Source organism: Streptomyces sp. NBC_00554 (assembly GCF_041431135.1).
Taxonomy (GTDB): Bacteria; Actinomycetota; Actinomycetes; order Streptomycetales; family Streptomycetaceae; genus Streptomyces.
In genome coordinates this window covers 6,942,649-6,999,401 of sequence record NZ_CP107799.1, presented here as the reverse complement: position 1 = coordinate 6,999,401, position 56,753 = coordinate 6,942,649, and the positions used below count along the sequence as shown (strand labels likewise).

Genomic DNA, 56,753 nt, shown 5'->3' with positions numbered 1-56,753 from the left:
TGTCCTGCCCGAGGACGCCGACCTGACGGCGGCGGCCCTCCTCGAGCCGGCCGCCTGCATCGCGGCCGCCGCGCTCAAGGCGAACGCCCTTCCCGGCGAGCGGGTCGCGGTCGTGGGCACGGGGACGCTCGGGATGTTCGCCGTGCAGTTCCTCAAGGCGGGCTCGCCGGCCGAGCTGCTGGTCGTCGGCACCCGCCCCGACCGCGCGGAGCTGTCCAGGACGTTCGGCGCCACCGACTTCCGTACCAGGGACCAGGAACTGCCCGACGATTTCGACGTGGTCGTCGAGACCGCCGGGTCCGCGTCCGCCGCGCGCACCGCCGCCTCCCTGCTCAGGCGCGGCGGACGCCTGGTCCTCACGGGTATCCCGGCGCCGGGTGCGGAGGGTCTCGACCCCACCGATCTCGTCGTACGGCAGCTGGAGGTGCACACCGTGTTCGGGGCGCCGCCGGATGCCTGGGCGCACACGGTGCGGGTGTTCGGCGCCGGACTGCTGAACCCGTTGCCGCTGGTCACGCACGAGCTGCCGCTCGCCGAGTTCCCACAGGCCATCGAGCTGGTGGGGTCCGGCGATCCCAAGGTCGGAAAGGTCCTTCTGCGTCCATGAACCAGGTCGTCCTCCGCCCATGAACCGGGTCCTTCGGCGCCCCTAGCAGTACGCCGGTACGGGGTGCCTGACCACTCCGTACCGGCGTACACCCACCGACACGAACCGCGTTCGAGATATCGGACGCACCAGTCATCGAACGCGAAGGACAGCTTGTGACCGACGCCCCGCCAACGGCAGCCCGTCGACCCGGTGAGCAGGCGCTCGCCGCGCTCGGCCTGGGCGCGCCCGCCCTCTCCCCCGCCGACGCCTCGCCGCACGCCTTCCCGGGAGGCGGCCGCTGGCGCACCGAGGTTCCCTCCGTGGAGGGGCCCGAGGCGCTTGCCGTGGTCCTCAAGGAGGCCTCGCGGCTCGATGTGCCGATCCACCGGATCAGTCAGGGCAGCGGCGTCTGGATGCTGACCGACTCCGAGATCACCGAGATGGTCGAGGCGACCGACGAACACGACATCGAGCTCTGCCTGTTCACCGGGCCGCGCGGCACCTGGGACATCGGCGGCTCGGTGCGCACCGACTCGCGCGGCGGCGGGCTGCGTGCCCGCGGTCACGACGCGGTCGCCGGATGTGTCGAAGACGCCGTCCGGGCAACGGAGTTGGGCGTCAAGTGCCTGCTCGTCGCCGACGAGGGCGTGCTCTGGACGCTGCACCGGGCGCGGGTGGCCGGGATCATCCCGGCCGACACAACTCTCAAGCTCTCGGCGCTCGTTGGTCCGGTCAACCCGGCCTCGTACGCCGTGTACGAGCATCTCGGCGCGGACTCCCTCAACGTGCCGAGTGATCTGACGCTCGATCACCTCACCGAGATCCGGCGGGTTTCCGCCGCCCCCATGGACATGTACATCGAGGCCCCCGACGACCTCGGCGGGTACGTGCGGATGTACGAGGTCGCCGAGCTGATCCGGCGCGGCGCACCGATCTATCTGAAGTTCGGCCTGTCCAAGGCGCCCGGGATCTACCCGTACGGGCACCATCTGCGGGACCTGACCCTCCACACGGCCAGGGAAAGAGTGCGGCGCGGCCGGCTCGCCCTGGACCTGCTCGCGCGGCACGGAGCGGACGGCGACATGGCGCCGCTCGGTTCACGGCTGCCGGGCGCGCTGCAGCGGTTCGAAACGCCCTCATAACGTTCCGGGCCAACCGCTTCACAAAAGACGACGCAGCCGCACACAATCCCACACACCTCTCCTCGGTCTTCTCTCGCAACCGCCCTTCGGAGCGTCCCCGCATCGCGAGACCGAGTCTGGTCCCACGACATCAAGGATGATGATCATGCGAAACCGCAGAGCAGCACTCGCCGCCATAGCCGGAGCCGCCTCCCTCGCGCTCACCCTCACCGCCTGCGGTCAGGACAGCGAGGGTGGCAGTGACGCGACCGCGGACAGTGCCAAGGGCGGCACCATCGGCATCGCGATGCCGACCAAGTCCTCCGAGCGCTGGATCGCGGACGGCAACAACGTGGTCAAGGACCTGGAGTCCAAGGGCTACAAGACCCAGTTGGTCTACGGCGAGGACGACCCGGACCAGCAGGTCTCCCAGATCGAGAACCTGATCACGCAGGGCGTGAAGGCCCTGATCATCGCGGCCATCGACAACAAGTCGATGAACAACGTGCTCCAGCAGGCCGCCGACGCGAAGATCCCCGTGATCTCGTACGACCGCCTGATCCTCGGCACGAAGAACGTCGACTACTACGCGTCGTTCGACAACGAGAAGGTCGGCGAGCTCCAGGGCAACTACATCCTGGAGAAGCTGGGCCTCGCGGACGGCAGCAAGAAGGGGCCGTTCAACATCGAGCTGTTCGCGGGCTCGAACGACGACAACAACACGAAGTACTTCTTCCAGGGCGCGATGAACGTCCTGCAGCCGTACATCGACAAGAAGCAGCTCGTCGTCCAGTCGGGCCAGACCAACCTGACGCAGGTCACCACGCTGCGCTGGGACGGCGGCACCGCGCAGAAGCGCATGGACGACATCCTGACCGCGGCCTACAAGACCGAGCGGGTCGACGCGGTGCTCTCGCCGTACGACGGCATCTCCATCGGCATCCTCTCCTCGCTGAAGTCGGACGACTACGGCTCCGCGAGCAAGCCGCTGCCGATCGTCACCGGCCAGGACGCCGAGGTCGCCTCGGTGAAGTCGATCATCGCGGACGAGCAGTCGATGACCGTCTACAAGGACACCCGTGAACTCGCCAAGGTGGCCTCGAACATGGTCGACGCGGCACTCACCGGCAAGACGCCGGAGACCAACGACACCAAGACCTACGACAACGGCTCGAAGGTCGTCCCCGCGTACCTGCTGGTGCCGGTGAGCGTGGACAAGGCGAACTACCAGAAGGTCGTCGTCGACTCGGGCTACATCAAGGAAAGCGACCTCAAGTAACCGCCGCACTCTAGGGATTGGAAGGCACGACCATGGCGGGACCCGTCCTGGAAATGCGCTCGATCGTCAAGACCTTTCCCGGCGTCAAGGCGCTGTCGGACGTCACACTGACCGTCCGTCAGGGCGAGGTCCATGCCATCTGCGGGGAGAACGGCGCCGGCAAGTCGACCTTGATGAAGGTCCTCTCCGGCGTCCACCCGCACGGGAGTTACGAGGGGGACATCCTCTTCGAGGGTGAGGCCTGCGAGTTCAAGGACATCAGGGCCAGTGAGCACCACGGCATCGTGATCATCCACCAGGAACTGGCCCTGGTGCCGTACATGTCCATCGCGGAGAACATCTTCCTCGGCAACGAGCAGGCCAGCGGTGGCGTCATCAGCTGGAACGAGACGCTGAAGCACGCGACCCGGCTGATGCGCCGGGTCGGTCTCGAGGACCACCCGCAGACCCGGGTGGCCGACATCGGCGTCGGCAAGCAGCAACTCGTGGAGATCGCGAAGGCGTTGTCGAAGGAGGTGAAGCTGCTCGTCCTGGACGAGCCGACGGCCGCGCTGAACGACGAGGACAGCGGCAAACTCATCGACCTGATCCTGGAGTTGAAGGAACAGGGCATCACCTCCATCATCATCTCGCACAAGCTCAACGAGATCCGCAAGGTCGCCGACTCGGTGACGATCCTCCGGGACGGCCGGACCATCGAGACCCTCGATGTGAAGGCCGCGGAGACCACCGAGGAGCGGATCATCAACGGGATGATCGGCCGGGACCTCGACCACCGCTTCCCCGAGCGCACCCCGCACGACGCGGTGGCGGGCGCGGCACCGGCCCTGGAGATCCGCAACTGGACCGTCCACCACCCGATCGACCAGCAGCGCAAGGTTGTTGACGATGTGTCGATAAATGTGCGGCGCGGGGAGATCGTCGGTATCGCGGGCCTCATGGGCGCCGGCCGCACCGAACTCGCGATGAGCGTCTTCGGGCGGACGTACGGCCGGTACGCGGGCGGCACGGTCCTCAAGGACGGCGAGGAGATCCGTACGAAGACCGTCTCCCAGGCGGTCAAGCACGGCATCGCGTACGTCACAGAGGACCGCAAGCACTACGGGCTCAACCTCGACGACACCGTCGGCCGCAACATCTCGCTCAGCGCGCTGAACAAGGTGTCCAAGCGGGGCGTCGTCGACGGCCACGAGGAACGCAAGGTCGCCGAGAGCTTCCGCAAGTCCATGAACATCAAGGCGCCCAACGTCTTCGAGCGGGTGGGCAGGCTGTCCGGCGGCAACCAGCAGAAGGTCGTCCTCAGCAAGTGGATCTTCACGGGTCCGGACGTGCTGATCATGGACGAACCGACGCGCGGCATCGACGTGGGCGCCAAGTTCGAGATCTACACGGTCATCGACAAGCTGGCCGCCGAGGGCAAGGCGGTCGTTTTCATCTCCTCCGAGCTGCCGGAACTGCTCGGCATGTGCGACCGCATCTACACCATGGCCGCAGGGCGGCTGACAGGTGAGTTCTCGCGGGCGGAGGCCTCGCAGGAATCCCTGATGCGTCAGATGACGAAGGACAAAGAGGTAACGCGATGAGCACGGATGTGACCGCCAAGACGCCGGCCCCCGCGCCGCCGGGGAAGAGCGGATCGGCCGCCGCCGACGGCCTCTTGCGGCTGCTGCTGGACGGCATGCGCCGCAACATGCGCCAGTACGGCATGCTGATAGCCCTCGGCGTGATCGTGGCCCTGTTCGCGGTGTGGACCGACGGCGACCTCCTGCTGCCGCGCAACGTCTCCAACCTGGTGCTGCAGAACAGCTACATCCTGATCCTGGCGATCGGCATGATGATCGTCATCATCGCGGGCCACATCGACCTGTCGGTCGGCTCGATCACCGCGTTCATCGGCGGTGTGGCAGCGGTACTGATGGTCAGGAACGATGTGCCCTGGCCGCTCGCGGTCCTGCTGTGCCTGGCCATGGGTGCCGCCGCGGGCGCGGCACAAGGGTTCCTGATCGCCTATGCCGGCATGCCGTCGTTCATCGTGACCCTCGCAGGCATGCTGATCTTCCGCGGTCTGACCGAGGTCTTCCTCGAGGGCCAGACACTCGGCCCGTTCCCGGAGGGCCTGCAGAAGACCGCCAACGGCTTCCTGCCCGAGATCGGACCGGACACCAACTACCACAACCTCACACTGCTGCTCGGTTTCGCACTGGTCGGCGTGGTGATCCTCCAGGAGATACGCGACCGCAAGCGGCAGTCGGAGTACTCGCTCGAGGTGCTGCCGGCCAAGCTGTTCGCGGTGAAGCTGGCAGCGCTCACCGCGGCCGTCCTGACCTTCACCATGCTCCTGGCCAGCTACAAGGGCGCCCCCGTCGTACTCCTCATCCTGGGCGTGCTCCTGGTCGGCTTCGGCTATGTCATGCGCAACGGAGTCATCGGCCGCCACGTCTACGCCATCGGCGGCAACCTCCCCGCGGCCAAGCTGTCGGGCGTGAAGGACAAGAAGGTCACCTTCCTGGTCTTCCTGAACATGGGCATGCTCGCGGCCCTGGCGGGTCTGGTCTTCGCAGCCCGCTTCAACGCGGCCTCGCCCAAGGCGGGCCTGAACTTCGAACTCGAAGCGATCGCCGCCTCGTTCATCGGCGGCGCGTCAATGAGCGGCGGCGTGGGCACGGTCCTCGGCGCGATCATCGGTGGTCTCGTCCTGGGCGTGCTGAACAACGGCATGAACCTCGTCGGCATCGGCACCGACTGGCAGCAGGTCATCAAGGGCCTGGTACTGCTGGCGGCGGTCGGCTTCGACGTGTGGAACAAGCGCAAGGTCGGTTCGTAAGTCAGCCGGGCCCCGCCGGAAGGCGGGGCCCCCTCCATCTGCAGGAGCCGCACATGGAACTGAACAGACGTACGGTCATCGCTGGAGCCGCAGCAGCAGGAATGGCCGCCACCGCGCTCGGCGGTACGGCACACGCCACGGGAGGCAAAGCCCCGGTGAAGTCGCTCTTCGGCAAGCTCGCCGACGGCACCAAGATCTACAGCTGGTCACTGGCCAACGGCGGGACGAGGCTCAAGGTCCTCTCGTACGGCGGGATCGTGCAGTCCCTGGAGATCCCCGACCGGCACGGCAAGTACAAGAACGTGTCGCTCGGCTTCGACAACATCGAGGACTACGTCGCCAAGACCCCGTACTTCGGCGCACTGATCGGCCGCTACGGGAACCGCATAGCCAAGGGGCAGTTCAGCCTCGACGGCAAGAGCTACCAGCTCTCCGTCAACGACGGGGCCAACAGCCTGCACGGCGGCATCAAGGGCTTCGACAAGCACGTCTGGGACATCGAGCCCTTCACCAAGGGCTCCGACGTCGGCCTGTACCTGTACTACACGAGCGTCGACGGCGAGATGGGCTACCCCGGCACGCTCAAGACGAAGGTGACGTACACCCTCACCAAGCACGGCGACTGGCGCCTCGACTACGAGGCCACCACCGACAAGGCGACCGTCGTCAACCTCACCAGCCACGTCTACTGGAACCTGGCCGGCGAGGGCAGCGGCTCGATCTACGACCACGAGCTGAAGATCGCCGCCGCCCGCTACACACCCGTCGACTCGGGGCTGATCCCCACCGGCGAGCTGGCGAAGGTCGCGGGCACCCCCTTCGACTTCCGGCGCACGAAGACGGTCGGCGAGGACATCCGGGTCGCCAACCAGCAGCTCCTCTACGGCAAGGGCATCGACCACAACTGGGCCCTGGACAAGGGGATCACGGCGAAGCCCGAGCACGTCGCGACGCTGCGCGACCCCTCCTCCGGCCGTACCCTGAAGATCGCCACCACCGAGCCGGGCCTGCAGTTCTACTCCGGCAACTTCCTGGACGGCACGCTGGTCGGCCCCGGCGGGCACATCTACCGGCAGGGCGACGCGCTGTGCCTGGAGACCCAGCACTTCCCGGACTCCCCCAACCAGGCGTCGTTCCCGTCGACCGTGCTGCGGCCCGGACAGACGTACCGGACGACGACGGTGCACACGTTCGGCAGCTGAGGGCGCAGAGGGGCCTGAGGGGTTTCCGGCCGCTTCGGTTGCCTGAGATCACTAACTCTTACGAAATTCACACGAGTTGAACAGCGCCCCCTCCGTATCCGTATCTAAGGGCGGCCCGCGCTCCCCCGCGCGGGCCACCCAAAGCCGGAGGGCCCGTCCTCCCCAGCGGGCCCGCCCCCTACGGAGGTTCCATGGCCGACAACGTCACCTCGCTGTTCCGCGGCACGGCAGCGCACAGCCCCTCGATGGCAGCGCTCACCCGTGAGAGCGGCGAAGGGGCCGGTCCGGTCGACTTCTGTATCCCGTGCAACCCGTACTTCCCGACGCCCGCCATGTTCGACGACCTGGCGGGCCGGCTCCGCGAGATCATCACGTACTACCCGAGCAGCGCCGACACCATCACGTCCGAGCTCTGCAACCTCCTCCAACTCCCGCCGCAGTGCGTCGCGATGGGCAACGGCTCGACCGAACTCATCACCTGGATCGACCACTTGCTGGTCCGGGAGTCCCTCGCGATACCCGTCCCCACCTTCGGCCGCTGGACCGACCAGCCGATGGAGACCGGCAAGCGGGTCGACATGTTCCCGCTGCAGGAGTCCAGCGGCTTCGCCCTGGACCTCGCCAAGTACGCGGAGTTCATCCGCGCCCGTGGCACCCGGGTCGCCGTCATCTGCAACCCGAACAACCCCGACGGCGGCTTCATACCCCGCCAGTCGCTCGTCCAGTTCATGGACGCGATGGCGGACCTGGACCTGATCGTGATCGACGAGTCGTTCCTGGAGTTCGCCGACGCGGAGCACGAGCCGAGTGTCGTCGAGGACGCCGTGATGCGCCCCAACGTCGTCGTGCTGCGCAGCCTCGGCAAGAACTTCGGTCTGCACGGCATCCGCTTCGGCTACATGGTCGCCAACCCGTCGCTGGCCGGCCGGGTCCGCTCCATGCTGCCCAAGTGGAACCTCAACTCCTTCGCGGAGACCGTGGTGTTCATGCTCAAGAACCACGGCCAGGAGTACATGCAGAGCCTGCACATGGTCCGCCGCGACCGGCTCGACATGGCCCAGCAGCTCGCTCATCTGCCCGGCCTGACGGTCTATCCGTCGCAGGGCAACTTCCTCTTCGTACGCCTTCCCGTGGGCGCCGAAGGCACCGTGGTCCGGGACCGGCTGCTCACCGAGCACCGCATCCTGGTCCGCGAGTGCGGCAACAAGATCGGCTCCTCCAGCCGCTTCCTGAGACTCGTGGTGCGCCCCCAGGTGGACGTGCGTCGCCTGGTGTCCGGCCTGGAACAGGTGCTCTACGGGACCAGGAGGGGAGCCGCCGTACCCGAGATGGGCACAGGGACCAGCTACAGCTCGGGTACGGCGGCGGTGGATCGTCTGATCGGCGCCACGAACGGGGCCGGCATGCCGGGTCTCGCGGCGCAGGCACAGGCGATGCCGAGCATCCAGAACGCACAGACCGGCGCCTGGCCGGGCCCCGCCCCCGCGCAGAACCCCGGGGTCATGCCGGGCCTGGCCCCCGTCGCGGCACCGGCCGCCATGTTGCCGCCCCAGCAGCCCGCCCCGATGCCCGGGTACGCCCCGGTCCCGGCCGCCGGCCTGCCCGCCTACACCCAGACCGGCATGCCCGGCATGGCCGCTGCCGTACAGGCCCCCGCCCCCCAGACGGGTACGCAGGGCGGCGCCCACCCCAGCGGACTCACCGCCGCCCAGGTCCGCGGCCGGACCCAGCCGGAACCGCAGCAGTCCGCGCCGCAGGCCATGGGCTGGCCCGCGGCGGGAGCGATGTACACCCAGGCCGGCTAGCCAGGCAGGGGGAGGGACGCAGCCCCTCCCCCTGCCGCCTGATCCGGGTCGGCGGCTTCAGCCCGGCACCGCAGAATCGAAGCGCTTACGCGTCAACGCCCCGTCGCCCACCCAACTCCCTTCACCCGCCTGTGATTTCAGGCCACATGCGTCACACACCCGGAACCAGAACGCAACCGCCGGGGCCCTGTGCGCCGCCTACTGTCCGGCCTACGATCGACGCGCTTCGTCTACGCGCGTCAACGGCGGCCGAAACAGGGGTGGCGACCATGCACCGCAGAGCCCGGACCATGGTGACGACGGCGGCCGCGCTGGCCCTTCTGGCAGGCGCGGGCGGCTGTGGCGGCAGCGCGGGGACGGAAGCGGGGGCCACCACCCTCACCGTCATCGCGACCAACTACGGCGACAGCGTCCACAAGAACTCGCAGGGCTACTGGGACCGGGTGGCGCTCGACTTCGAGGCCGCCAACCCGGACATCCATGTGGAGGCGAAGGTGTACCCCGCCGACACCGTCGACGCGAAGGTCGCCGAGCTGGTGAAGCAGGGCAGGGCACCGGACGTCGTACAGACCGGCAGCTACGCCGAGTACGCGGCGGAGGGCCTGCTCTACTCGGCCGACGAACTGCTCTCGATCGCGGTCCAGGGCAGTTTCGCGCCGAGCCTCGCCGAGGCGGGCCAGCTGCAACGCACCCAGTACGGCCTGCCGTTCACCGCGAGCACCCGGCTGCTCTACTACAACAAGGACCTGTTCGCCCGGGCGGACCTCGAACCGCCCACCACCTGGGACGAACTCGTCGCCGCAGCAGAGGTGTTGAAGGACTGGGGCGTGAAGTACCCGATCGCGGTGCCCCTCGGCCCCGAGGAGGCGGAGGCGGAGACGCTGACGTGGCTGCTGGCCGGGGACGGCGGCTACACCCAGGGCGGCGCCTACACCCTCACCTCCGACGCCAACGTCTCGACGCTGGAGTGGCTCAGGTCGGACCTGGTCGGCGCGGGGCTCACCGGCCCCGTCCAGCCGGGCAGGCTGAACCGCACCGAGGCCCTGGACGCGTTCGTCGACGGCGAGGCCGCGATGGTCAACGCCCCGCTCTCCCTTATCCGGCAGATCGAGGACTCGTCGCTGAGCGTGCCCTACGGCACGGTTCCGCTGCCGAGCCGCACCGGGCAGACCGAGCCGACCATGGGCACCGCGGACTGGACCATCGCCTTCAAGCAGGCCGGACACCGCGAGCAGACCGGCCGCTTCCTCGACTTCCTGTACAGCGACGAGTACGTCACCCAGCAGGCCTCCGAGTACCAACTGCTCCCCGTCACCGCGTCGGTCAGCGCCGCCATGCGCGCGGACACCCGTTACCGCAGCCTCTGGAACGGCCTGGACACGCTGGGGAACATGGACCTCTATCCGCTCTCCGAGACCAACTGGTCGGCCGTCTCGACGGCGATCAGGACGCAGATCGGCGCGGCGGTCACACCTGCCGGCGATCCGCAGGCGATCCTGACATCGATCGCGAAGGCGGCACGCTGAGCAGCGACACCCCCTCCCCTCTTCGTTCAACATTCCATCAACTTCCTTGTCTCACTCTCCACTTGACGATCCGTCACTTTTCCGAACGCACAGCCCGCCGACAGCTTCCGTCCCTACGGTGACGTGCTCATGACAGACACTTCAGAATCAACCCCCCTCGGGCGCCGCACCGTGCTGATCGCGACGGGTGCCACAGTCGCAACGCTGGCTGTGGCTGCCGCAGCCCCTGAAGCCCCCACAGCCGGCACGGCGGCCACGACTCCCGCCGCCGCGGCGGCCGTCTGCACCCTCACCAAGGAGATGACCGAGGGCCCGTACTACCTGGACGGCGCCTACGTACGCGCCGACATCAGCGAGGACAAGGCGGGATTCCCCCTCGAACTCACCCTCACCGTCGTCGACGACGACACCTGCGCGCCGCTGAACAAGGCGCTCGTCGAGATCTGGCACTGCGACCACCTCGGCGAGTACTCCGGATTCGTCGGCGGCAACGGCCACAACGAGCCCGACAACGGCACGTTCCTGCGCGGCGGTGTCCTGACGGGCACGGACGGCGTGGCGAGGATCACGAGCATCTACCCCGGCTGGTACCGGGGCCGCTGCGTCCACATCCACGTCAAGGTGCACACCGGAGTCACTCTCACCTCCGACGGCTCGTTCACGGGCGGCCAGGAACTCCACACCGGCCAGCTCTTCTTCAGCGAGACGATCACCGCGGCGGTCGGCAGACTCTCCCCGTACTCGGCCAACACAGTCACCCGCACCACCCTCGCACAGGACAGCATCTACGACGAAGGAGGCGCCGCCTCCGGCCTCCTCACCCTGACAGCCCTGGGCACCTCCCCCACCTCCGGCTACACCGGCACCCTCACCCTCGGCATCGAATCGAGCTGATCCGTCCTCCCCACCCCGACAGCCACACGACTGGCAGATTCGTCCCAGCGGCAGACTGCACGACCAGGCTTTTCCCGACCCGCTGCTGGGACAGATCTGCCAGTCGTGTGGCACCTGCCCCAACTCCCGCTCAAAAAGGGTCAGTTGTGGCTTAGATTCCCAGCGCATTCACAGGCGCACATCAAGGAGTTCCTCAGCTGCGCCCCTACCTTCCATGTCCATGACTGAGACCCCAGCTCGACATGAGCAACCTGAGCAGCACGGCAACACCCCCGGCGCCGGGGCCCACCGCCGTGACAAGAGCGTCCAGCGTCGGCGCGTCCTGATCGGCGGTGGCACCGTCGCCGTCGTGGGCGGACTCGCGGTCGCGGGTATCGCCTCGGCCGACCCGACGTCCGCCAAGAAGAGCAAGCCGAAGCCCACCAAGTCCACCTCCGCGTCGGCCTCCGCATCCGCGTCCACCTCCGCCACCACCACCGTCTGCACCCTCAACGCCGAGGTCACCGAAGGTCCGTACTCCCTCGACGGTGCTCTCGTCCGCGAGGACATCCGTGAGGACAAGGAGGGCTTCGAGGTCCGGTACACCTTGACGGTCGTCGATGTCGCGGACGACTGCGCCCCGCTGGCCGGTGCGCTCGTCGAGCTCTGGCACTGCGACTCGCTCGGCGAGTACTCCGGGTTCGTCGGCGGCAACGGTCACGAGGAGGAGGACAACGGCACCTTCCTGCGCGGCGGGCAGATCACCGACGCGGACGGCCAGGTCAACATCACCTCGATCTGGCCCGGCCACTACATCTCGCGCGCCGTCCACGTCCATATGCGTGTGCACACGGACGTGACGCTCACCGACGACTCGTACACCGGCGGCGAGGTCATCCACACCGGTCAGCTGTTCTTCGACGAGGACATCAACACGGAGATCCAGGCGACCTCGCCGTACTCGGCGAACACCACCCAGGAGACCCTGCTCTCCAACGACTCCATCTACGACGACGGCGGCGCGTCCTCCGGGCTGCTGACCCTGACGGCGCTCGGGTCGAGCGTGTCGGACGGGTACACGGCGACCCTCACGGTCGGCGTCGACAGCTGACCGGTACGGCCGGCTAAACCGCGACGGGCTGCCGCTCCTCGACAAGCTCCGCCTCCGCCGCCTTCTCCTGACGGTAGGCGCGGATCGAGTACGTCAGGGCGGCAGCCCACAGCGCGTAGAGCAGTACGTACACGGGGGTGCTGACCGCTCCGGACGCGCCGATCCAGTCGCTCTTCAGGAGCGTACGGACGTTGGTGACGATGATGATGCCGCCGACCGCGGAGCCGAGTACGCGCGGCGGTACGAGACGGACCAGCCAGGCGGCGACGGGTGCGGCGACCAGGCCGCCGAGCAGGAAGGCGAGGACCCAGCCCCAGTTGAGGCCCTGGGAGCCGAGCGAGAACAGGAACCCGAGACTCGCGGCGACCGCCACCAGGAACTCGCTGGTGTCGATCGAGCCGATCACCTTGCGCGGCTCCATCCGGCCGCTGGCAAGCAGCGCGGGCGTACCGACCGGGCCCCAGCCGCCTCCGCCCGTCGCGTCCAGGAACCCGGCGACCAGGCCGAGCGGCGCGAGGAACCGCTTGCGCAGCGGCTTGCCGAGGTTGCCCTTGGGCATGCCGCGGAAGGTGAAGCGGGACATGACGTACAGGCCGAGGCCGAACAGGATCAGGGACATCGCGGGCTCTGCGACCTCGGTGGAGAGCTTGGAGAGGACCGTCGCGCCCAGGAAGGAGCCGACCGCGCCCGGTACGCCGATCTTGGCGACGACCTTCCAGTCCACGTTGCCGAAGCGCCAGTGCGAGGCGCCCGACATCAGCGTGGTGCCGATCTCGGAGAGGTGGACCGTGGCCGAGGCCAGTGCCGGGTTGGTGCCCATGGCGAGCAGCAGGGTGGTCGAGGTCACGCCGTAGGCCATGCCCAGGCTGCCGTCGACCAGCTGGGCCCCGAGGCCCGCGAGAGCCAGCAGGATGAGCGTGCGCATGGGGTCCGTCCCGTCGTTCTGGCCGTCAATCCGGCCGTCGTTCCGGCCGTCATTCCAGCCGTAGTTCCGGCCGCTCCGGCCTTTCCGGTCTTTCCTATCGATTCGATAGGGATTAACGGGACGTGACGTTAGGGGCTGAACCTGAGTACGGCCTTAGTGCGGAATGAGGATGCTTCACAGACGGAACCCGGCCCTCCACCGGAGGCCCTCACCTCCCCGGCTACCTCAGCGGGCCCGGTCCGGCTAGTGCCTCGGGACGTACGGCCCTCCGCTCGCAGGCGAATTCACGCCTACGCTCCGGCCACCGAGGACTCCCCGGGCCAACACCTCTGACCTGCGGTTTCCGCGCGCCGCCCGACCCCACCGCAAACCCTGTGACGGTCTCGTCGCACACGCCGCCGCAACCGCCGTACGCGTCCCGGTGTCCCTCTGCACGCCGGCCGCCCACGGGGTCGCGGCCGACGATTTCCAGGGGGAGAACAACATGGTCAACATCACCGGCTCCGGCCGCCGCACCACCACACTCGGACTCGCGGCTCTGTTCGCCGCGGCCGCCGTCGCCACCACCGGGTGCGGCGGGAACCCGGACACGGCCGCCCGTACGAACGCCGCCAAGTCGGCGTCTCCGACGGCCACCGGGCCTGCCGCGGTGGAGGGCAAGGCCTACGGGTACAACCCGTACATCTGGGCCACCCGCTCGCCGAGCACGATCGGCGTCTACGGCCTGGTCCTGCGCGGCCAGAGCTTCACCATCGGCGGCCAGGTGAAGATGGTCCTCTACAAGGACGGTGGCGTGCCGGGCGTTCCGGTCTGGTACAAGACCACGACCGCGCGCTCCCTCTCCGGGCGCCACGGCGGGGCCTTCAACATCACGACCGGCCTGCTGGACTGCACCGCCTACGGCTACGCGAAGAACTCGACGCTGATGGCGCTCGACGTGACCACCAACACCTGGTCCAACAAGGCCCGCGTCTCCACGGGCTGCGGCAACTGAACAGGCATCCGAGCAGCGGGGGTCAGGGGTTCTCCCAGGCCGTCGGCTCCGCCGCCAGCTTCCGTACCGGTTCCGGGAGGGCGTTCGCCGCGATGTCCGCGAGTGTGACGCCCTCCAGGATCCGCCGTACGTTGGCGCGGACCGCGACCCACAGCGGCAGCAGCGGTTCGGCGGGCCCGGTGTAGGTGAGCTGGGTGGGCCGTTCGCCGCGTACCGACACGATGGGGCCGTCGACCGTACGGATGACATCCGCGACGGTGATCGCGTCGGCGGACCGGGCCAGCACATAGCCGCCGCTGCCGCCGCGCCGGCTGACGACCAGGCCGCCACGCCGGAGGTCGGCGAGGATTCCCTCCAGGAACTTGTACGGAATCACCTGCGCGGTGGCGATGACCTCGGCCTTCACCGGAGCGCCGTCGTCCTGCCGGACGGCCAGCTCCAGTAGCGCCCGTACCGCGTAATCCGCCCGCGCCGAGATCCTCATGCCACCATTGTGGGGCGAATCGCTGTGGACAATGGCCGCACCCGCGCCGCCCCTGTCCACCGGAGAACCACATGGTGTTGAGCAGACGTACCTTCAGCGCACTCGCCACGACCACCGCACTCGGCCTCATCCTGAACAGCGCCGGTGGGAGCGGCAGCGCCCACGCCGCCGGTACCGCACCCACCGGACCCGCACCCGGACCGCCCGGCGCCGACGGCCACCGGCACACCATCGGCTTCGACAAGTACTCGATGCTGATCGACGGCAGGCGCGTTGTCCTCTGGTCCGGCGAGGTCCACCCCTTCCGCCTCCCGAGCCCGTCCCTGTGGCGGGACGTCCTGCAGAAGCTGCGCGCCCACGGCTACAACGCCATCAGCATCTACGTGTCCTGGAACTACCACTCCCCCGCGCCCGGGAAGTACGACTTCACCGGCGTCCGGGACCTCGACCTGTTCCTGCGCATGGCCGCGGAGACCGGCCTGTACGTGATCCTGCGCCCGGGTCCGTACATCAACGCCGAGGTCGACGCGGGCGGTTTCCCCGGCTGGCTGACCGCCACCAAGGGCACGGCGCGGACCTCCGACCCGACCTATCTGAAGCACGTCGACGAGTGGCTGACCGTCGTCGACCGCATCGTCGCCCGGCACCTCTACAGCGACGGCGGCGGCACGGTCGTCCTCTACCAGCTGGAGAACGAGTACGCGGACCACGTCACCAGCCCCCTCGGCCGCGACTACATGGCCCACCTGTACGCCAAGGCGCGCGCCGACGGAATCGACGTGCCGCTGTTCCACAACGACAAGGGCAGGAACGGGCATTGGGCCCCCGGGACCTTCGACACCGGTGGGGAAAAGGGGCGTTACCTGTACGGCTTCGACGGGTATCCGTCGCCCTTCAAACCCCCGCCGGACTGGGGCTACTTCGGCGTCGGCGGTACGAAGGGCGGCTCGACGGCGAGTCCGCGGACCCCGGGGTTCGTGCCCGAGTTCGGGGGCGGCTGGTTCGATCCGTGGGGCGGGGTGGAGTTCGGCGGCTTGGGGTACGCCGAGTCGGCCAGGACGCGTGACGCGGCGTACGAGCGGCGCTTCTACCTCACCAACCTCGCCAACGGCATCAAGATCCACAATGTCTACATGACCTTCGGCGGCACCTCCTGGGGCTGGCTGCCCGCGCCGATCGTCTACACCTCGTACGACTACGGCGCCGCCCTCGACGAGGCCCGTCGGCCGACCCCCAAGCTGATCCCGATGCACCAGATCGGGCAGCTGCTGCGTTCCGTGCCCGACCTGGCCAAGCTGGACCGGGCGGAGGCGCTCGCGGGGACGGACCCGCAGGTCAAGGTGTATCCGCTGGTCAACCCGGACACCGGCGCCCACTTCTATGTCGTACGCAATGACAGCGCGGCGGAGGTGACGACGGAGCTTCCGTTCGCGGAGCTGCCGCTCACCGTGCCCGCCCGCGACGCCCGGCTCCTCGCCACCGGGATCGCCGTCGGGCGTCGGAAGCTGCGGCACTCCACCGCGCAGCCGATGCTCTGGCTCTCGGCGGGACGGCAGGACATCGCCGTGCTCACAGGGCGCTCCGGCGAGCGCATCGAGACCGCGTTGGAGTGCGCGAGCGAGCCGACCGTCACCGTGCTGGAGGGGGAAGCGGTACACGAGTACGAGAGTGGCGTGCTCCGGGTCTCCGCTCAACTCGACGGTCTTGTACGGGTGTTGGTGGAGGGCGGCGGCACCTCGGCACCGCTGCTGCTGCTCCTCGCCGACGACGGGACCTCCGGGCGGCTGTGGCGGTACGACACCCCGTCGGGGCCGGTACTGGTGCGCGGCCCGGCGCTGCTGCGCACCGCCACCGTGCGCGGCTCGGCCCTTCATCTCACCGGGGACACCGTGGAGGCGGCCGACCTGGAGGTCTGGGGGCCACGGGGTGTGAGCGAAGTCGTCTGGAATCAGGGCACGTTGAGGACGCTCGCCACGAAGTCCGGGAGTCTTCGGGCCGAGCAGCGGCTGCCCGGGGTGCCGGGTGTGCGGCTCCCCGAGCTGGCCAACTGGCGGCGGTCCGCGGAGAACCCGGAGTCCGAGGCCGGCTTCGACGACTCGGCGTGGCGGCTCGCGAACAGGACGTCCTCGTTCAGCACCACCCCCGTACCGGCCGGGCAGCCCGTGCTGTTCGCCGACGACTACGGATTCCACTACGGGGACGTCTGGTACCGGGGGCACTTCGAGGGCGGCGCGGCGGAGACGGTGTCGCTCGCCTTCACCACGGGCACGCAGGGGTTGCTGATGGCGTGGCTGGACGGGAAGCCGCTGGGTACGCACCGGATGCCGGTGCCGGACAAGAAGACAGTGCGGCAAGGGACTTGGACGGACACGGCGACCTTCCCCGTCCAGGTCGACGAAGGGCCGCATGTCCTCTCCGTCCTCGTCCGCCGTATGCAGCACGACCAGGACGGCAAGGCCGACGACACGCACAAGGTGGCCCGGGGACTGACCGCCGTGACCTTCAACGGGGCTTCTCCGGCCGTCACTTGGCGGATTCGGGGCGAGGGGGCCGCCGACCCGGTGCGCGGGCCGCTCAACAACGGCGGGCTGTACGGGGAACGCGAGGGCTGGCATCTGCCGGGGTTCGCGGACGGCGGCTGGAAGGTCGTCGACTTCCCCCGGGCCGAGCGGCGACAGGGTGTCGTCTGGTACCGGACCGGGTTCCGGCTCGCCGTCGACCCCGGCGTGGACGCCTCGATCGGGCTCACGCTCACCGACGACCCCGCCCGCGCCTACCGCGTCCAGATCTTCCTGAACGGCTGGAACATGGGCCAGTACATCAACGACGTAGGCCCCCAGCACACCTTCGTCCTGCCGAACGGGGTGCTGCGCACACGTGGAGCCAACACACTGGCCCTCGCTGTCCTGTCCGACGGGACCACACCCTCAGGTCCCGGTGAGGTGAAGCTGACGCTGATGGGCAGCGCGGCCGGTGGAGTGCCTGTGAAGGCGGTGGACTCCCCCGGCCGCACATCCGCCTAGCCGAGCCGGATCACGTTCCAGGACAGCGGCTCCAGGACGGCGGTCAACGTGCCGTCCTGGAGGGTGGCCCCCTCGACCCGGTGCGGAGTGACCCGCTCCGGGTCGTCCAGGGTGTTGGTGGCATCCGGGTCGGCGTCGGCGATCGCACTGTGCTCGACGACCGTCGTCAACCCCAGCCGGTTCAGGGCGACTTCGATCGGCAGCGGCTCGGTCTGACTGCGGTTGACCGCGAAGACGGTCACCGAGCCGTCCTCGGCGCGCACGGCGGTGGCGTGCAGCAGGTCCGCCTCGCCGTACTTCTTCGTCTCGTACGTCGGCGAGTCCACCCGTACGTCGAGGACCTCCCCGCGCCCGTACGCCGAGGCCTGCGCGAAGGGGAAGAACGTCGTCTGCCGCCAGGCCGGGCCGCCCGGCTCCGTCATGATCGGCGCGATGACGTTGACGAGCTGGGCGAGGCAGGCGACGGTCACCCGGTCGGCGTGCCGCAGCAGCGCGATGAGCAGCGAGCCGAAGACGACCGCGTCCGTGACGGAGTAGACGTCCTCCAGGATGCGCGGGGCCTCCTGCCAGTCCTCCACCGGGTGCGGGTTGGGACGGCTCTGGTACCAGACGTTCCACTCGTCGAAGGAGAGGTTGATCTTCTTCTTCGACTTGAGGCGGGCGCCCACGTGGTCGCAGGTCGCCACCACGTTCTCGATGAAGGACTCGGTGTCGACGGCGGAGGCGAGGAAGGAGTCCCGGTCGCCGTCGGTCTCCTCGTAGTAGGCGTGCAGCGAGACGTGATCGACGAGGTCGTACGTCTCCTGGAGCACGGTCGCCTCCCACGCGGCGAACGTCTCCATGTTCTGCCCGGAGGAGCCGCACGCGACGAGTTCGAGGTCCGGCTCGATCTGGCGCATCGCGCGCGCGGTCTCGGCGGCGAGGCGGCCGTACTCCTCGGCGGTCTTGTGCCCGGTCTGCCAGGGCCCGTCCATCTCGTTGCCCAGGCACCACAACTTGATGCCGAACGGGTCCTTGTCCCCGTGCGCCACCCGCAGGTCCGAACGGGCGGTCCCCGAGGGGTGGTTGGCGTACTCCAGGAGCGCCAGGGCCTCGGGGACGCCGCGTGTGCCGAGGTTCACGGCCATCATCGGCTCGGCCTGCGGGCCGACCTTCTTGAGGAACGCGATGTACTCGGAGAGGCCGAACCGGTTGGACTCCGTGGAGCGCCAGGCGAGGTCCAGGCGGCGGGGGCGGTCCTCGGCCGGGCCCACCGAGTCCTCCCAGTTGTAGGCGGAGACGAAGTTGCCACCGGGGTAGCGGATGGTGGTGACGCCGAGCTCACGGACCAGCTCCAGCACGTCCTGGCGCAGGCCCGCCTCGTCCGCCGACGGGTGGGCCGGCTCGAAGATGCCGGTGTAGACGCAGCGGCCGAGGTGTTCTACGAAGGATCCGAACAGGCGGGGGTTGACCTTGCCTATGGTGAAGGCGGGGTCCAGGGCGAAGTGGGCGGTGCGCATCTCTTCCTTCCGGGGGTTGAGTTTTGTCTGCGGGTTCGATTGGGCTGGTCGCGCAGTTCCCCGCGCCCCTAACGGACGCTTGGCCAGCCGTCTTTTGTCCAGCCGAGGGCGTTCAGCCCCAGCTTGGGCGTGCCTGAGTCCTCTGCGTCGTAGTAGTGGTACGCCAGCCAGTCCTGGCCTCGGTCGCGGAACACCGACTCGCCGCCCGTGCCGATGTAGCGCCCGTGGCCGGCCAGGAGGAGGTCGCCGCCGCCCTCCAACATCGGCTTGCCCGTGCTGTCGACGTAGGGGCCGGTGATCGTCGGGGACCTGCCGACCCTGATCTTGTACGTGGAGTTCACGCCCGCGCAGCACGCGTCGTACGACGCGAAGAGGTAGTAGTAGTGGCCGTGCTTGACGATGTACGGGCCTTCGACGGCGTACGGGAGGTCGGGGCGGGTTGCCAGGTGGTGGACGGTCGCGCCCGCGAGGGCCTTGCCGGTGCTCGGGTTCAGCTCGACCATGCGGATACCGGTCCAGTACGAGCCGAAGGACATCCACAGTTCGCCGTCGGTCTGGATGACGGCGGGGTCGATGGCGTTCCAGGTGTCGGAGGTCTCGGAGGTGAAGACCTTGCCCTGGTCGGTCCAGGTGCCGGGCATGCCGCTCGTGGAGGTGGCCACGCCGATCGCGGAGTGGTTGGTGCCCCAGGAGGAGACCGCGTAATACAGCCAGTACTTGCCCGCGCGGTAGGAGATGTCGGGGGCCCAGGGGTCGGCGGTGTCGTTGTACTCGTACCACCAGGAGGGCGGCTCGGCGAAGGCGTTGCCCGCGTCGTCCCAGTGTCGGAGGTCCGTGGAGAGGCGGGCGCCGATGATCCCGCCCGTCGAATAGGCCACGTACAGACCGTTCTTGAGGTGGAGGGCGGTCGGGTCGTGGATGATCTCCTGGCCGGTGAGGAGGAGGGGGTCGGGGTAGGCGGCCGCCTGCGCGGTGGTCGGGAGGAAGGCGAGGAGGGCGGCGGCGAGGGTTGCCGCGAGTCTGTAGCGCTTCAACTGCGTATCCCCTGTCTGGAGTTACTGGCCCGCGAGGCCGGTGTGTGCCACACCCGCCACGATCTGCCGCTGGAAGAAGACGAAGACGATGATCAGCGGCAGGCCTGCCATCAGGCCGCCGGCCATGAGCTGGGCCCACTGGATTCCGTAGGAGTTCATGACGGTCGCGATGCCGTTCGGCATGGTCATCAGGTCGGGGTTGTTGGTCACCATGTACGGCCACAGGAAGTTGTTCCAGGACGCGATGAAGGTGAAGATGCCGACCGCGGAGAGGGACGGGCGCGAGAGCGGCACGATGATGGTGAAGAAGACGCGCCAGCGGCCCGCGCCGTCGATGAAGGCGGCCTCCTCCAGCTCCCTGGGAATGCCCTGGAAGAACTTGTAGAGGATGTAGACCATCGCGGCGGGCGCGCACTGCGGCAGGATCATGCCCCAGTAGGTGTCGACCATCCCCATCTGCTGGACCGTGGTGAACAGGGGGACACCCAGGACGGCCGGGGAGATCATCAGGCCCGCCATCACCACGCCCATCAGGACGGACTTGCCCTTGAACTCGGTGCGGGCGAAACCGTATCCGGCGAGTGCGGCGACGGTGACCACGACGGCCGTCACAAGGACCGACACCACTAGGGAGTTGACGAACCAGTTCGTGATGTTGCCGGTCTCCCAGAGGCCCTTCCAGGCCTGGCCCGTCCAGACCTTCGGCAGCCAGTGCGGCGGGATCTCGGCTGCCTCGGCCTCCGACTTGAGCGAGGTGAGCAGGGCCGCCGCGATCGGCGCCAAGAAGACGGCGGAGACGGCGACGCCGAGCAGCGTGAGGACGATCTGGCTGGGCGTCCAGGGCTTGCGGGACTTACGTACAGGGGTGGTTGTAGCCGTGGTCATCGGCCGCCCTCCTCACGGTTGCGCAGCAGCGCCATCCGCGCGAGGGCGACGGCCGCGATGATCACGAAGAAGATGATGGACATCGCGGAGGCGTAGCCCACGCGGTAGCTGGTGAAGCCCTGTTCGAGGGTGTACTGGACGAAGGAGCGGGTGCTGATCTCCGGTCCCGGTCCGAAGTCCATCATCACGACGGCCTGGTCGAAGAGCTGGAGCGAGGCGAGGATCTGGAGCGCGATCACCAGGCCGGTGATGTGGCGCAGCATCGGGAGCGTGATGTGGACCATGCGGTGCCAGGCGTTCGCGCCGTCCAGTTCGGCGGCCTCGTAGAGGTGGTCGGGAATGCCCTGGAGCGCGGCGAGGTACAGCAGGAAGCTGAAGCCCACCGTCCACCACAGCGTCGCGATGACGATGGCGAGCATCGCGTACGACTTGTCGGTCAGCCAGGGCGTGTCGAGCCCGAAGGTCTCGTTGAACAGGCCGATCCCCTGGGTGAACAGCCATTGCCACATGTTGGCCGCGACGGTCGACGGCAGCAGGAACGGCACGAAGAAGCACAGCCGCCACAGCCACTTGCCGCGCTCGATGTGGTGCGCGAGCATCGCGAGCAGGAAGGCCAGGACCGTGATGCACGGCACGACGAGCAGCGTGAAGTACGCGCTGTGGCCGAGCGCGTCCCACATCGCCTGGTCGTTCAGGGCCTCGCGGTAGTTGTCGAGGCCGACGAAGCTCGCGCTGTCGCCGGAGATGTTGGCGTCCGTGAAGCTGAGGTAGACGCCGCGCAGCAGCGGCCAGACCACGAACAGCACGAAGAGCGCCAGGAACGGGGCGACGAACCAACCCCCGTGCTGGAAGCCCTGCTTGCGGCGGACGGTCGCGGTGGCGGCGGTCTTCACCCGCGCCGGTGCGATGACGGTCTCAGCACTGGTCGTCATGCGACAGCACCTCCCTGCGCTGCGGTCTTGCCGTCCATCGGGTTCTTCGATGCGAGGAGCTTGGTGAGATGGCTCTTCATCGTCCGCGCGACGGCGGCCGGCTTGGCCGAGCCCATGGTCGAGGAGACGACGACGGGGCCGAGGTCCTGGGCGAGGACGCCGGTGGAGCCCGCGAACCACACCTTGGGCTCGGTGGCCTGGTGGTCCATGGCGCTCACGTACTCGTTCTGCGGTTCCAGCTTCTTGTACGCGTCCGTGGACAGCGTCGGTGTGTACGCGGGGATGTGGCCGCCGGCCGCCCACTGCAGGGCGTGCGTGACGACGTACGCGGCCAGCTCGTGCGCGGCCTCGTTGGTGGCGCCGCCGCGCCCTGCCTGGTGCGGCAGGACGAACGCGTGCGACTCGGCGTGCGTGGCCTGCTTGCCGAAGACGGGCGGGAGCGGGGTCGCGCCGTAGTCCAGTTCGGCGCCGGAGAAGACCGGCACCGACCAGTTGCCCTCCCAGGTGAAGGGGGCGCCGTTGATGAACTGCTCGCCGGTCGGCGCGCCCGGGATGACGTATCCGTCGGTTACGTGCCGGCGGAAGAACTCCAGGACCCGGGTCGCCTTGTCGACGTCGAAGAGGACTTCTGTGTTTGCGGGGTCGTCGTCGTTGAACCACCGACCGCCGAGCTGGGTGTAGAAGGCGACGAAGAACCACCACTGGAAGTTCTGGTCGTTGGTCCACAGACCGATGGTCTGCAGGCCCTTCTTCTGGACCTTCTTGGCCTTCTTCAGGACGTCGAACCACTCGCCGGTGGAGGTGACCGGGATCATCCGGCCGTCGTCGCCGAGCAGGTCCGCCTTCTTCAGTACGTCCTTGCGGTAGAAGCAGAGCTGCACGTGGATGTCGAGCGGCAGGGCGTAGAGCTTGCCGTCGATGACACCGCGGTTCCACAGCGCCGGGTTGTAGTCCTCCTTGCGTACGCCGTACTTGGCGAGGAGCTCCTCGTCCCACGGGTCGAGGAGCCGCCCCGGCGAGAAGCCCGCGACCCTGCCCATATGCATGACGCCGAGGTCCGGTGCGCGGTTGCCCGCGGCCGCCATGGCGAGCTTGGTGTAGAAGGGGTTGCCCCACTGAAGGGTGGAGTCCTTCACGTCGATGGAGGGGTTCGCCTTACGGAAGGCGTCCAGCATCGCGATCATGTTGGCGCCGTCGCCGCCGCTGAAGAGGTTCCAGTAGCGGACCCGGGTGCTCGCGCTGGACGCGAGTGCGTCCGCGCCGGTGCCGAGTGCGGCGAAGCCGAGGCTGCCCGCGACCGTCAGCCCGCCCAGGCCGGCGAGAAGGTGTCGGCGATCCAGGTCAGGTCGTCCCATGCCCTGCCCTTACTGTCGGAGATTTGTTGTCCGAACTACTCGGAATGATCTTGTTCGAGATTTCGATTAGCGCTCGTAACTTCGAACGGGACCGTAGATAGGAAGCGCTTTCTAGTCAATGGTTTGCGCAAAAACAGAAGTCCCCGACCGGCACGCGGTCGGGGACTTCAGGGAGTTCGCCGTCGGAGCGGGGCTAACCCTCGAACGCGGGCTGCGCGAGCCCCTTGCCGGCGCCGGGTACCACCAGTACCGAGCCCGACATCGGGTGCGGTGCCTCCAGGCCCGTACGGGCTGTGGTGATGTACAGGTCGGTGAGGTCGGCGCCGCCGAACGCGCAGGCGGTGGGGCGGAGTACGGGGAGCTCGATCACTCGGTCGAGTTCGCCGTCCGGCGTGTAGCGGCGGACCGCGCCGCCGTCCCAGAGGGCCACCCACACACAGCCGTCGGCGTCGACGGTGAGACCGTCGGGGAAGCCCTCGTCCACCGAGGCCAACTTCCGTCTGTTGATCGGGAGTTGGTCGGCACCGACGTCGAACACGTCGATGCTGCGCGTCGGTGAGTCGATGTAGTACATCAGCCGGCCGTCGGGGCTCCAGCCGGTGCCGTTGCTGACGGCGACGTCGTCGAGGACGGTCGCCGCGGTGCCGTCGGGGGCGATCCGTGACAGCGTGCCGCCGCCCGGCGCCTCGTCGTAGCGCATGGTGCCGGTCCACAGGGAGCCGTCGGGCGCGACCGCCGCGTCGTTGCCGCGGCGGCCGGGAACGACGTCCCGGTGCAGCCAGCGGAAGCCCGTGAAGTCGTAGATCCCCACGCCGTCACGGAGGTTGACCACCAGGCCGCCGTCCGTGCGCGGCTTCGCGGCGCCCACGTGCTGCTCGGTGACCATGACCGTGCGGCGCCCGGTCACCGGGTCGTAGGTGTGGATCCGCGAGCCGAGGATGTCGACCCAGATCAGCCGCTGGGCGGCGGTGTCCCAGGTGGGGCCCTCCCCCAGCGTCGCGTACTCGCGTACCGCGACCTCGACGGCCGTCATCCCACGCTCCGGTGGCCGAGCCGCTCGGACAGTTCGGCGGCGCCCTTCACGGCGAGCTGCTCCAGTTCGGTGAGGCGCTCGTCGCTCCAGCGGATCATCGGTACGGAGATGGAGAGCGCGGCGACGACCTGGCCCGTGCGGTCGCGCACCGGGGCGGCGACGCAGCTCACGTCCGGGTTGGACTCGCGGCTCTCCACGGCGACGCCCCGCTGCCGGATCTCGTCGAGGGCCACCCGCAGGGCGGCCGGCTCGGTGATGCTGTTGGGCGTCATGGCGACCAGGTCGGCGTCGTCCGGGACGCGGGACGTCAGCTCCGGATCGGGGAGCGAGGCGAGCAGCATCTTGCCGACGGAGGTGCAGTGGGCGGGCAGCCGCCGGCCCGCGGCGGACACCATGCGCACGGCGTGCGTGGAGTCCACCTTCGCGATGTAGATGACGTCGGTGCCCTCCAGGATGGCCACGTGTACGGTCTCGTCGCAGGTCTCGGCGACCGAGCGGGCGACCTGCTGGCCCTCGGCGGCGAGGTCCAGCTGCTCGGCGTACCGGCTGCCCAGCTGGTACGGCCGCACACCGAGCCGGTAGCGTCCCGGCTGGCCGGGTACCTGCACGATGTACGAGCGGGCGGCGAGCGTGGTGACCAGTTCGTGCACGGTCGTGCGCGGCAGTTGCAGCTTGCGCACGATGTCGGGGGCGGAGAGCGTGCCGTCCCCGTCGAGGAAGAGCTCGAGTATGTCCAGAGCTCGGGTTACGGCAGGTACCAGGCGTCCCACAACCGGCCCCCTCCCTTGTGTTCGAAATTTCAACAGACGATCGGCATGGCGAACACAGGTTACTCATAGTGGTATTGGGCGGGCAATGGGTGTGCGCTGTGTGTGACCGTGGACTACCTGAGTGACGGGTGACTACCGCCCTTGGTGGTACGTGGTCACCGTCGCGTCCTGGGGTCGCCGAGCTCGCCGCGCAGGCGTTGCGCCCTGAGGACGAGCTCCAGCTCGAAGCGGCGGTCCGGGTGGTCGACCTCGTCGCCCCACAGTTCCCGTATCTGGCGCAGGCGGTAGCGGACCGTCTGAGGGTGGACGCCGAGACGGGCCGCGACCTCCGGGGCGCCACCGCGCGTTTCCAGCCATGCGAGCAGGGTCTCGGCGAGGCGGCGGCCGTGGGTGGGGCCGCAGTGGGCGAGCGGGGCGAGGCAGCGCAGGGCGAGGTCGTCGATGAGTTCCTCGGGCTGGAGGAGGACCAGGGCCTCGGTGTGTTCCGTGCAGTGCAGGACCTCGCCTGCGGGGAGCAGGCGCCGTTCCATGAGGCGTACGGCGGCCTCCGCCCAGCGCAGTGACTTCGCCGCGTCGGCGAGCGGCACCGGGGGGCCGATGGCGCCGGACCAGCCGGTCAGCGCGCGGTGCAGCAGTTCGGGGCGGCCCGCGGCGTCCGGCTCGGGTACGACCATGCGGGGCTGCTCGTACTCCATGTCGAGCAGCACGCCCTGGCCGACAGCGGGCGCGACGGCCTCGCGGGCGGGGCGCAGGAGTACCCCGACGGCCACCTTCTCGGGGAGCGGCCAGCCGATGCGGGCGGCACGTTCGCCGAGTGCCTCGGCGGGGTCGCCGCGGTGGTGTTCGGCGAGCAGCAGCTCCATCAGGCGGCGCTGGAGGCGCAGGCGCTCGCCGGCCTGGCGGGCGGCGGCCTCCGCGTAGCCCCGTACGGACTGGTCGACCAGGCCGTCCAGGTACTCGTATCCGGCGTCGACGAGTTCGTACATCGCCGGTGGCGGGATCTCGACCCGCTGCCCGATCTCGGCGAAGCGGCGCCAGGCGAGCCGGACGCCGAGCCGGTAGATCGCCTGGAGCGAGTCGAGGCTGCGGCCGTTCAGGCCCTCGCCGCGGCCGAACTCCTGGAAGACCTCGGGGTGGACGCGGGGGCGGCCCTCGGCGGTCTCCAGGTGCTGCACGAAGACCTCGATGGCGCGGCGGATGCCGATCAGCGCCATGGGCTCGCCGGAGTCGTCGAGGAAGACGGGCAGCTGCGGGTACTCGTGCCGGATCTCCTGCAGGATCTCCTCGGCGAGCACCGGCGCCTCGGCCATCGCGAGCGCCGCGAACTGACGCACCTGGAGCCGGGGGACGTCCCGCCAGGCCGAGCGCGTCGGAACGGCCCCCGGGCGGGGGGCCGCATCGGCGCTCCCGCGCACGGCCGGCGGTGGGGTCGCATCGCCGCTGCCTCGCACGGGCGGTGGTGGGGTGACGTCGGCGCTCCCGCGCATGGGCGACGGTGGGCTCACGTCGGCGCTGCCTCGCACGGCCGCCGGTGGAGTGACGTCGGCACTCCTTCGCACGACGGGCGGGGGCGTCACGTCAGCGCTCCGGTGGGTGACGGGCTCGGCCGAACCGGCCGACCGGGCCGGGCTCGGGTGTGGCGGGGCGTTACGCGGGGTCCGGTGGGGGCGTCGGCGGCGGGCACGCCGGCTCGGGCGCGGGCGTCCACGGCGGGCACCTCGACTCCGGTACGGCCGTCGGCGGCGGGCATGTCGGCCCCGGCACGGCCGTCCAGGCCGGCTCCGGCGCGGCCCTCCGCAACAGCCAACTCGACCCCGGTACGCCCATCGGCGGCGGGCACGTCAGCCCCGCCACGGCCGTTCACGGCAGACGCCTCGACCCCCGCGTAGCAGCCCGTGGCGCGCACGTCAGCGCTCCTGTCCGGCGTTCTCGTATGTGATGAGTGGGGTGTTCGGCTGGTTGGGGGTCGCGTCGAGCAGCGCGACGATGCCTAGCGCGGCGCCGATCGCGAGTGCGGTGGCGGCCAGGACGGTCAGTGCGGCGGCGAGCAGTCTGGACATCGCGGGTCAGCCTCTCTGTCGGAGGTCGTCCCCACCCCGGCCGCTTCGCCCGCGTGACCGTGGTCGTCCCATGGTCGTGCGGCCGGCGGCCCCTGCCCGTTCCCCGGTTGGATCCCGTGGTGCGTTCCCGATGTTCGCCGGTCCCGTCCGGCAAGTCCACAGTCTCGACAATGCATTGACACTCCGTCAAGGGTGCGCCTACGGTTCCCGGCCCATACCGCAGGTGCACTTTCCCCACGGTGTCGACCCGCCCGCACGACCCGCGCGTCGAGCCGCCACACGCCCCCTGGAGTGCCCGGATGCGCCGGAAAGCCTCGCCACTCTCCCTGATCCTGCTGGGTCTCGGGACCTTTCTCCTCGTACTGGCCCCGATGCTCGCGTGGTACGTGAAACCACATGCCGCCGTGAATCCGATCGACATCGACCAGACCGCCGTCTACACAGGCACGGGCAGCGTCTTCGACGTCGAGCAGGTCGCCACCATGCCCGACCAGAAGATCACCGTCACCCAGAAGGTGCGCGGAGACGTCGCCGCCAGCGAGACCAGCGGAAACGGGGTCTGGGACGTGACGACCACGGTCGACACGGACAAGTCGCTGCCCGCGGCCGACCCGCACGACGCGCTGGAGTTCACCCCGCACCGGTGGGTCATGGACCGGACGACCAACAAGCCGGTGCACTGCTGCCAGGAGAAGCCCTACATCGAGGGCGAGGCGTACCTCAAGTTCCCCTTCGACGTGCAGAAACGCGCGTACCGCTGGTGGGACAACTCCCTTGGCGCGACGGTCACTCTGAACTACCGCGGCACCAAGAAGATCCGGGGTTACGAGGGCCTGCGCTTCACCGGCACGGTCCCGGCGACCAAGACCGGGACGCGGCTCGTACCGGGCGCGATCGTCGACCTGCCCGAGCGCAGCCAGGTGCTCGCCGAGGAGTGGTACGCCAACCACGGCGTCGAACTCGTCGTCGACCAGCGCACGGGACGCGTGCTGTACGCGCAGACCGGACCGCGCAAGACCCTGCGGGCGCCGGGCGGCACGGAGGACGCGGCGGTGCTCCTGGACAGCGAGAAGATCGCCTTCACCGCGGACACGCAGGAGTTCGCGGTGGACCGGGCGAAGGAGGAGAGCGGTCAGCTGAAAGCCGTGGGGCAGACGGTGCCCATCGGGGCCGGTGTGCTGGGATTTGTCCTCGCCGCGGCGGGAGTCGTTTTGGTCGTACGCGGGCGTCCACATCCCGATACGCCCGAGTCCTCCCAGCCTGCGCCCACGATGTGATGAGGCGTCAGCTCACAAACCCCGGAAATTGTCACCTCGGTGAGTAGCAGCATCCGACGGCTCGGCGAAAACTGTCCACCCCCACCCGAGCACAGCCCGCCCACACTCCCGATACAGCCAGTACCCCAATACTCCACAGATCGGAAGATTTGAAGCTCCGCCGGCCCCCGGCGGATCCGAGATCCCGCACCCTGCGCCACGCCCCACCGCCCCACCGCCCGACCCCCCACGCTGAGTTCCGCACCCTGAGACGAGTTGGAGCACCCATGCCCCAGCACGTGCCGTCGTCGCTGCGCGCCGCGTTCCCGCGCAACGCGCAGCACCCTCCGGCGCTTCCCCCCCAGCCGCGCCGAATCGTTTTCCTCGCCCGTCGTGACCTCGGCAACCCGGCCGCAGGCGGCTCCGAGCTGCTGGTCGACCGACTCGCCGAGGGGCTGACCCAACTCGGCCACCAGGTCACCCTGTTGTGCGGCGGGCCCGCGGCCTACCGCGACTACCGGGTCGTCTCGGCGGGCGGCGACCTGGGCCACTACCTGCGCGCCCGCCCCACGTTCCACCGCCAGGTCGGTGACTGCGACCTCCTGGTCGAGGTGTGCAACGGCATGCCGTACCTGGCGCCCATGTGGCACCACGGACCCACGCTCTGCCTGGTCAACCACGTCCACACCGACCTGTGGCGGATGCGGTTCGGCGGACCGATGGCGCCCGCGGCCCGGATCGGCCGAAGACTCGAACACTGGGCGCTGGCGGGCGCCGCACAGCGCCGCAACCTGCTGGTCGCCGTCTCTCCGTCGACGGCGCACGCGCTGCGCGCGATCGGGGTCGAGCGGGACCGTATCCGGGTCGTGCACAACGGCGTCGAGGAGCCGGGGCCACGGGGCCAGCGCTCACCGGAGCCGCTGTTCCTGGCGATGGGGCGGCTCGTCGAGTACAAGCGGATCGATCTGCTGCTGCGTCTGTGGGAGCGGGTACGCCCGGTCACCGGCGGCCGTCTCGTGATCGTCGGAGACGGCCCCGAGCGGGAGCGCCTGGAGCAACTCGCGGGCCCCGGCGTGGAGTTCGCCGGGCATGTCTCCGAGGCGGAGAAGCACCGGCTGCTCTGTGCCGCCTGGCTGCTGCTGCACCCCTCGGCCGTCGAGGGCTGGGGCCTGGTGGTCACGGAGGCCGCGGTCCGTGAGACCCCGGCGATCGCCTTCGACGTACCCGGTCTGCGCGACTCGGTGGTGGACGGCGAGACGGGCGTCCTGGCCCGCGGTGAGTCCTCCTTCGCCGCGGCCTGGTGCACCCTCGCCCTGTCCACCCACCGCCGCACCCTCATGGGCAAGGCGGCCCGCGACCGCGCCGCCCAGTACCGCTGGAACCACACGGTCCGCCAGTTCAGGGCGGTGGCCGGCGAGGCGGTGAGGAGCTGGGCGCCATGACGGCCCCGACCGGGACGGGAAAGGGCGCGGACGAGCGCGCGAGTGGGGGTACGGGTCTCAAGGACCCCTCCATACGCCGCTCCCTCGCCCTCTTCCGTGCGTTCCTGCACGAGCAGGACGACCCCGAGGCCTGCTACTCGCTGCTCGCCCGGGACGCCGCCGACCAGGTCGAGGCGTACGACGGCCCCGTCGAGGGCCGTACCGTCGTGGACGTCGGCGGCGGCAGCGGGTACTTCACCGAGGAGTTCCGGCGGCGCGGGGCGCACGCCTATCTCTTCGAGCCGGACATGGCGGAGTTGGGGCCGAAGCCGCCCGACTCGGCCGTCGTGGCGGACGGTTATCTGCTGCCCCTGGCGGACGGGGTCGCCGACGTCTGCTTCTCCTCCAACGTCCTTGAGCACGTGGCCGATCCGGGGACCTTCATCAGCGAGATGGTGCGGGTGACCCGGCCGGACGGGCTGATCTATGTGTCGTTCACCAACTGGCTTTCCCCGTGGGGCGGTCACGAGTGGGCGCCCTGGCACTACTTCGGCGCGGAGCGGGCGCGGGCCCGCTACAGCCGCCGTACCGGAAAACCGGCCAAGCACACCCTCGGCGAGAACCTCTTCGCCGTCCACATCGGAACCACCCTTCGGCAGGTGCGCGCCCGCGACGACGTCACGGTCGTCTCGGCGCGCTCCCGCTACTGGCCGTTCCTCGCGGGAGCCGTCGCGAAGGCGCCGGGGCTGCGCGAGTTCGCCACCTGGAATCTCCTCCTCATCCTCCGGCGGTGTCCACCATGACGAGCACGGTCCAGGCTCCACCCCCGGCAGCCGTCCGCCCCGTCGCGACCACCTCGGGCCCCCCTGAGGGGCCGCGGTCGCGACGGTGGCTGCTGGGGTTCTGGGCTGTTGTGTTCGTGCTGTTCCTGGTGGTGCACCCCGGGCGCACGACCTTCGACACCAAGCTCGGAGTCGCGCTCGACCCGTGGCAGTTCCTGTCCGACCTCGGGCAGCTGTGGCACGACCGGGGCGGCTTCGGCGGCATCCAGGACCAGTACGTCGGCTATGTCTGGCCGATGCTGCCGTTCTACGGCCTGTGCAAGCTGATCGACCTCCCGGTGTGGCTGGCGGAGCGGCTGTGGCTGTCGCTCGTCGTGTCCGTCGCCTTCTGGGGCGCGCTGCGGCTGGCCGAGCGGCTGCGGATCGGCACGCCCGCGTCCCGTCTGCTCGCCGCCGTGGCGTATGCGCTGTGGCCGGTGTTCACGATCGTCGTCGGCTCGACCTCGGCCGCCGCGCTCCCCGGCGCCTTCCTCCCGTGGGTCCTGCTCCCGCTCACCAACGAGCGCTACAGCGCCCGTATCGCGGCCCTCCGCTCGGCGCTGATCATCCCGTTCATGGGCGGTGTGAACGCGGCCTCGACCCTCGCCGCCCTCCTCCCCGTCGGCCTGTATCTCCTCTCCCGCCCACGCGGCCCCCGGCAGCGCAAGCTGATCGCCTGGTGGGTTCCCGGCGTGCTCCTGGCGACCGCCTGGTGGGTGGTCCCGCTGCTGGTGCTCGGCATCTACGGGGAGAACTTCCTTCCGTACGTGGAGACTTCGCAGACCACGACGGCCACCATGTCGGCGACGGAGACCTTGCGCGGGGCCGGGAACTGGGTCGCCTATCTGCACTTCGGCGAGGCCTGGCTGCCCGCGGGCTGGACCGTCGTGGCCTCGGTGATCGTGATCGTCTGCTCGGCGCTCGCGGCGGGCCTGGGCCTTGCGGGGCTCGCCCGCCGTGACATGCCCGAGCGGCGCTGGCTCGTGCTGACCGTGCTGACGGTCGCGCTCATCACCCTTGCCGGGTACGGCGGTTCGTTCGGCGCGCCCTTCCACGGCGTGGTCCAGGACTGGCTGAACGGCGGGCTCGTCCCGTTCCGCAACATCTACAAGTTCCAGACGGGGCTGGCGCTCGCCCTCGTGTTCGGGCTGGCCCATCTGGTCGGGGTCGCCTCGGAGCAGCGGGGGGCCAGGCAGGTCCGCGGGCGCCGTCTCGCCCCGCTGATCGCGGCGGTCCTGATCCTGCCCGGGCTCGCCTGGCCGTATCTCAACGGGTCGATCCTGAACCCGGGTTCGTTCCAGGAGCTCCCCAAGTACTGGCAGAGCACGGCCGACTGGCTGGAGAAGTACTCCCCCGACTCCCGCGCCCTCGTCGTCCCCGCCACCGCGCACGGCATCTACACCTGGGGCTCGCCCATCGACCAGCCCCTGGACGTACTCGCCGACTCCCGCTGGGCGCAACGCGATTACGTCCCCTTCGGCACCGCGGGCAACCGGCGCGCGATGGACGCGGTCGAGCAGTCCCTGATGTCGGGCTCCGAAGTCCCGGGCCTGGCCGACTACTTGAGCCGGGCCGGCCTCTACTACGTCGTCGTACGCAATGACCTGGACCCCGACCAGCTGGGCTACGTTCCGACCACGACCGTGAAGCGGACCCTGGAACAGTCGGGCTACCAGCGCGTGACCGGCTTCGGGCCGGTGATGACCGGTGGCCGGATCGCCGAGGACACTCCCCTCCAGGTCGAGGGTCTGTATCCGCGCCAGCGCTCCGTCGAGATCTACGAGCCGGTCAGCGACGACGTGCCACGGCCGGGGCAGGCCGGGCTCAAGCCGATCGCCGACACCGCCGTCGTCTCCGGCGGCCCCGAGGCTCTCCTCCCGCTCTCCGCCGACCCGGCGATGCGGGACCGCGCCACCGTGCTCACCGGCGACAACCATCCGGGGCTCGGCACCCCGGCACTCCAGGTCCTCGGCGACGGGCTGCGGCGCGCCGACACCCGCTTCGGCCTGGTCAACGCCAACACCTCGTACACGTACACGGCCGACCAGCGCAACGACAGCGACAGCGCGCAGGACGCGGGTGAGGAACCGCACCAGATCCTGCCGACGGAGGGCATCGACCACCAGACGGTCGCCGAACTGCGCGGCGCCCGCTCGGTGACGGCCTCCTCGACCGGCAACTGGCTGTTCTACCTTCCGCAGTACGACCCCGTGAACGCCTTCGACGGCAATCCGGACACCGCTTGGGCGGAGGGCGCGGCGGGCTCGGCGGACGGGCAGTGGCTGCGGATCGGCTTCACCGATTCCGTGGACATGCCGTCGTCGTTCAAGGTGACGCCGCTGCCCCAGGACGGGGTGCGGTCCGCGGCGACGCGAGTGCGGGTGGAGACGGAGAAGGGTTCCGTCACGAGCTATCTCCAGCCGAACGGCATGGCGCAGAGCATCAAGTCACCTGTCGGCGACACGAGTTGGCTGAAGATCACGATCGTCGACTCCACGGAGCAGCACGCCGGTCTGACCGGTGCGGGCTTCTCCGAGATCGACCTCCCGAACGTCCAGGTGACCCGTCTGCTGCGGCTCCCGACGGACGCCGGCGACTCGGACGCCACCGCCGAGATCGTCTCCCTGCACCGCTCCGCCGACCCCACCGGGCTCTCCCCGACGGGCACGGAGGCGGGTCTGCACCGCGTCTTCTCGACGTCGACGTCGGGGACGTACGAGATCAAGGCGAGCGCGGTCCCCGTACCGGGCGAGGAACTCGACAAACTGCTCTACGAGGTGGCGCCGGAGCAGCAGAGCCGGATCACCGCGACGGCGGACTCGACGGCGCAGCTCGGCGCGGGTCTGTCGGCGCGCAATCTCACGGACGGCGACCTGACGACGGCGTGGATCGCGGGCGACAACCCGACGATCCACCTGAGCTGGCCGGACAAGCAGGCGGTCTCGTCGATCGTCCTGGCCCCGGCGGGCGGTCTGTCCACCCGGCCCACGAAGATCGCCATCAGCTCCCCTGATGGGGCGGCGATCGTCGGCGTCGACGAGAACGGCTGGGCCCGCTTCGAGCCCATCACCACCGACCAGCTCGACATCACCGTCACCGAGACCGCGCCGCTGACCGTCCACAACCCGGTCGCGGACGCCGACCTGCAACTGCCGGTCGGACTCACGGAGGCGTACATTCCGGCGCTCGACCAGTACCGCACCCCGCAGCCCTCGGCCACCCGGGAGTTCTCGCTCCCCTGCGGGAAGGGGCCGGTGCTCGCGGTCGACGGGAAGCTGTACGCGACGAGCGCGGCCGGGACCGTGCAGGACCTGGTGGAGCGCCGCGCGATCGACCTGACGCTCTGCCAGGAAGGCGGCGAGGACGCGGAGTTGGACCTCGCATCCGGCTCGCACCGGGTCGAGGCCGGGGACGCGGGACCGCTCACCGTCACCGACGTGACGCTGACCCGCGGGACGGTCACGGAGGCCCCCACCGCCGGGCGTGAACTGGGGATACGCGACTGGCTGGGCGACCGCCGCGAGGTGACGGTCGGCTCGGGCGCGGCCTCCTACCTCACGACGTACGAGAACTTCAACGACGGCTGGAAGGCGACGCTGAACGGCAAGGAGCTCACGCCGGTACGGCTCGACGGCTGGCAGCAGGGCTGGCAGATCCCGTCCGGCTCGGGCGGCACGGTCAAGCTGTCGTACGAGCCCTCGACGACGTACGAGGCCGGGCTGATCGGCGGCGGGGTCGGCGTGGCCGCGCTGGTGGGCCTCGTGCTGTGGCGGCGGCGCTCGCCCAACCCCGACGAGCCGCAGCCGGTTCCGGCGGGGCCCGGGGTGTGGCTGGGGCTGGTCGCGCTGACCCTGGTGGGGATCGTGATCGCGGGGTTCTTCGCGCTGCTGGTGCCTGTGCTGGCGCTGCTCGCGTGGAAGCGGCATTCGCTGCTCGTGCCGATCGCGTTTCTCGCGCTGGCCGGGGCGGGGATTGCCGCCTCGACGGGGGCCGGGGAGGCGGTGGCCTCCGACGCGGGGGCGTTCGGGCCGGTGGCTCAACTGCTGGCGTTGATCGGGTTGTTCGCGGCGTTGGTGACTGTGCGGGAGGCTGTGCCCGCCGGGCCGCCGCCTTGGCAGTGGGGGGCGCCGCCGGGGGCTCCCGGGGCGGAGGCGCCGACGGCGCCGTTGCCGCAGCGGGTGCGGGGGGAGAACCCGGGGCCGGGGGCGTTCGGGCCGCCCGCCGGGGGCGAGCCGGGCAAGGGGAAGCCCGGCGGCGATCCCGGTGCGTCGGCTGTGCGGTCCGAGTCGGGGACCGATGTTGGTTCGCCCCCTCCGCCCCTACCCGTCCCTTCCCGGGGCTCCGCCCCGGACCCCGCTCCTCAAACGCCGGAGGGGCTGGATCCTTCCGAACTGTCCGGGCCGACCATCTCCGCCCGTGGTCCCGGATCCGCCCAGCCCGAACCCGAGCCGCCGACCGTGCGGAACCCGTTCCGTAAGTCGAGGTTCAAGGCGACTCCCTCGGACGACGCACCCAGGGACAAGGCCACATGACCGCGGTCGAGCACGCGGCACGGAACGGTGCGGGCGGGCCGGTCGGGCCCCCCGTGCGGGTTCCCTTCCCCGTTGTCGACGAAGTCTCCCGGCACTGCCTCCAGGAGGCGGAGCCGGAGACCGTTCACATCGAGGTCCATCTGCCGGGGCGGCTCGACCACGCCCGCCTGCGGTCGGTCTTCACCGAGGCCCTGCGCCGGCACCCGCGCATCCTGATGCGGGAGGCGCCGGGCCCCTGGTACCGCCGGCGCTACGAGTGGGAGCTCACCGACGGTCCGGACGTGGAGGTCGTGACGTTCCCGCCGCCGGACCGGGACGCGCTCAAGCATGCCCGCGACCGGGCGCTGGACGACGCCCCTCCGCTGTCGGCCGCACCGCCGGTCCGGCTGGAAGTCGTCGACGAGGACGGCGCGTCCGAGGGCACCGTCCTCTTCCTCACCATGAATCACACGGCACTCGACGGCCCCGCCTGCCTCCGCATCCTGGCCACGGCGGCGGAACTGTACGGCGGCCGGGACAACTCCCCCGCCGCACCCCCCGTACGCACTCCCGGAGCCCCGGAGGCCCAGCGGGTCGACACCCCCTCCAGCTGGGCCCCGCCCGCCCGCGTGGCCCACGGCACCCCCGAACCCTCCCCCGGCAACGGCCTGCTCGTCACCGAGCTCAACGTCCCGCGCCGCCCCAAGGGCTCCCCCTACACGGTGAACGACCAGCTCATGGTCACCACCGCCCTGATGCTCGCCCACTGGAACAGGGAACACGGCGCCCGCCCACGCCCGCTGCGGATCACCATGCCGGTCGACGACCGCTCCAGGGATATGGACATGCCCATCGGGAACGGCACGAGACTCGTCGAAGTCACCTTCGCCCCCGAAGAGTTGGGGCTGCCGGAGAAGACGGATCCAGCGCGGATGGGCGAGCTGCTGCGCCGCACCGCGCTCCGCACCCAGGCCCTGAAATCCGTGGACCGCCCTCAACTCGGCCACGGGGCCGCCCTCTTGACCGCCCCCGTGGTCCCGGTGGCCTGGCGGGCCGCCCTCACCCGGGGTCTGCGCAGGGCGGCAGGACCCTGGACGTCGACCACGCTGCTGAGCAACATCGGCCGGATCCCGTACCCGCTGGACTTCGGGGAGGCGGCGGGCCGCGCCAACGCGGTCTGGTTCTCGGCGCCCGCGCGGATGCCCCGCGGGCTGACCGTCACGACCGCGTCCACCGCGGGCCGCCTGCACGTCGCCCTGCGCTGGTCGCGGACCCTGCTCAGCCACGGTGACGGCGCCCACCTCCGCGACCTCTTCGAGCACTATCTGCACGCGACGGAGGAGAACGGCCCATGACGACCAAGGCCCCTGCGGCAACCCCGGCAACAGACGTCGTACGCCGGGGACTTCGCGACTTCTACGAGGACCCCGGCGTCCCCGTCGCCTCCGGCGTTGCCCGCAGCCTGCGCCAGGCCCGCATGCTTGCCGCCGCGCTCGGCCCGGCGACGGCTGGTACGAGGACCGTCCTGGACATCGGCTGCGGCGACGGCTCCGCCGCCGCGACCGCCGCGCCCCTCCTCGCCGGACACCGGCTCATCGGCGTCGACTGGTCGCAGGACGCCCTCAGACGGGCCCACGCCCATGTGCCGTACGCGATTCGCGGCGAACTCACCGACGGCGGGCTGCCGTTCAGGACGGCGTCGGCCGACGCCGTGCTGTTCAGCGAGGTCATCGAGCACCTCGTCGACCCGGACAGCGCACTCGACGAGATCCGCCGGGTCCTGCGCCCGGGGGGCCACCTGATGCTCTCCACCCCGAACCTGGCCGCCTGGTACAACCGCGCCCTGCTCCTTGCCGGTGTGCAGCCCGTGTTCTCGGAGGTGAGCCTGCGCGCGATCCACGGCCGCCCGGGCCGAGAGGTCGTGGGCCATCTGCGGCTCTACACCGCCCGCGCGCTGAGGGAGTTCGTGACGGCGTCGGGCTTCGAGGTCGAACGGCTGCGGGGCGCGCCCTTCCACGGCGTACCGCGTCCGCTGCGAGCGCTGGACCGGCTGGCCTGCGCGGTCCCGTCGGCGTCCTCCATCCTGCTCCTGCACGCGCGAAGGACGTAGCCCATGTGGTGGGGAGTGGCCGCGGCCCTGCTGGCGAACGTCCTGTACAGCACCGGATTCGTCCTGGAGAAACGCGCGTTGGCGGCCATGCCGGAGGTCGACATCCGCCGCCCCGCCCGTCTGCTGCGGCTGGTCCTGGGCAGTCCCCTGTGGATCGGCGGCTCGCTGTCCCTCGCGGCCGGGTTCGGTGCCCAGCTCGCCGTCTACCGCACGCTTCCCATCGCCGCCGCGCAGGGCATCTTCGTCTCCGGGCTGGTCCTCCTCGTACTGCTCTCCTCCCGGCTGCTCGGCGAGGAGACGACGGGCCGCGAGCGGTACGCACTCGGCGCCATCCTCGCCGCCCTGCTGATGGTGGTGCTGTCCCTGAGCGAAGACTCGGACACGGTCAGCCGCAGCGCTCCGGCACCGCTGATCCTCACCGTCTGCCTGCCGACCCTCGCGATGGGCATCTGGCTGTACGGGGCCGCCGAGCGCCGCTCCCGGCACCGGCACCGGATGCCGACCACCGGCGTCGAATACGGCGTGGCGGTGGGCCTGTTGTACGGGGTGAGCTCGCTCGCCATCAAGGGTGTGTCCAGCTATCTGACGACAAGTGGACCGGTCGGTGCGGCGGTTGGCCTGCTGCGCTCCCCGTACCCCTATCTCCTGCTCTTCACCGGCGCGTTCGGCCTGGTCATGTCGCAGGCGGCGCTGCAGCGCTGCCGGGCCTCGCTGATCGTGCCGGTCTGTACGACGGTGACGTGTCTGTTCACGGCGGTGCTTGGCACGCTCGCGTTCGGCGAGGCGCTGCCGCACGAACCGGTGCGGCTCGCGCTGCGCCTGGCGGGCACCGCCCTCGCGGTGTCCGTCCTGCTCGCCATGCCCAAGCACGACACCGCGCCCCAACCCCCCATTGCCACCAAGGAGTTGACTCCCCCGTGAACCCCGACGACCCGCTGCTGAAGATCCTGGCCTGCCCGCTGGACAAGGGCCCGCTGCACCTGCTCGTACCCGATGAGTCCCTGGGGTCGGAGGCCGCGCTGTACAACCCCCGCCTGCAACGCCGTTACCCGATCGTGGACGGCATCCCGCAACTGCTGCCGTCCTCCGGCGAGCAGGTGACGGAGGACGAACACGAGGAACTCCTCAAGAGGATGGCCCCATGAGCAGCCCTTCACCGAGGACCCTGACCGCCCGCCTGGCCCGCTTCCTGCCCATCCGTCTGGTCGCCGCGACCGCCCGGCTCGTCTATCCGCGCTTCGAACCCGAGCTGGCGCGGCTGGGGGACCTCTGCCCGCCCGGCTGCCGCACGGCGGTGGACGTGGGCGGCTGGTACGGCCCCTGGACGCACCGCCTGGCCGCCCGGGCCGGCCGCGTCGTGACCGTCGAGCCGGTCCCGCACCTGGCCCGGCTCCTCTCCTCCGCCAGCCCCGCGAACGTGCGCGTGATCCACGCCGCCGCCTCCGACCGCCGGGGCACCGCCCGCCTGTGGCTGCCGCCGGACGACGCGGGCGACCGGGGTGTGTCGTCCCTGGTCCGCAGGGACATCCACGCCAACGCCCTGGAGGTCCCCTGCCTGACCCTCGACAGCCTGAACCTTCGCAACGTCGACTTCGTCAAGATCGACGTGGACGGCAATGAAATGGCGGTCCTGCGCGGCGCGAGCGCCCTCATCGCCCGCGACCGCCCGGCCCTCTTCATCGAGCTGGAGTCCCGTATCCAGCCCGTCGCCCCCGTGATCGCCCACCTCGCCCAGCAGGGCTACGCGGGCTGGGTCCTGCCAGGCGACACCTGGCTGCCCCTCGCGTCCTTCCCCCTGGAGGCCCACCAGGCCCGGACGTCCCACGTCGTCTCGCAGGGCCTGCTGCGCAGGGTGCTTCCGCCACGCGGCCCCCGCTACGTGAACTCGGTGCTCTTCCTCCCGGACGGCCACCGCCCGGGCGCGTACCGCATACGCGACGATGGACCCCATGCCGTCCGGAAAGCGCCCCACCACCCCGTTCACCGCTCTCGACTTCCAGCTGATCCTGCTGCGCCGCATGGCGGACCACAATCCTGACCTCGTCGAGGACGCCCGCCACGAACTGGGCGTCTCCATCGCCGACATGCGCGAGGCCAACCGCCGCTGGCAGGCGATGCTGCACGCCCCGCGCTCCCGGGCGGCCACCTCCCGCTACCGCTCGATCCTCGGCACCCCGGAGTCCGTCACCCCCCGCCAGATCGGCGACCTGGCCTGCGAGGCCCTGCTCTGGCCCGTCCCCCTCTGGCCCGACCTCCGCTTCGAGGTCCTGGTGGCCCCGAACGGCATCGCCTGGAACGAGTGGCTGGTCCGCGCACCGGGCGCCCCGGGTCCGGTCCTTGAGACCCTCGACGACCTGACCCCCTGGTCCTGCACGGTCGACGAGGCGGCCCGCGCCTTCGCACCCGCCCGGCCCCTGGAGGGCACGGCACCCACGCGCTGGGGGCTGATGTTCAAGGCCCCGGACACGTCGGGCGTACGGCACGACTGCGCGGCGGAGTTCACCTGGGGGCTGTTGCAGCGGGTGGGCGTCAAAGGGCAGCCGTGACGATCGCCTCCGCGACCGCGGGCACCGACTCCGGGTGCAGCCAGAGGAAGAGATTGGGCTCGATCAGCTCCAGCTCCATGACACACGGCTCCCCGTCGTCACCGTCGACCAGGTCCACCCGGGCGTAGAGCACCTCGCCCGCATCCGGTACGGCCGCCAACGCCCGCTCGGCGACGGAGAGTTCGGCCGGGGTCGGCTCCCAGGGCTCGAGCCTCGGATGCGCGACCTTGTCCTCGTCGTACGACGTCCCGGGCTCCAGGACGGCGCCCTTCCTGCTGGCGTGCAGCAGGCGCCCGCCGAAGAACTGGAGCGCCCGCTCGCCCCCGGCGTCGATGTTCTTCACATACGGCTGCACCATCGCGGTCAGCCCCTCCGCGTGCATCCGCGCGAGATGCCGTACGGCGGTCTCCCGCTCTTCGGGGGTGTACCGGGCGGCATACCGGGCGCCCGCGCCTGCGGTGGGCTTCACGACGAACTCACGGTCACTGGGAAACTCGACGGGGTCCCCCGGCGCGACATACCGGGTCGGCACCACCGGAACCCCCGCCTCCGCCAGATCCCCGATGTACCGCTTGTCGGCGTTCCACCGCACCACCCCCGCCGGGTTGGCCAGCCGAGTCGCCTGCCCGCACCGCCCGGCCCACGCCACGAACTCCGCGGCCCGCCAGCTGTAGTCCCAGGTCGACCGGATGACGACGAGGTCGAACCCGGCCCAGTCGACCTCCGGGTCGTCCCAGTACCGGACACCGACCTCGGCCCCCGCCTCCTCCAACGCCGCCGCCAGCACTGGCAGATCCCGGTCCGCGCTGGGCTCCTCGCCCGGGTTGTAGGTGGCGAGCGCGATACGGGCAGGTGCGGCACTGCGGGGCACGGCTGACTCCATCCTCGTACGGCTTTCTCGTGCGACATCTCGGGGTGATCCCGCCGCAGACTAGCTGAAGCGGGCCTGACCTGCGGCTTTCCACTCCTCGTCGGTGAGGGGCGGTTCGGTGAGCTGCGGCTTGAGCGGGCCGACCACGGCGGCCAGGAGGACGCTGGGGGCGAACAGGATGTGCGCGCCGCGCTCCAGGGACGACACGTCGGTGAAGCGGCGGGCGATGCGGCCGTTGCCGGTGGCGGTGTACAGGAGCCGGTTCGCGTACGCGGCGATGATCCTGTCCCTGAGCGTGGGGCCGTTCTGCGTCGCTCCCGGGTAGAAGACGTCCAGGCCGGTCGCCAGGTCCCAGGCCGCGTTGACCGGGCGGGCCACGGCCTTCTGTACGGCGCGTGCCAGCCCGGGGGTGCCCCAGCCTCGGCGGCGGATCACCTCGCGCAGGGCGAGGGCGCTCTGCGCGGCGACCGACATGCCGTGCCCGTAGACCGGGTTGTACGCGGCGAGCGCGTCGCCGAGGACCGCGAACCCGTCGGGCCAGCGCCGCGAACGCTCGTAGTAGTAGCGGCGGTTCACGGTGGACCGGGTGAAGGCGACGCCGGACAGGGGCTCGGCGCCCGCGAGGAACTCCCCGATGACGGGATGGCTCAGCTCCTCCGTGGCGAACCGCTCGAAGTCGCTCTCGTCGGCGGTCGGTTCGCCTCCTCGGGTGCCCGTCAGCATGACCATCCAGCGCCCGTTCTCGATGGGCAGCAGAAAGCCCGCCCGGCCGGGGCGCCCCTCGCTCGGGTCGGCCTGCACATTGATGACGGGGAAGCCTTCCCGCGCGCTCTCGGGGGCGAGGAACATCCGACTGGCGTACGCCAGGCCGGAGTTGACCTCGCGCTGCTTCGGTGCGGCCAGGCCGAGTGCCGCGAGCCACTCCGGTGCGCGGGAGCCGCGTCCGGTGGCGTCGACGACCAGGTCGGCCGACAGGACGGACTCGGTGCCGTCACCGCCGCGGACGCGGACTCCCGTGACAGCGGCGGCGGTGCCTTCGAGGCCGAGCGCCTCCGCGCGCTCCACGAGCTTGATCCGGTCGTCGTCGAGGACCAGCGCACGGACGATCGCGTCGAGCAGGTAGCGGCTGATCAGGACCATGTGGTGGGACTCGTTCCAGCGCCGGAACCAGCCCTGGGCCGACAGCACGACCATGTCCGTCGTGACCGCGAGGTGGCGCGCACCGGCTTCCGCGAGCCGCCCGGTGACACCCGGCAGGAGTTCCTCGATCGCCCGGGCGCCGCCGGACCACAGCGCATGCGGGTGCTGGGCCTGGGGCAGGTTCTTGCGGCGCTCGGGGCCCTCGGGGAGGGCGTCCCGCTCGACGATCGTGACGACGTCCGCGAACTCGGCCAGGGCGCGGGCCGCGAGCATGCCGGCGAGGCTGCCGCCGAGGACGACGGCGGATCTCAAGGGCCTTGCTATGGGCGGTCGTTCGCTCAGGGGAGTGGCACTCATGTGGCTGGCACGCTCTCTGCTGCGGCGGTCGCGCGCTCGCGGACCGCCCTGATGTCGTCGGTGTGGCGGAGAGCCCGGGACACGGCCTCGATCCCCTCCAGCAGGTCTTCCATGTCGGGGCTGTGGGGAGGAAAGCCGGCGTCGCGCTCCTGGGATCGTCGCCTGGACTCGATGGCAGCCTGGATCGTCACGACACCGGCGAGCGGTTTCGCCCGCTCGGCGTCCCGTCCGAGGCCGACCGCCGCGTCGTACGCCCGTCGGCCAAGGTCCTCGTCGATGTACCGGGCGAGGTGGAGCAGCGCGTCGCGGATGAACGTCTCGCGGCGCGTCAGGCGCAGTTCGGGGGTGGCCCGGAGCCGGAAGGGGACACGGCCGCCCGTGCCGGTCCGCATCAGCACGTACAAGGGCCGCAGCCGCCAGTGGGCGATCCGGGTCTGCCAGCGGCGGTGCAGGTACTGGCCGGCGTACGGGAAGACGAAGCCCGCCGCGATCAGGATGGCGGACACGCAGACGACGGGCGGTGCCAGGTGGGTGCTCAACCAGTCCAGGTCGTGGCCGGTCCACCGGGCGACGACCGCCGAGAGTTTCGCGGCGGCGAAGAGCAGGTTCGTCGCGTAGCCGGCGCCCAGGAGCTTGAGACCGCCGCGCAGCCATACGTCGAGGTCGCCGGTGCGGATCCAGTTCCGGATCAGGGTGGCCGTGATCAGGCAGGCCACGGTGTGCGCGAGCAGATAGAGCACGATCTCTTCGCGCATGAAGGGCGTGGTGGCGTAGTACGTGTCGAGGTCCCGCAACCTCTCGACCTCGACGTCGGCGAGCGCGAAGAGCACCCACAGCGCGACGATCACGCCCGAGTAGGCGGTGACCACCCAGCGTGTGGCGCGGCGCGTCGTGTCCGAGCGGTCGGAGACGCCGTTGCGCCAGGCGATGAGCAGCAGCAGGCAGGCCCCGGAGAACGCGGTGATGAGGCTGTAGACCAGGGGCGCCGAGATGTTCCGTACGCCGGTGACACGGTTGGTCCAGGCGATGGTCGGCGGTGCCGCGAAGACGAAGATGGCGCAGGCGAGGGCGAGGAGACCGCCGACGGCTCTGAGGAGCGGGTCCTTCCAGAGTTTGAGGATGCCGGGCAGTTTGATGGCCAGGGCGGCGGTGAGGACGGTGGTCGGCAGCCAGAAGGCGATGTGGGGCCCGAGGGGGAAGCGGGAGGTGTCCATCGCCCGTCAGTCCCGGGGGTCGCGGTAGCCCAGCGACGCCTGGATGGCCCGGCCGACCGGATCGGCGGGCCCCCGCCGGTCCGTGCGGGGGCCGGTGACCCACGAGCGGAAGACGCTCGCGAGGTGCAGCCCGAAGTCCTCGGCCTCGGCCTCGGCAGTGGCGTGGGATCCGTTGCGGGCGGCCAGCGTCAGGGCGATCTCCTGCCAGCCGGTGCCGTCCGCGAGGGCGCGTGCCGCGGCGGCCGCCCCGTCGACGTGGGTGTCGAGGCGATGACTGCGATGCCCCTGCCGCATGTGCCACAACTCATGGCCGAGGATGACGAGTTGCTGCACCGTTTCGGCACGCTCCTCGATGACGACGAGGTCGAAGTCGTGGAACTCCATCCACAGCCCGGTAACCTCGAACTCGTCGGGGAAGCGCTCGAAGTGCAGCTGTACGGGACGGCCGTCGCGGCGCCCGCTGATCTCCTCGCACAGGGCACGGGCCAACTCCCGTACGTCGACCGGGGTGTCGATCCTCTTGCGCAGCGCGCGGCTGAGCTCCACGGCGAGAGCGCGCATCTCGGAGTCGGCCCCGGCCGGCCGCAGAGCGGTCACGAGCCTGCGCATCGCATGGGCGAGCCTCATCGCAGCTCCGCCTCCTCGCCGCTCAGCAGACCGTCCAGCATGACCGCGAGGGCCTCCTGCTTGCGGGGCGTCAGCCGTTTGCCGCGCAGCGCGAAGGTGACGACTCCGTGCTTGGTCGTGAACTTGAGCAACGGCCCGTCCTCCGTGGCGCCTTCGAGCTCCCGCAGGATGCGCTGAAGCGCCCCGTTCAAGGCTACGGAGGCGGAGTCGGTGAAGAACTTCGTGCCCTGGTCGATACGGAAGAACTCCGCGAGCAGGGTGAGGTCCGGAACGTTCGGCATCTTGTCGCCGTTGAGGAGCGAGCGCGCCCACTTCTCACTGATCCCGAGCCGGCCCGCAACCTCCCGGCACACATCGGCGGGCCGCTTCCCGCTCTCCCCGAGATACGCCTCGTACAAGGCCCGCACCCGTCCCCGGATCCGCTCGTCCACCCGGCCGTCGCGCGGCACCTCGCCGTCGAGCAGGGCCTGGATCTCCCCCTCGGGGACAGCCGTACGGCCCGACAGCGCACGTACGTCGAGCACTTCACCTCGGTCCAGGCACTTCTCGGCGATGCGCGTGTCCAGGCGCGCGAGCGTCTCGGCAAGAGGCGGGGACTCACTCACCAAGGGGCTCCCGGAAGTTGACCCATCAAATTGTCACGGTTCTGCCGAGACTACGTGCCCGGGTCGGTCCGCGCCATGATTTTCGAACGATCGTTCCTGTGTTGGGAACGATCGTTGCCGACTCGCGTGGCGCTAGCCCTTGTTCAGGGTCCGGGTCACGCCCGCGAGCACAGCCGTGGTGAGCATCCAGCCGGCGGCGATCAGCCCGTACGCCAGCCACTGCGGGCCACCGTCCGTCCAGTACCAGTTGGCCCGCTGACCGAGACCGCCGATGGGAATCAGCAGGTCGAGCGTGTAGACGAGGGGCTGGAAAGGGGCTCCCTCGCCTTGCTTGACCGCGGTCGGATCATTGGCGTCGAAGACCAGCGTGCCGAGCAGGATCAGCGCGAGGAGCCAGACACCGGCCAGCCACGGCCGGTATCCGTATCCGACGGTGGCGTCCAGCACGTACCCCCACGCCCGTGCGGCCGGGCGCAGCAGACGGCGTCGATGGCGCTGCTTCGCCAGGAGCACCCGGCGGGCGTCGTCGTCGTGGCCGACCTTCCGGTAACAGCTCGCGAGTTGCTCGTACGGCTGAGGGCTGTAGACGGGACTTCGGCGCACCCAGTCCACATGCCGGGCCACGGTCTCCCGCCGGCCGACGGCGTCGCGCCGCTGCCCTGCCACGACCGTCTTGATGGAGCCGTAGACAAAACCGTCCAGTTCCACGGCACCCGGCCAGCTGTGCTCGTTCTCGTGGAGGAACGAGACCTGGGCGCCCCGCAGGTCGACGGCCCCGGAGGGTGTTTCGGCGACGGTGAAGTCGAAGTCGGTGGCCTGCGTCTGAAGACAGACGACGGACGGGCCGTCACCGTCGCGTGCCCCCTTCAGGATCGCTCCTTCGAAGCTGAGATTGTCCGAGATCCGGGCGCCCCGCAGCCGCACGGCCCCCTCCGCGGTGAACCCCTCCGACAGATCCAGCGTCGTCGCGGTCACGCTGTCCGCGGCCAGCGCCACACCGTGAGGGCTGCTGAGCCGCGCCCCCTGCATGAACAGACCACCGGGCAACTGCGCGCCCAACAGCCGTACACCGCCCCGCGTGCTGAGGTTCTTGCAGAAGACACCGCCTTCCATGACCAGACCGCCCGCGAACACGGCCCATTCCCCGGGGGTGGATATCCGCGCCGCGGTCAGCCTCAGCTCCCCGGCCAGATGGGCGTTGATGAGCGACAGGCGTCCCCCTTCCAGCACCGATCGCTTCAGGTCGAGATTCCCCTGGATACGAGCCAGCCCTGCCTCCACGTCAGGAACCCAGCTGTCCCTGATCCGGATCGTCCGCGTGGACGCCCCGAAGAGGCTCACAGCCTCCTCCAGCCGGCACTGCTCGAGCGAGAGCGCATGGCCGACCTCGGCCCCGTCCAGGTCGAGCCGACCGATGATCCGCGCCCCGGCGAGACGCAGGGAGGCGACGGCACCGGACGGCGCGGCGTCACCGCCCAGCAGCAACGCCACCAGCACAGCCGCCCGCACGGTACGTTCCGGCCCCCACTCGCCGCCCCGCGCCGGATCATCCCCTTCCGGCTCGCCCGTACGCAGATCCACCCGCCGCCCCTCGGGAAAGGCGTCCCATATCCGGCGCTCCGGCGGCGTCAACTCGAAGTCAGGCAGCACATGGGCACAGTAACGATCAGGTCCGCGCGGCGGTGAACCCGTACCGCAACTGAGTACCCGTACTCAGACCGCCCCGGGCCCGATCGCTCAGGTGCACCCGATCCCCCGAACCCACACTGAGAGCCCAACTCCCAGCCAAATAGGTGGTGTTCTGTGGCTCATGCCCTGCAAGTGCGCCGTGCGGTCGCTGACGATCTCGACTGGATCCACGAGCTTCGCCACCGGGTGTACGCGAAGGAGTTGGGGCAGCACGCGCCCGATCCCACGGGACGGCTGCGTGACGCGCTGGACGGCGACAACGTGTACCTGGTCGTGGCGCGCGGTGCGGACAGGCTGGGCTTCGTCAGTATTACGCCGCCGTGGGCGGGCCGGTACGGGATCGAGCGCTATCTGACGCGCGAGGAACTGCCGTTGCTGACCGAGGACGCCCTGTTCGAGGTACGCATCCTCACGGTCGAGCCGCGCTGGCGGTCGACCATCGCGGCACCGCTGCTGATGTTCGCCGCGCTGCGCTGGATCGCCTCCCGGGGCGGCCGCCGGGTGGTGGTCATGGGCCGTACCGAACTGCTCGACATGTACCAGGCCGTCGGACTGCGGCCGACCGGTCATGCCGTGTACAGCGGCGCGCTGTCGTTCGAGGTGCTCACCGGCGCCGTCATCGAGCTGATGAGGACGGCGATGAGTCGGTACGCCGGCGCGGTGGAGCGGCTGCGGGCCGGTCTCGACTGGCAGTTGGACATGCCGTTCCTTCCGCGGGCGGACGGCTGCGAGCACGGCGGGGCTTCGTTTGCCGCCATCGGTACGGACTTCCGCAGCCTGCACCGGCGCCGTGAGGTGGTTGCGGCCGATGTGCTGGACGCCTGGTTCCCGCCGGCCCCCGGGGTTTCGGCGGTACTCGCGGAGGACCCGGCCTGGACGGCGCGGACGTCGCCGCCGACCGGCGCGGAGGGCCTGTTGGCCGAGATCGCCACGGCGCGGGCGCTGCCGGTGGAGGCGCTGTCCGTCGGCGCCGGTTCGTCCGACCTGATCTTCCGGGCCTTCGGACGGTGGCTGACGCCGGAGAGCCGCGTACTGCTGCTCGACCCGAGCTACGGCGAGTACGCCCATGTCACCCAGGAGGTGATCGGGTGCCACGTGGACCGGCTGCCGCTGCGCCGCGAGGACGGCTGGCGGATCGACCCGGCGCGGCTGGCCGCTGCCACCCGGTCCGGCCGCTACGACCTCGCGGTCGTGGTCAACCCCAACAACCCGACCGGTCGCCATCTGCCGGCCGCGGAGCTGCGCGCGGCGATCGCCGACTCACCGGAAACGATGCGGTGGTGGATCGACGAGGCCTACATGGGCTACGTCGGCCTGTCCGAGTCGCTGGCCGACCTCGCCGCCGTCGACCCTCGGGTGGTGGTCTGCAGCTCACTGTCCAAGATGTACGCGCTGTCCGGCGTACGGGCCGCGTACCTGGTGGCCGAGCCGGCCGTCACCGAACAACTCCGCCGGTGGACCCCGCCCTGGGCGGTCAGCCTGCCCGCGCAGCTGGCGGCGGTGGCGGCGCTGCGCGATCCGTCGTACTACGCCGGCCGCTGGGCGCAGACCCACACGCTGCGCCATCTACTGGCCGTCGACCTCGCCGCGGTGGACGGCTCCGCCTCCATCGAAGAGGCGGTGTCCAACTTCCTCACCGTGACGCTGCCGCCCGACGGACCGAGCGCCGCCCGGCTCGTACAGGAATGCCGCCGCGGCGACGTCTACCTGCGCGACCTGTCACCGATGTCGACGGCGTACGAAGGACGCACCCTGCGCATCGCCGTCAAGGACAGCGCGGAGAACGCGCGCATCGTGGCCGCGTACCGCACCGCCCTCGATGCGCTGCGGTCCGGCGGGGCCGCGCCCGGGCCGGTGTCGCCGCGTGTGCCCACCGGCATGACCGCCCGGTGACCAGCGTTGCCGCGCTGGCGCCCTACCTCGGCGGGGCGCTGGTACTGGGGGGAGTCGCCGCGGCGGCCTCCCGTCGGCGTGAGCTGATGGTGCGGTGGTGTGCCTGGGCGCTCGGGATGCCCCTGGTCGTCGGGGCGTTCTGGCTGGGCCACCCGGGCACCGCCGTCATCGCCGCCGCGGTCGGGGTCATCGGGGTGCTGGAGTACGGCGGGATGCTGGGACTGCGGTGGCCGGACCGGGCGATGCTGGCCACGGCGGTGGTCGCCGTGGTGGGGGCCGCCTGGCTGGCGCCCGGACAGGTGCCCCGGGTGATCGCGGTCGGGGCGCTCGCGGTGGCCGCCGTGCCGCTGCTGTCCGGCGACAGCGAACACGGTCTGCGCCGGCTCGGCACCGGACTGCTGGGGCTCGCCTGGCTCGGTCTGCCCGCCGCGCTGGTACCGCTGGGGGCGACCGGCCTCGCCCTCTTCGTGGCCGTCTCGATCGCCGACATCGTGGCGTACTTCGCCGGCCGGAAACTGGGCGGCCCGCCGCTGTCGCCGCTCTCCCCGGCCAAGCGGTGGAGCGGAACCGTCGCGGGCGCCGCGGCCGGGCTCGGCACACTCGCGGTGCTCTCCGTAGCGACCTGGCAGATGGCGGTCGCGGTGGCGGTCGGCGGCCCGGCGGGCGACCTGCTCGAATCGATGATCAAGCGCGGCGCGGGGACCAAGGACGCCGGGGGCTGGCTACCGGGCTCGGGCGGGCTGCTGGACCGGATCGACTCGCTGCTGATCGCGTTGGCGGTGTTGTTGGTGCTGGGCTGACCCCGGTTCGCGCCGGATCGAGGAAGGCTCGTTCCATCAGAAGTCCGACACGAGTTCACCCGGCGGTGAACTCGTACCGCAGCTCGTACAGATGCCCCGCCTTGACCAGGACCGACGCTTCGATGGGCCGGTCACCGTCACTATGTACGACGCGAAGCGTGCGCAACACCGGTAGGTTGCTGGGGAGTTGAAGCATCTCGTACTGCTCCTGCGTGGGGACACGAGCCGAGACCCTGTCCACGCTCAGTCGCGGCGGGTACCCGAGCTCCGCAAGGAACGCGGGCGTCCCGCCCTTGATCCTGCGGCGCTTGGTCATCGCAGTGCCCCGGGCGATCTCCAACGGGTAGTAGGACTTGACCAGTTCCACCGGTTCGTCGTCGATCAGCAGCAGCTGGCCACGGAGCAGCGCCGAGCCGCCCGGCGGAAGACCGAGCGCCTCGGCGACGTCCGCAGAAGCTGTCACCTCCGCCACATCGAGCAGTTCGCTGCGCGCCCTCGCCCCGCCCTTGGATGACTCCGTGAGCCAGGGATAGGGCTCGCCCGGCTCAGCAGGAGCCATGTACACGGCGGGCCGGACCGTCCGCTGGCGGTGCTCCCGCACGGTGACGGCCGCACCCGCGCGCCCGACTACAAGCCGCTCATCCTTGAGGAGTTGGAGCGCCTTCTGCACGGTGGCGTTCGACGCGTCGAAACGGCCCTTGAGCTGCACGGTGGATGGCAGCTTGGCCCCCGGCGGCAGATCTCCGCCCATGATCTCGTCGCGCAGATCGGCCGCGATCCGCTCATGCAGCGAGCGGCGGTCGAAGTCGTCGCCCTCAGCTCTGGGCACGGTCACCGATCCTGATCTCGTACCGAAGTTGCTGACGGTGGGCGGGCATGGCCATGCGGTCGACTTGGATCGGCCGGTCGTCTTGATCGAGGGTGACCCGGGTCAACTGCAGGACGGGTTCATCGTCCGCCGTCCTCAGCACACCTCGCTCGTCCTCGGTCGGCATACGGGCCACGACATCCTCCTGCACCCGAGCTCCCGCATGCCCCAGCTCGGCGAGCAGGGTGACCGCCCCACCGCGGATCTTGGCCGTCGACGCGAGCCGGGTGCCTCGGGCGATGTCGCGCGGGTAGTACGTGTCCGTCAACTCGCACGGTTCATCGGCGAGGTAGATGACGCGCCGACGCACGACGACCGTCTCCGCCTCGGACAGGCCCAGCAACTCACCGATTCCGGGAGGCGCCGCCACCTCCCCCGCGTACACGACGCGCTGGCTCCCCCGCTGCCCCCGCGCTTCAAGTTCCGAACTCCAGGCGTCCGACTGCCCGTGCTCACGCGGAGTCAGATAAGGCATCGAGGTACTGATCCACTCGCCGGGACTCATGGCGTCTCCCCTCTCGCGTCTGCGCGCCGACCCAACCTTGCCGCTTTACACAGTAAGCGAGTTGGCGCCAAGAACCACCCATCCCCAACCTTGCTGCTTTTCGCGAATAGCAGTACTTTACTGAGGATCGCACAACTCAGGATCAAGGTGGTGGTTCACCGTGTCCCTGCTTCGGCAGCGACGGGTCCCCCGGTCGCGCACCTCAGTACGCGCAGCCCGCGAGTTCGCCCTCTCCACACTTACGAAGTGGGGGATCACCGGCCGTCATGAGGACATAAGACTGTGCGTCTTGGAACTCGCCGCCACCAACGCGGTGCTCCATGGAGTGCCACCCGGCTGGCAGTACTTACTCCAACTGTCCCTGGACGGCGACCTACTCAAGGTCGAGGTCCTGGACAGCGGCGACGGGTGCCCGGAGGTCCGTGAGCCCGACACAGAGGGTTGCGACGGCCGAGGGCTCTTTCTGGTCCGGGAGTTGGCCGACGAGTTCGGTGTCATCGACCACGCTCTGGGCAAGACCGTTTGGGCCGTCTTCAAAGTCGCGGTGACCCCGGACGGAGAGGACCCGGGCGCGTAAGGGGTCCGGCCAAGACCCCGGACAGAGCGTCGAGGGCCGCCGGGTAGGCCCGTTCGGAAGGGGCCGCGAAGCCGATCAACAGGCCCTCGGGGCCGTCGCCTTCGGGGTCGTGGTGGAGTTCGGTGAGACCGCGCACCGCCACGCCCCGGTCGGCGCACGCGATCAGAAGGTCGGTCTCCGTGGGCCCTTCGGGCGGCAGAGTGACCAGGGCGTGCAGGCCCGCCGGGACACCATGGGCAGTGAGGCCGGAGAACGCGGACAGCCGGTCGATCAGCACCTCCCGGCGTCTGCGGTAGCGCAGGCGGGCGGCGCGGATGTGGCGGTCGTACGCGTGCGTGGCGATGAAGTCGGCCAGGACCAACTGGCCCAGCGTCTCCGTGTACAGGTCGGCTTCCTGCTTCGCCCTGACGACCGGTGCGACCAGATCCGGTGGCAGGACCGTCCAGGCCAGGCGGAGGGCGGGGCCGAGCGTCTTGGAGGTCGTACCGCAGTACGCGACCTGGTCGGGCGCAAGGCTCTGGAGCGCGCCGACGGGACGGCGGTCGTAGCGGAACTCGCCGTCGTAGTCGTCCTCGACGATCAGCCCGCCCGTGGAGCGCGCCCAGGCGCAGACAGCCTGCCGGCGGCCGGGGCGCAGCGGTACGCCGGTCGGGTAGTGGTGCGAGGGAGTGAGGAAGACCGCGTCGGTGCGTGCGGTCAGGGCCCCGGTGTCCGCGCCGTACGCATCCACCGGCAGCGCGTACGTGGTGAGACCCGCGCGGCGGACGGTGTCCCGGTAGAAGTCATGGCCGGGGTCCTCGATCGCGGCGATCTCCCGGTCCTGGGCCAGGAGGACCCGGCAGAGCAACTGGACCGCCTGGTAGTAGCCGGACGTGATCACGATCCGGTCCGGGGTGGTGAGCACGCCGCGGGTGCGGCCCAAGTAGTCGGCGAGCGCGGTACGCAGTTCGATACGGCCCTGGGGGTCACCGGGGCCGAACACCTCGGGGCGAGCGCGGTCGAGGACGCGGCGCGTGGCGGCGAGCCAGGCGCGGGCGGGGAAGGCGCTGGTGTCGGGGCGGCCGGGGCGCAGGTCGTGCGCCGGAGGACGTGTAGGGGTGTCGGCCGGTACCTGAGCCGGATGGAGGGGCGGTACGTCGGCGACCCTGGTCGCTGCTCCCGGCCGAGTGGTCAAGTACCCCTGCTCGGCCAGTTGGTCGTAGGCGGCGGTGACCGTCCCACGTGACAGGCCCAGCTCTTGGGCGAGCCCCCGCGTCGAGGGCAGCGGCGTCCCGGCGGTCAGCCGGCCGGCGCGGATCGCGTCACGCAGTGCAGTCTCCAGGCGGGCGCGGTGACCACCCTCGGCATCGAGGTCGAGATGCAGGTCGAGCCGCGAACTGGACCAGTTTCCAGGCATGGGACTGGATCTTATTCGTGGTCCGGAGGGCGCCTAGGTTCGTGCCACGGACGAACGAGCGAACCGCGAAGGGACCCCCCGTGATCGTCATCGCCCACCTCAGCGACCCCCACATCGACAGCGAGCGGCGCAGCATCGAACGCACCCGCGCCGTCATGACGTACCTCGACGGCCTCCCCTACGACCTGGACGCCGTCCTCGTCACGGGGGACATCGCCGACCACGGCCTGCCGTCCGAGTACGAGGAGGCCCGCCGGCTTCTCACCTCCCGGCACCCGGTCCTGGTCTGCCCCGGGAACCACGACGAACGAACCGCGTTCCGCGAGCACTTGCTCGGCCTCCCTGCCGCCCCGGGCCCGGTCAACCAGGTCCACCACGGGCCCGGTCTCACCCTCGCCCTGTGCGACTCGTCGGTCCCGGGCAAGGACCACGGCCACCTGGACGAGGAGACACTGACGTGGCTGGACGACGTACTGACGAATGCCACGACCCCGGTCCTGGTGGCCTTCCACCACCCGCCGGTCACGCTCAACATGCCGTACGTCGACGGCATCCGCATGTTCGATGAGCAGCGCCTCGCCGAGCTGAGTACACGCCACCTCCGCCTCAGGGCCTTCCTGGCCGGTCACGCGCACACCCCGGCGGCTACCACATTCGCAGGGCTGCCGCTTCTGGTGGCTCCCGGCGTCGTCTCCACCAGCCGGCTCCCGTGGGAGCGTCGCGCGCACGCGCAGGACCATGTCCACCTGGATCTCCCGCCCGCGCTCGCCTTCCATGTGCTGGACGCGGACGGGAGACTGACCACCCATTACAGGAGCGTCACCGTGTAGATGGTTCAGAGCGGGCGGATCGCGCGGCCGACTCCGGGTACAAGTCCCGGGGTACGCCCTTCCAGACCAGGCCGCCGACGAGCAGGCCCCATCTCACCCGAGCCTCACCCCGACTCGTCCCCCTCCTCCTCCGGGTCCCAGTCCAGCAACCGCACCTTCGCCACCGTCCGCACATGCCGGCGCATCGCCGCGGCCGCCTGCCCCGGGCGCTTCGCCGCGATCGCGTCGAGGATGGCCCGGTGCTGGGCGAGGGAGCGGCTCGGGCGGCCGGGCTGGCGGAGGGACTCGTTGCGGCTCTCGGTGATCTGGTCGGCGATCGAGCGCATGAACTCGGCGAGAATGCTGCTGTGCGCCGCCGCGTGGAACAGCCGGTCGCCCTCCACTCCGGGCCTCCTCCTCCGCATCCTCCTCCGCGTCGGCAGGCAGGTGACGATGAAGCCTGGCAGTTCAGCCAACGAATAATCGGTTGTCCACCGGCGATGGTGGTGGATCCAATGACCGGCATGATCCACCCGGGCACGCCCGCCGCGGCGAGACGTGACGAACGCGAACCGCCGGCCCGGGTCGGCACGCGATCCGGGCGGACCGCAACCGCACCCTCTCAGGGGAGACGCCACCCGATGAACACGCCAGTATCGCCGTCCGGACCGGAGTACGCAGACGGGTCGCCCGTCCGCCTGGGCGCTCTCGTCCCGCTGACGCGGCCCGGCTGGGTCGCGGCGGGCCGACACCTGCTCGCAGGACTCGACCTGGCCGTTCGCGAGGTCAACGACGCCGGCGGGATCGACGGCAGACCACTGGAGCTGGTGGTCCGGGACACCGCGGCCAGCCCGGAGCGGGCCGCGGCGGCCGTGGACGAACTGGCCGGCCTGGGCGTGGCCGCCGTGGCGGGCGAGTATCACAGCGTCGTCGCTCGCGCCGCCGCCGCCCGGGCCGACGCCCTCGGCGTGCCGTTCCTCTGCTCGTCCGCGGTGCTCGACGCGCTCACCGAGGAGCCGACGGAGTGGGTCGCGCGCCTGGCCCCGGCCCAGTCCCACGGCTGGCGGATCTACGCGGACTTCCTCCTCGGCGCGGGCCACAGTCGAATCGCCGTGGCAACCCAGCCGAGCGTCTACTGGGCGACCGGCACCCGTGTCCTGCGGGACCACCTCGCTCCCCGCGGCGTCACCGTCGTCGAACTCGACACGAACGCGCTCACCCCCGAGGCCCTGTGCGACGCGCTCGTCGACCACGGCGCGACGGCGTTGCTCCTGCTGGTCGGCCATCCGGAGCCGGCGGTGCCGATCGTCAGGGCCGTCCGGGGCGACCGGAGGCTCGCGGAGACCATGATCGGTGCTCCGGCCGGGCAGCCGGAGTTCGCCGAATGGGCGGCGCTGCTGGGCGAGGACGGCGCCGGGATCCCGTTCCTCCGCTACCTGCCCGAGCACCTCGGTCCGCTCGGCGAACGCGTCGGGAAGGAGCTCCGCGAGCAGCTCGGCGAAGCGCCCTCCTTCGTCGCCTTCGAGGGCTGGGACACCGTCGCCGTCCTCGCCGCGGTGCTGCGCTCCCACGGCGCGGACCGGGCGGCCATCGCCGAGTCATGGCCGCGCGTGGCGGTCGAGGGCACCCGCGGACCGATCCGGTTCTCACGCACACCGGGCATCGGCGTCTGGCAATGGGCTTGGACACCGGTCCAAGTCGTCGACCGGGACCCGGCCGAACCCGATCGCTTTCGGATCCTCCACGCCAATTGAGTGAGTACGGAGTCCGACTGCCCGGATCTGTCCGGCACTTGAGGCTCTCACCCCTAGTGCGGCTTGCGTTCCGCCCTAGTGCGGCTTGCGTTCCGCGGCGGCATGCCACCAGCCAGGTGGAGATGTGCCCGTGACCTTGGCCGTGGGCTGGTCGGGATGGAGACCGAGGCGTCGCAGCGCGCCGGCGTCGATACGGATGTCGAACCAACCGTGCCAGTGGCCGTCAGGGCCGATGCCACAGGCCAAACCCCACTGGATCTCGTCCGGTTCGAAGGGCATCCAGTCAATGCCGCGGTCGCGCAGTCAAGCGCGGGTGGCCGCCATCGGGTGGAGGCGGCCCGGCAGATTCTCGTAGGCCGCGATGGTGATCCAGTCGGTGATCGGCGTGTCCATGGCGTCCATGATGCCGGGTGGCCGGGTGGCCGACGGCAGCGAAGGTGGGCGGCGTTGACGGGGGCGGAGCCCGCGGCCGCCGGGCCCACCCGAGCGTCACCCCGGCTCGTCACCCTCGCCCTCCTCCTCCGGATCCCAGTCCAGCAACCGCACCTTCGCCACCGTCCGCACATGCCGGCGCATCGCCGCGGCCGCCTGTCCCGGGCGCTGGGCCGCGATCGCGTCGAGGATGGCCCGATGCTGGGCGAGGGAGCGGCTCGGGCGGCCGGGCTGGCGGAGGGACTCGTTGCGGCTCTCGGTGATCTGGTCAGCGATCGAGCGCATGAACTCGGCGAGGATGCTGCTGTGCGCCGCCGCGGTGACCGCCGCGTGGAACAGCCGGTCGCCCTCCACACCGTGGTTGCCCTCCTCGATCTCGCCCGCCATCCGGGCGAGTGAGAAGCGCAGGGCGGCCAGGTCCTCGTCCGTGCGGCGCTCGGCGGCCAGTTCGGCGAGCTTGGTCTCCAGGGCCTCGCGGGCCTCGAGTACGTCGGGCAGACGGCGACGTCGTTCGACGAGCCGCTCGACGGGTTCGATGTCGAGGCTGTCGCGCACCAGGTATGTGCCGCCGCCGTGCCGGACCTCCACCAGGCCCTGGACCTCCAGGACCACGATGGCCTGCTTCACCGAGGCCCGGCTGACGCCCAGGCGGGCGGCCAGGTCGCGTTCGGGCGGGAGGCTGTCGCCCGCGCTCAGGCCCCCCTCGGCGACGTAGCTGCGGAGCCGTTCGAGGACCTGCTCGTACATGCGTGGCCTGGCCGCCATCGGGCGCAGTGCGTCGGTCATCCCCGTTCCCCCATCGCCTGTCTTGTGCGGCTCGCCCGGCTCACTTCGCTTGCTCGGCTTGTCCGTTGCGTCGCCCGGCTTGCCCGACTAACTGTCGTTACCTGTCGTGTGTCCCCCGCGGCCGCAGCGTAACACCGGGTGGTGACCGGTCCGATGGCCCTGTGGACAAGTGGACTGTGGACAAGTGGCTGAGCCAATTCGCGTCAGACTCCTTGACGCTCTATCCGGTCAACACCCAATGTGGACCAGCCACTTGGTCAATCGGCGGTGCAGCCACTGGGTCAATGAGTGGCGCAGCCACCAGGTCAATGAGTGGTGCAGCCACTTGACCAATCATCGGCCGAGCCAATCAACGAGGGACCCAGGGACGGGAGCCCGCATGTCCGCCGAACTGATTTCGATCATCGTGCTCGTCGCCGTGTTCGTGATCGCCACCACCCG

The 56,753-nt window shown here is 70.3% G+C and carries 51 protein-coding genes and 1 pseudogene (2 of these 52 only partly in view); 28 read left to right on the top strand and 24 right to left on the bottom strand.

Features of this window, described 5'->3' with window-relative positions:
• The 10 genes from OG266_RS30845 to OG266_RS30800 form a co-directional block, all read left to right on the top strand.
• Positions 1-607, top strand: partial view of a zinc-binding dehydrogenase gene (locus OG266_RS30845; RefSeq protein WP_371549592.1) — the 3' portion only. Its footprint begins 398 nt before the window's first position; the window shows 607 of its 1,005 coding nt (coding positions 399-1,005); the start codon falls outside the window, past its left edge; the stop codon is at positions 605-607.
• Between the two features lie 155 nt (positions 608-762).
• A complete protein-coding gene (locus OG266_RS30840) occupies positions 763-1,731 on the top strand; it encodes a hypothetical protein (protein ID WP_371549590.1) in 969 nt (322 codons plus the stop codon).
• A 145-nt stretch (positions 1,732-1,876) separates the two neighbouring features.
• Entirely contained in the window at positions 1,877-2,989 is a 1,113-nt protein-coding gene (chvE, locus tag OG266_RS30835; RefSeq protein ID WP_266463135.1) for a multiple monosaccharide ABC transporter substrate-binding protein, read from the top strand.
• Positions 2,990-3,021: 32 nt separating this feature from the next.
• Complete coding sequence (gene mmsA, locus OG266_RS30830) at positions 3,022-4,572, top strand: multiple monosaccharide ABC transporter ATP-binding protein (protein ID WP_266463132.1); 1,551 nt, start codon at positions 3,022-3,024, stop codon at positions 4,570-4,572.
• The gene (mmsB, locus tag OG266_RS30825; protein WP_266463129.1) at positions 4,569-5,813 is read left to right on the top strand and encodes a multiple monosaccharide ABC transporter permease; all 1,245 of its coding nucleotides are present in this window, start codon (positions 4,569-4,571) and stop codon (positions 5,811-5,813) included. The genes mmsA and mmsB overlap by 4 nt, the downstream gene beginning before the upstream one ends.
• Positions 5,814-5,866: 53 nt before the next feature.
• Positions 5,867-7,015 (top strand): aldose epimerase family protein, encoded by a 1,149-nt coding sequence (locus OG266_RS30820; RefSeq protein WP_266463126.1) that lies wholly within the window; start codon positions 5,867-5,869, stop codon positions 7,013-7,015.
• 191 nt (positions 7,016-7,206) lie between these two features.
• Positions 7,207-8,820, top strand: a complete 1,614-nt coding sequence (locus OG266_RS30815; protein WP_266463123.1) for a histidinol-phosphate transaminase — start codon at positions 7,207-7,209, stop codon at positions 8,818-8,820.
• A 269-nt stretch (positions 8,821-9,089) separates the two neighbouring features.
• A complete protein-coding gene (locus OG266_RS30810; protein ID WP_371549587.1) occupies positions 9,090-10,346 on the top strand; it encodes an extracellular solute-binding protein in 1,257 nt (418 codons plus the stop codon).
• Between the two features lie 129 nt (positions 10,347-10,475).
• Positions 10,476-11,240: an intradiol ring-cleavage dioxygenase gene (locus OG266_RS30805; RefSeq protein ID WP_371549585.1), complete on the top strand. Its 765-nt coding sequence runs from the start codon at positions 10,476-10,478 to the stop codon at positions 11,238-11,240.
• A 220-nt stretch (positions 11,241-11,460) separates the two neighbouring features.
• Positions 11,461-12,330 (top strand): intradiol ring-cleavage dioxygenase, encoded by an 870-nt coding sequence (locus OG266_RS30800; protein WP_371549583.1) that lies wholly within the window; start codon positions 11,461-11,463, stop codon positions 12,328-12,330.
• Positions 12,331-12,343: 13 nt separating this feature from the next.
• Here the strand turns inward: OG266_RS30800 and OG266_RS30795 are convergent, their stop codons facing one another.
• Positions 12,344-13,255: a sulfite exporter TauE/SafE family protein gene (locus OG266_RS30795; RefSeq protein ID WP_266463112.1), complete on the bottom strand. Its 912-nt coding sequence runs from the start codon at positions 13,253-13,255 to the stop codon at positions 12,344-12,346.
• A 484-nt stretch (positions 13,256-13,739) separates the two neighbouring features.
• Between OG266_RS30795 and OG266_RS30790 the strand changes: the two genes are divergently transcribed.
• Positions 13,740-14,249, top strand: coding sequence for a hypothetical protein (locus OG266_RS30790; protein ID WP_371549581.1), 510 nt, complete (start codon positions 13,740-13,742; stop codon positions 14,247-14,249).
• 22 nt (positions 14,250-14,271) lie between these two features.
• On the opposite strand, the gene OG266_RS30785 is transcribed toward OG266_RS30790, so the two are convergent.
• Positions 14,272-14,733, bottom strand: coding sequence for an Rrf2 family transcriptional regulator (locus tag OG266_RS30785; RefSeq protein WP_329547813.1), 462 nt, complete (start codon positions 14,731-14,733; stop codon positions 14,272-14,274).
• A 71-nt stretch (positions 14,734-14,804) separates the two neighbouring features.
• Here OG266_RS30785 and OG266_RS30780 point away from each other — a divergent pair, with 71 nt between their 5' ends.
• Positions 14,805-17,756, top strand: a complete 2,952-nt coding sequence (locus OG266_RS30780) for a beta-galactosidase (protein ID WP_371549579.1) — start codon at positions 14,805-14,807, stop codon at positions 17,754-17,756.
• Here OG266_RS30780 and OG266_RS30775 read toward each other — a convergent pair.
• The 10 genes from OG266_RS30775 to OG266_RS30730 all read right to left on the bottom strand — a co-directional run bounded on the left by OG266_RS30775 (position 17,753) and on the right by OG266_RS30730 (position 27,324).
• Entirely contained in the window at positions 17,753-19,255 is a 1,503-nt protein-coding gene (locus OG266_RS30775; RefSeq protein ID WP_266463102.1) for an alpha-N-arabinofuranosidase, read from the bottom strand. The two genes, OG266_RS30780 and OG266_RS30775, sit on opposite strands and share 4 nt — an antisense overlap.
• A 68-nt stretch (positions 19,256-19,323) precedes the next feature.
• Positions 19,324-20,289, bottom strand: a complete 966-nt coding sequence (locus OG266_RS30770; protein ID WP_371549577.1) for an arabinan endo-1,5-alpha-L-arabinosidase — start codon at positions 20,287-20,289, stop codon at positions 19,324-19,326.
• Positions 20,290-20,310: 21 nt separating this feature from the next.
• On the bottom strand, positions 20,311-21,174 hold the full coding sequence (locus OG266_RS30765) for a carbohydrate ABC transporter permease (RefSeq protein ID WP_266463096.1): 864 nt from the start codon (positions 21,172-21,174) through the stop codon (positions 20,311-20,313).
• On the bottom strand, positions 21,171-22,106 hold the full coding sequence (locus tag OG266_RS30760; protein WP_371549575.1) for a carbohydrate ABC transporter permease: 936 nt from the start codon (positions 22,104-22,106) through the stop codon (positions 21,171-21,173). The genes OG266_RS30765 and OG266_RS30760 overlap by 4 nt, the downstream gene beginning before the upstream one ends.
• Positions 22,103-23,461 carry an extracellular solute-binding protein gene (locus OG266_RS30755; RefSeq protein ID WP_266463090.1) on the bottom strand — a complete coding sequence of 453 codons (1,359 nt, stop codon included), beginning with the start codon at positions 23,459-23,461 and terminating at the stop codon, positions 22,103-22,105. The genes OG266_RS30760 and OG266_RS30755 overlap by 4 nt, the downstream gene beginning before the upstream one ends.
• A gap of 193 nt (positions 23,462-23,654) precedes the next feature.
• Positions 23,655-24,494, bottom strand: a complete 840-nt coding sequence (locus OG266_RS30750) for an SMP-30/gluconolactonase/LRE family protein (RefSeq protein ID WP_371549572.1) — start codon at positions 24,492-24,494, stop codon at positions 23,655-23,657.
• Positions 24,491-25,264 carry an IclR family transcriptional regulator gene (locus OG266_RS30745; protein WP_329547809.1) on the bottom strand — a complete coding sequence of 258 codons (774 nt, stop codon included), beginning with the start codon at positions 25,262-25,264 and terminating at the stop codon, positions 24,491-24,493. The genes OG266_RS30750 and OG266_RS30745 overlap by 4 nt, the downstream gene beginning before the upstream one ends.
• A gap of 155 nt (positions 25,265-25,419) precedes the next feature.
• Positions 25,420-26,769: a helix-turn-helix domain-containing protein gene (locus OG266_RS30740; protein WP_371549569.1), complete on the bottom strand. Its 1,350-nt coding sequence runs from the start codon at positions 26,767-26,769 to the stop codon at positions 25,420-25,422.
• A 68-nt stretch (positions 26,770-26,837) separates the two neighbouring features.
• Entirely contained in the window at positions 26,838-27,170 is a 333-nt protein-coding gene (locus tag OG266_RS30735) for a hypothetical protein (protein WP_371549568.1), read from the bottom strand.
• Between the two features lies 1 nt (position 27,171).
• On the bottom strand, positions 27,172-27,324 hold the full coding sequence (locus OG266_RS30730; RefSeq protein WP_371549566.1) for a hypothetical protein: 153 nt from the start codon (positions 27,322-27,324) through the stop codon (positions 27,172-27,174).
• A gap of 299 nt (positions 27,325-27,623) precedes the next feature.
• Between OG266_RS30730 and OG266_RS30725 the strand changes: the two genes are divergently transcribed.
• The 10 genes from OG266_RS30725 to OG266_RS30680 all read left to right on the top strand — a co-directional run bounded on the left by OG266_RS30725 (position 27,624) and on the right by OG266_RS30680 (position 39,989).
• Positions 27,624-28,601 (top strand): DUF3068 domain-containing protein, encoded by a 978-nt coding sequence (locus tag OG266_RS30725; protein WP_371549564.1) that lies wholly within the window; start codon positions 27,624-27,626, stop codon positions 28,599-28,601.
• Positions 28,602-28,867: 266 nt separating this feature from the next.
• Positions 28,868-30,022, top strand: coding sequence for a glycosyltransferase family 4 protein (locus OG266_RS30720; protein ID WP_371549562.1), 1,155 nt, complete (start codon positions 28,868-28,870; stop codon positions 30,020-30,022).
• Positions 30,019-30,804 (top strand): class I SAM-dependent methyltransferase, encoded by a 786-nt coding sequence (locus OG266_RS30715; RefSeq protein ID WP_371549560.1) that lies wholly within the window; start codon positions 30,019-30,021, stop codon positions 30,802-30,804. Before OG266_RS30720 ends, OG266_RS30715 begins: the two co-directional genes overlap by 4 nt.
• Complete coding sequence (locus tag OG266_RS30710) at positions 30,801-35,354, top strand: alpha-(1->3)-arabinofuranosyltransferase family protein (protein WP_371549558.1); 4,554 nt, start codon at positions 30,801-30,803, stop codon at positions 35,352-35,354. Before OG266_RS30715 ends, OG266_RS30710 begins: the two co-directional genes overlap by 4 nt.
• Positions 35,351-36,688 carry a condensation protein gene (locus tag OG266_RS30705; protein ID WP_371549557.1) on the top strand — a complete coding sequence of 446 codons (1,338 nt, stop codon included), beginning with the start codon at positions 35,351-35,353 and terminating at the stop codon, positions 36,686-36,688. Before OG266_RS30710 ends, OG266_RS30705 begins: the two co-directional genes overlap by 4 nt.
• Positions 36,685-37,443, top strand: a complete 759-nt coding sequence (locus OG266_RS30700; protein ID WP_371549555.1) for a class I SAM-dependent methyltransferase — start codon at positions 36,685-36,687, stop codon at positions 37,441-37,443. The genes OG266_RS30705 and OG266_RS30700 overlap by 4 nt, the downstream gene beginning before the upstream one ends.
• Before the next feature lie 15 nt (positions 37,444-37,458).
• Positions 37,459-38,364, top strand: coding sequence for a hypothetical protein (locus OG266_RS30695; RefSeq protein WP_329550252.1), 906 nt, complete (start codon positions 37,459-37,461; stop codon positions 38,362-38,364).
• Complete coding sequence (locus OG266_RS30690; protein WP_266463056.1) at positions 38,361-38,588, top strand: Trm112 family protein; 228 nt, start codon at positions 38,361-38,363, stop codon at positions 38,586-38,588. The genes OG266_RS30695 and OG266_RS30690 overlap by 4 nt, the downstream gene beginning before the upstream one ends.
• Positions 38,585-39,481: an FkbM family methyltransferase gene (locus OG266_RS30685; RefSeq protein ID WP_371549552.1), complete on the top strand. Its 897-nt coding sequence runs from the start codon at positions 38,585-38,587 to the stop codon at positions 39,479-39,481. Before OG266_RS30690 ends, OG266_RS30685 begins: the two co-directional genes overlap by 4 nt.
• Positions 39,384-39,989 (top strand): hypothetical protein, encoded by a 606-nt coding sequence (locus OG266_RS30680; RefSeq protein ID WP_371549550.1) that lies wholly within the window; start codon positions 39,384-39,386, stop codon positions 39,987-39,989. The genes OG266_RS30685 and OG266_RS30680 overlap by 98 nt, the downstream gene beginning before the upstream one ends.
• On the opposite strand, the gene OG266_RS30675 is transcribed toward OG266_RS30680, so the two are convergent.
• The 6 genes from OG266_RS30675 to OG266_RS30650 all read right to left on the bottom strand — a co-directional run bounded on the left by OG266_RS30675 (position 39,973) and on the right by OG266_RS30650 (position 46,453).
• The gene (locus tag OG266_RS30675) at positions 39,973-40,872 is read right to left on the bottom strand and encodes a RimK family alpha-L-glutamate ligase (protein ID WP_371549548.1); all 900 of its coding nucleotides are present in this window, start codon (positions 40,870-40,872) and stop codon (positions 39,973-39,975) included. The two genes, OG266_RS30680 and OG266_RS30675, sit on opposite strands and share 17 nt — an antisense overlap.
• Positions 40,873-40,920: 48 nt before the next feature.
• On the bottom strand, positions 40,921-42,273 hold the full coding sequence (locus OG266_RS30670) for an NAD(P)/FAD-dependent oxidoreductase (protein ID WP_371553020.1): 1,353 nt from the start codon (positions 42,271-42,273) through the stop codon (positions 40,921-40,923).
• 80 nt (positions 42,274-42,353) lie between these two features.
• Positions 42,354-43,571: an MAB_1171c family putative transporter gene (locus OG266_RS30665; RefSeq protein WP_371549547.1), complete on the bottom strand. Its 1,218-nt coding sequence runs from the start codon at positions 43,569-43,571 to the stop codon at positions 42,354-42,356.
• 6 nt (positions 43,572-43,577) lie between these two features.
• Positions 43,578-44,198 (bottom strand): toxin-antitoxin system, toxin component, encoded by a 621-nt coding sequence (locus tag OG266_RS30660; protein WP_329547801.1) that lies wholly within the window; start codon positions 44,196-44,198, stop codon positions 43,578-43,580.
• A complete protein-coding gene (locus OG266_RS30655; protein ID WP_371549545.1) occupies positions 44,195-44,803 on the bottom strand; it encodes a transcriptional regulator in 609 nt (202 codons plus the stop codon). Before OG266_RS30655 ends, OG266_RS30660 begins: the two co-directional genes overlap by 4 nt.
• Before the next feature lie 132 nt (positions 44,804-44,935).
• Entirely contained in the window at positions 44,936-46,453 is a 1,518-nt protein-coding gene (locus OG266_RS30650; protein WP_371549544.1) for an oxidoreductase, read from the bottom strand.
• Positions 46,454-46,606: 153 nt separating this feature from the next.
• On the opposite strand from OG266_RS30650, the gene OG266_RS30645 reads away from it, so the two are divergent.
• Together OG266_RS30645 and OG266_RS30640 are read left to right on the top strand one after the other, a co-directional pair.
• Complete coding sequence (locus tag OG266_RS30645; protein WP_371549542.1) at positions 46,607-48,385, top strand: aminotransferase class I/II-fold pyridoxal phosphate-dependent enzyme; 1,779 nt, start codon at positions 46,607-46,609, stop codon at positions 48,383-48,385.
• The gene (locus tag OG266_RS30640) at positions 48,382-49,185 is read left to right on the top strand and encodes a phosphatidate cytidylyltransferase (RefSeq protein ID WP_371549540.1); all 804 of its coding nucleotides are present in this window, start codon (positions 48,382-48,384) and stop codon (positions 49,183-49,185) included. Before OG266_RS30645 ends, OG266_RS30640 begins: the two co-directional genes overlap by 4 nt.
• A 55-nt stretch (positions 49,186-49,240) precedes the next feature.
• Here OG266_RS30640 and OG266_RS30635 read toward each other — a convergent pair whose 3' ends face one another.
• Positions 49,241-50,020 carry a GntR family transcriptional regulator gene (locus tag OG266_RS30635; protein ID WP_371549538.1) on the bottom strand — a complete coding sequence of 260 codons (780 nt, stop codon included), beginning with the start codon at positions 50,018-50,020 and terminating at the stop codon, positions 49,241-49,243.
• Positions 50,001-50,558, bottom strand: coding sequence for a GntR family transcriptional regulator (locus tag OG266_RS30630; RefSeq protein ID WP_371549536.1), 558 nt, complete (start codon positions 50,556-50,558; stop codon positions 50,001-50,003). Before OG266_RS30630 ends, OG266_RS30635 begins: the two co-directional genes overlap by 20 nt.
• 160 nt (positions 50,559-50,718) lie before the next feature.
• On the opposite strand from OG266_RS30630, the gene OG266_RS30625 reads away from it, so the two are divergent.
• Positions 50,719-51,135 (top strand): ATP-binding protein, encoded by a 417-nt coding sequence (locus OG266_RS30625; protein WP_371549534.1) that lies wholly within the window; start codon positions 50,719-50,721, stop codon positions 51,133-51,135.
• Here OG266_RS30625 and OG266_RS30620 read toward each other — a convergent pair.
• Positions 51,092-52,531: a PLP-dependent aminotransferase family protein gene (locus OG266_RS30620; protein WP_371549532.1), complete on the bottom strand. Its 1,440-nt coding sequence runs from the start codon at positions 52,529-52,531 to the stop codon at positions 51,092-51,094. The two genes, OG266_RS30625 and OG266_RS30620, sit on opposite strands and share 44 nt — an antisense overlap.
• A gap of 80 nt (positions 52,532-52,611) precedes the next feature.
• On the opposite strand from OG266_RS30620, the gene OG266_RS30615 reads away from it, so the two are divergent.
• Positions 52,612-53,361 (top strand): metallophosphoesterase, encoded by a 750-nt coding sequence (locus OG266_RS30615; RefSeq protein WP_371549530.1) that lies wholly within the window; start codon positions 52,612-52,614, stop codon positions 53,359-53,361.
• 104 nt (positions 53,362-53,465) lie between these two features.
• On the opposite strand, the pseudogene OG266_RS30610 reads toward OG266_RS30615, so the two are convergent.
• Positions 53,466-53,747, bottom strand: a pseudogene (locus tag OG266_RS30610) (FadR/GntR family transcriptional regulator); the annotation flags it as partial.
• Between the two features lie 234 nt (positions 53,748-53,981).
• Here OG266_RS30610 and OG266_RS30605 point away from each other — a divergent pair.
• Positions 53,982-55,094 (top strand): ABC transporter substrate-binding protein, encoded by a 1,113-nt coding sequence (locus tag OG266_RS30605; protein WP_371549528.1) that lies wholly within the window; start codon positions 53,982-53,984, stop codon positions 55,092-55,094.
• A gap of 75 nt (positions 55,095-55,169) precedes the next feature.
• On the opposite strand, the gene OG266_RS30600 is transcribed toward OG266_RS30605, so the two are convergent.
• Positions 55,170-55,373, bottom strand: coding sequence for a hypothetical protein (locus OG266_RS30600; protein ID WP_266463021.1), 204 nt, complete (start codon positions 55,371-55,373; stop codon positions 55,170-55,172).
• Between the two features lie 210 nt (positions 55,374-55,583).
• Positions 55,584-56,312: a FadR/GntR family transcriptional regulator gene (locus OG266_RS30595; protein WP_326723315.1), complete on the bottom strand. Its 729-nt coding sequence runs from the start codon at positions 56,310-56,312 to the stop codon at positions 55,584-55,586.
• 379 nt (positions 56,313-56,691) lie between these two features.
• On the opposite strand from OG266_RS30595, the gene OG266_RS30590 reads away from it, so the two are divergent.
• On the top strand, positions 56,692-56,753 hold the 5' portion of the coding sequence (locus OG266_RS30590) for an SLC13 family permease (RefSeq protein ID WP_371549525.1). The gene runs 1,225 nt beyond the window's last position; only the first 62 of its 1,287 coding nucleotides appear in the window; it begins with the start codon at positions 56,692-56,694; the stop codon falls past the right edge of the window.

What these genes read in the sequence shown, in the direction of transcription:
- chvE (WP_266463135.1), top strand. Translation starts at nt 1,877, where the DNA reads ATGCGAAACCGCAGAGCAGCACTCGCCGCCATAGCCGGAGCCGCCTCC.
- OG266_RS30670 (WP_371553020.1), bottom strand. Translation starts at nt 42,273, where the DNA reads ATGCTCGCGGCCCGCGCCCTGGCCGAGTTCGCGGACGTCGTCACGATC.
- OG266_RS30775 (WP_266463102.1), bottom strand. Translation starts at nt 19,255, where the DNA reads ATGCGCACCGCCCACTTCGCCCTGGACCCCGCCTTCACCATAGGCAAG.
- OG266_RS30675 (WP_371549548.1), bottom strand. Translation starts at nt 40,872, where the DNA reads ATGGAGTCAGCCGTGCCCCGCAGTGCCGCACCTGCCCGTATCGCGCTC.
- OG266_RS30755 (WP_266463090.1), bottom strand. Translation starts at nt 23,461, where the DNA reads ATGGGACGACCTGACCTGGATCGCCGACACCTTCTCGCCGGCCTGGGC.
- OG266_RS30810 (WP_371549587.1), top strand. Translation starts at nt 9,090, where the DNA reads ATGCACCGCAGAGCCCGGACCATGGTGACGACGGCGGCCGCGCTGGCC.
- OG266_RS30720 (WP_371549562.1), top strand. Translation starts at nt 28,868, where the DNA reads ATGCCCCAGCACGTGCCGTCGTCGCTGCGCGCCGCGTTCCCGCGCAAC.
- OG266_RS30685 (WP_371549552.1), top strand. Translation starts at nt 38,585, where the DNA reads ATGAGCAGCCCTTCACCGAGGACCCTGACCGCCCGCCTGGCCCGCTTC.
- OG266_RS30620 (WP_371549532.1), bottom strand. Translation starts at nt 52,531, where the DNA reads ATGCCTGGAAACTGGTCCAGTTCGCGGCTCGACCTGCATCTCGACCTC.
- OG266_RS30785 (WP_329547813.1), bottom strand. Translation starts at nt 14,733, where the DNA reads ATGAGGATCTCGGCGCGGGCGGATTACGCGGTACGGGCGCTACTGGAG.
- OG266_RS30790 (WP_371549581.1), top strand. Translation starts at nt 13,740, where the DNA reads ATGGTCAACATCACCGGCTCCGGCCGCCGCACCACCACACTCGGACTC.
- OG266_RS30665 (WP_371549547.1), bottom strand. Translation starts at nt 43,571, where the DNA reads ATGGACACCTCCCGCTTCCCCCTCGGGCCCCACATCGCCTTCTGGCTG.
- mmsA (WP_266463132.1), top strand. Translation starts at nt 3,022, where the DNA reads ATGGCGGGACCCGTCCTGGAAATGCGCTCGATCGTCAAGACCTTTCCC.
- OG266_RS30600 (WP_266463021.1), bottom strand. Translation starts at nt 55,373, where the DNA reads ATGCCCTTCGAACCGGACGAGATCCAGTGGGGTTTGGCCTGTGGCATC.
- OG266_RS30710 (WP_371549558.1), top strand. Translation starts at nt 30,801, where the DNA reads ATGACGAGCACGGTCCAGGCTCCACCCCCGGCAGCCGTCCGCCCCGTC.
- OG266_RS30715 (WP_371549560.1), top strand. Translation starts at nt 30,019, where the DNA reads ATGACGGCCCCGACCGGGACGGGAAAGGGCGCGGACGAGCGCGCGAGT.
- OG266_RS30660 (WP_329547801.1), bottom strand. Translation starts at nt 44,198, where the DNA reads ATGAGGCTCGCCCATGCGATGCGCAGGCTCGTGACCGCTCTGCGGCCG.
- OG266_RS30800 (WP_371549583.1), top strand. Translation starts at nt 11,461, where the DNA reads ATGACTGAGACCCCAGCTCGACATGAGCAACCTGAGCAGCACGGCAAC.
- OG266_RS30820 (WP_266463126.1), top strand. Translation starts at nt 5,867, where the DNA reads ATGGAACTGAACAGACGTACGGTCATCGCTGGAGCCGCAGCAGCAGGA.
- OG266_RS30630 (WP_371549536.1), bottom strand. Translation starts at nt 50,558, where the DNA reads ATGAGTCCCGGCGAGTGGATCAGTACCTCGATGCCTTATCTGACTCCG.
- OG266_RS30780 (WP_371549579.1), top strand. Translation starts at nt 14,805, where the DNA reads ATGGTGTTGAGCAGACGTACCTTCAGCGCACTCGCCACGACCACCGCA.
- OG266_RS30605 (WP_371549528.1), top strand. Translation starts at nt 53,982, where the DNA reads ATGAACACGCCAGTATCGCCGTCCGGACCGGAGTACGCAGACGGGTCG.
- OG266_RS30765 (WP_266463096.1), bottom strand. Translation starts at nt 21,174, where the DNA reads ATGACCACGGCTACAACCACCCCTGTACGTAAGTCCCGCAAGCCCTGG.
- OG266_RS30725 (WP_371549564.1), top strand. Translation starts at nt 27,624, where the DNA reads ATGCGCCGGAAAGCCTCGCCACTCTCCCTGATCCTGCTGGGTCTCGGG.
- OG266_RS30595 (WP_326723315.1), bottom strand. Translation starts at nt 56,312, where the DNA reads ATGACCGACGCACTGCGCCCGATGGCGGCCAGGCCACGCATGTACGAG.
- OG266_RS30815 (WP_266463123.1), top strand. Translation starts at nt 7,207, where the DNA reads ATGGCCGACAACGTCACCTCGCTGTTCCGCGGCACGGCAGCGCACAGC.
- OG266_RS30705 (WP_371549557.1), top strand. Translation starts at nt 35,351, where the DNA reads ATGACCGCGGTCGAGCACGCGGCACGGAACGGTGCGGGCGGGCCGGTC.
- OG266_RS30760 (WP_371549575.1), bottom strand. Translation starts at nt 22,106, where the DNA reads ATGACGACCAGTGCTGAGACCGTCATCGCACCGGCGCGGGTGAAGACC.
- OG266_RS30680 (WP_371549550.1), top strand. Translation starts at nt 39,384, where the DNA reads ATGGACCCCATGCCGTCCGGAAAGCGCCCCACCACCCCGTTCACCGCT.
- OG266_RS30795 (WP_266463112.1), bottom strand. Translation starts at nt 13,255, where the DNA reads ATGCGCACGCTCATCCTGCTGGCTCTCGCGGGCCTCGGGGCCCAGCTG.
- OG266_RS30750 (WP_371549572.1), bottom strand. Translation starts at nt 24,494, where the DNA reads ATGACGGCCGTCGAGGTCGCGGTACGCGAGTACGCGACGCTGGGGGAG.
- mmsB (WP_266463129.1), top strand. Translation starts at nt 4,569, where the DNA reads ATGAGCACGGATGTGACCGCCAAGACGCCGGCCCCCGCGCCGCCGGGG.
- OG266_RS30805 (WP_371549585.1), top strand. Translation starts at nt 10,476, where the DNA reads ATGACAGACACTTCAGAATCAACCCCCCTCGGGCGCCGCACCGTGCTG.
- OG266_RS30730 (WP_371549566.1), bottom strand. Translation starts at nt 27,324, where the DNA reads ATGTCCAGACTGCTCGCCGCCGCACTGACCGTCCTGGCCGCCACCGCA.
- OG266_RS30700 (WP_371549555.1), top strand. Translation starts at nt 36,685, where the DNA reads ATGACGACCAAGGCCCCTGCGGCAACCCCGGCAACAGACGTCGTACGC.